A 55957-nucleotide genomic window follows, 5' to 3' on the forward strand; every position below is an offset into this window, starting at 1 on the left:
CAGCTTTGCCTGGCTGGAGAAGAACCGCAGGCTGTGGAAGAACTGCGAGCGCCTGCTCAACACCAGCCTGCAGTTCATCCACTTGGCGTTCTTGGCGTTGCTACTCAGGAGATCGTAAACAGGTTCTCAGGGCGCGCAGCTGCCGGTGGGCGGCGCTGTCCGCATCCGCGGGGCGCTGTTCCCGCGCCTGCAGGTAGCGTTCGCTGAACAGGTCGAGCCAGGCCTGCAGCAGCGCGCCCGCGCGCGCGTCGCCGGCCAGCGCCAAGCACTGGGCCGCGACCTCGGAGGTGCAGAAATGGTCGTCCCGCGTGGAGCGGCGCAGCCGGTAGCGCGAGGCCGCGTCGCCATGCAGGCTCAGCACCGGCAGGCGCTCCAGGTAGGGGCTCTTGCGGAACATCTTGCGCGCCTCGGGCCAGGTGGCGTCCAGCAGCACGAACAGCGGGCGGCGGCCTGCCGCCGGCGCGCCGCCCTCCCCCGCCGCCGCCTGCGGCGCCAGCGTGTGCACCACGCGCGCGGGATCGACGAACTCTCCCGGGAACACCACATAGGGCTGCCACCGGGGATCGGCCAGCAGCGCGAGCAGCGCGGGGGCGGCCTCGGTGCGCGCCCAGCCGAAGGCGAAGGTGTCGGCCACCACGTCGGCGATCAGCCAGCCGGTGTTGCTGGGCTTGAGCGGCTCGATGTCGTGCATCAGCAGGCACACGCCCGCGCGCGTGCCGCACAGCGGGCGCAGCGCGCAGATGCAGTGGCTGGGGACGAGCCTGCAGCCCGGGCAGTGCGCGCGGCGCGAGCCGCCGCGCGCGAGGAAGGGCTTGGCGCTGCGCGCAAGGCGCTCGGCGCGCAGCTGGGAGACGGCGTGGGGCATGGGCGGGAACCGGCGCAAAGCCTGGCATTGTCCCGCACGCGGCCGCGTCAGGGTTACCCCTCAGGGGGCGCGGTAATCGTTTCATTCATTGAAACTTCGAAAGCGGCCTTTGCTCCCGGGTGCAGGCTGCACCTAAATTCCCCCGCACACCGCCGTTTCAAAGAAAGAAACACCCCACATGCCCCCCAGCGCCCGCCCCAAGGCCGTGGTGAACCATTCGCCCGGCAGCAGCACATCCACCGTGGAGCGCGCCATGCGCGTGCTGCGCGTGATGTCCGAGGGCGGCAATGCGCGGCTGACCGACATCGCGGCCGCGGCCGACCTGGACAAGGCCACCGCGCTGCGCCTGCTGGAGGTGATGGTGCGCGACGGCTTCGTGATGCGCAACGCGCGCAGCAAGCAGTTCTCGCTGGGGCCCGAGCTCATGGTGCTGGGCGCCGCCGCGCTGCGGCGCTTCGACCCGCGCCCGCTCGCGCGCCCCAGCCTGCTGCGGCTGGTGGGGCGGTTCGAGGACAGCGTGGTGCTCTCCATACCGAGCGGCGTGGAGTCGCTGTGCATCGACGTGGAAGAGGGCACCTACCCCATCCGCGCCAACTACCTGCGCGTGGGCAGCCGCCGGCCGCTGGGCGCCGGCGCGGGCAGCCTGGCGCTGCTGGCCTGGATGCCCGAGGCCGAGCGCGAGGCGGCGCTGGACATCCTGGCCAGCCAGATGGGCCGCTACCCGCGCATCACGCCCGCGCTGCTGCGCGAGCGCATCGCCGACGCGCGCGAACGCGGCTACGTGGTGCTGCTGGACGTGGTGGTCGAGCGCATGGGCGGCATCGCCGTGCCCATCCTCGACCCCGAGGGCCGCCCCGTGGCGGCGCTGAGCATCGCGGCGCTGAACGAACGCATCCTGACGCGCGAGGCCGCACTGGCCCAGGCGCTGCAGCACGAATCCACCGTCTGCCAGGTGCGCTGGGCCGAGGCGCAGCAGCACCGCGCCGCGCCGCGCACCCCTGCCAAGGAGACTTATCCGTGACCCATTCCCCCACCGCCTGGCTGCGCGGCGCGGGCGGCACGCCCTTCGGCCGCCACGAAGGGCGCGGCCCCATCGACCTGATGGCCGACGCCGCGCGGCAGGCCTTGGCCAGCGCCGCCCTGGCGCGCGGCGACATCGACGGCGTGCTCTGCGGCTACGCCACCACGCTGCCGCACCTGATGCTGTCCACGCTGCTGTGCGAGCGCCTGGGCCTGTCGCCGCGCTACGCGCACGGCATGCAGCTGGGCGGCGCCACGGGCGCGGCCATGCTCATGGCCGCGCGCGAGCTGGTGCGCGCGGGCCGCTGCCGCAACGTGCTGGTGGTGGCGGGCGAGAACCGCCTCACCGGCCAGTCGCGCGACAGCTCCATCCAGACCCTGGCCCAGGTGGGCGACGCCGACTACGAGGTGCCCAACGGCGCCAGCGTGCCCGCGTACTACGCGCTCATGGCGTCGGAATACATGCACCGCACGGGCATCACGCGCGCCGACCTGGCGGAGTTCGCCGTGCTCATGCGCGCCAATGCCGCGCGCCACCCCGGCGCGCACCTGCGCACGCCCATCACCCATGCCGAGGTGCTGGCCTCCAGGCCCATCGCCACGCCGCTCACGCTGCTGGACTGCTGCCCCATCTCGGACGGCGCGATGGCGCTCGTCGTCTCCGCCAGGCCCGGCCCGCATGCGCCCGTGCGCATGGCGGGCGCGGGGCAGGCGCACCGCCACCAGCACCTGACCGCGATGGCCGACGTGATGCGGTGCGGCGCGGGCGAGGCCGCCGCGCAGGCGTTCGCCGAGGCGGGTCTGACCCAAGCCGATGTCGATTACCTGGGCATCTACGACTCGTTCACGATCACGCTGGCGATGCTGCTCGAAGAGACCGGCTTCGCCCCGCGCGCCGGCGCCGCGGCGCGGGCCCGCGCGGGCGACTTCGCGCCCACGGGCGCGCTGCCGCTCAACACGCACGGCGGGCTGCTCTCGTTCGGCCACTGCGGCGTGGCCGGCGGCATGGCGCACGCGGTGGAAGCCTGGCGGCAGATGGCGGCCCAAGCGGGAGAGCGCCAGATCCGCGCGCCGCGCCGCGCCTTCGTGCATGCCGACGGGGGCGTGATGTCCTCGCACGTCAGCCTGATTCTTTCCCGGGAGGACTGACCATGCTTGCCGCCCCCTTCAACGACGGCCTGCGCGCGGGCGTGGTGCGCTACCAGCGCTGCGCCGCCTGCGGCCACGCCCAGACGCTGGCGCGCCACGCCTGCCAGCGCTGCGGCCGCGAAGACCTGCGCTGGCACGACGCCGCGGGCACCGCCACCGTGCGTGCCGCCACGGTGGTGGCGCGCGCGCCGTCCGACGACTTCCGCCCGCTCGCGCCCTACACGCTGGTGATCGTGGAGCTGGACGAAGGCCCGCGCCTCATGGGCCATGCGCTGCCTGGCGTGCAGATCGGCCAGCGCGTGCGCGCCGGGTTCTTCGAGCACCAGGGCCGCGCCCTGCTGCGCTTCACCCCCATCGACTGAAACCGCCACAAGGAGACAAGACATGCACCCCATTCCCCCCCGCCGCCGCTGGATCGGCCTCTCCTGCGCTGCCCTCTGCACCACTTTGTGCGCCGCCCCGCTCGCCTGGGCCGGCGGCTACCCCGACAAGCCCGTGAAGCTGGTCGTGCCCTACCCGCCGGGCGGCCCCACCGACATCGTGGCGCGCGTGATCGCGCAGAAGCTCCAGGAGCAGACGGGCCAGCCCTTCGTGGTGGACAACCGCCCCGGCGCGGGCGCCAACATCGGCGCCGAGGCCGTGGCCCGCAGCGCGCCTGACGGCTACACGCTGGTGGTGGCCACCACGGCGCACGCCATCAACCCCTCGCTGTTCTCCAGGCTCAGCTACTCGGTCACCAAGGACTTCGCGCCCGTCTCGCAGCTCACCAGCGGCCCGCTGGTCATCGTGACCAGCCCCGCCACGCCCGCGAACAACGTGCAGGAGCTGATCGCGCTGGCCAGGTCCAAGCAGGGCGGGCTCAACTACGCCTCGTCGGGCAACGGCCAGTCCACGCACCTGTCGGCCGAGCTGTTCAGCGCCATGGCCGGCGTGAAGATGGCCCACGTGCCCTACAAGGGCAGCGCGCCCGCGCTGACCGACGTGATGGGCGGCCAGGCCGACCTGATGTTCGACACCATGCTCTCGTCCATGCCGCACGTGAAGGCCGGCAAGCTCAAGGCGCTGGCCGTCACCAGCAGCCAGCGCTCGCCCAGCGCGCCCGACATTCCCACCGTCGCCGAATCGGGGCTGCCCGGCTACGAGGCCATCGCCTGGAACGGCCTGCTGGCCCCGGCCGGCACGCCGCCCGAGGTGGTGAACCGCCTGAGCGCCGAGCTGAAAAAGGTGCTGGAGAACCCCGAAGTGAAGCAGCGCTTCGAGGCCCAGGGCTTCTCCGCCGCGTGGAACACCCCCGCCGCCTACGGCAAGTTCCTGCAGGCCGAGGTGGATAAGTGGGGCAAGGTGGTCAAGACCTCTGGCGCAAAAATTGACTAACCCCCTGAGGCGCTTCGCGCCTTCCCCCTGGAAGGGGGACGCCGCCAGTGCGGCGGGGCGGCCCTTGCACGGCGGCCCTCGCCCGGGTTGCGCCGGTTTCACGGGTTGCGCGCCATGGCTCTTCGACAACTGAGATACACGTAACTGCAATGCAAGACCTGCTCGCCTCCGCCCTCGCCCCGCGCTCGGTCGCCGTCATCGGTGCGTCCGAGAACATCCACAAGATCGGCGGCCGGCCCATCCACTACATGCAGCGCCACGGCTTCCAGGGCGCCATCTATCCGATCAACCCGGCGCGCGAGGAGATCCAGGGCCACAGGAGCTATGCATCCCTGGCCGCGCTGCCCGAGGCGCCCGACCTCGCCGTGATCGCCCTGGGCGGCGACAAGACCGTGGCCGCCGTGGAGGAATGCGCCGCGCGCGGCGTGAAGGGCGCCGTGGTCATCGCCTCGGGCTTCGGCGAGACAGGCCCCGCCGGGCGCGAGCTGCAGGACCACATGGTGGCCAAGGCGCGCGCCGCGGGCATGCGCCTGTACGGCCCCAACACGCAGGGCCTGGCCAACTTCGGCACGGGCGCCATCGCGGGCTTTTCCACCATGTTCATCGAGGTGCCGCCCATGGACGGCCCCGTGGGCATCGTGAGCCAGAGCGGCGGCATGAGCTCCGTGGCCTACGGCCTGCTGCGCGGGCGCGGCCTGGGCGTGCGCCACGTGCACGCCACGGGCAACGAGGCCGACGTGACCGTGGCCGAGATGGCCTGGGCCGTCGCCCACGACCCCGGCGTGAAGCTGCTGCTGCTCTACCTGGAGAACATCGCCCGGCCCGACATGCTGGCCGCCGCCGCCGCCTACGCGCGCGAGCGCGATCTGCCCATCGTGGCCGTGAAGGCCGGGCGCACGGTGGGCGGGCAGAAGGCCGCGTCGTCGCACACCGGCGCGCTGGCCAACGAGGACCGCGCGGTGGACGCCTTCCTCAAGCACCACGGCATCTGGCGCGTGCGCGACCCGCACGAACAGGCGCGCGCCGCGCACGCCTACCTCAAGGGCTGGCGACCCGAGGGGCGGCGGCTGGTGGTCATCAGCAACTCCGGCGCGAGCTGCGTGATGGGCGCCGACGCCGCCGACGACGCGGGCCTGACGCTGGCGCCGCTGAGCGAAGCCACGCAGACCGCCGTGGCCTCCAAGCTGCCCGGCTTCGCCACCGCCAGCAACCCGATCGACGTCACCGCCGCGCTGCTGTCCAACAGCGGCCTGTTCGGCGACGTGCTGCCCGCCGTGGCGCAGGACCCGGCCGCCGACCTGTTCTTCCTGAACATCCCCGTGGCCGGCGCGGGCTACGACGTGGACCGCTTCGCGCGCGACGCTGCCGCGTTCGAGGCCGCCGCCGGCAAACCCGTGGCCGTGGCCGCGTGGCAGGAAAGCGTGGCCGCGCCCTTCCGCGCCCACGGCATCGCCACCTTCCCCAACGAGAGCGAGGCCATCGCCGTGCTGGCCCAGGTGGCGGGCCACACGGCGCTGATGCGCGCGCCGCGCACCGCGTGGCCCGATCTGCCCGACGTGCAGATGCCCGCCGGCGCGCAGGGCTTCCTCAACGAAGTGGACAGCCTGGACCTGCTGGCGCGCCACGGCGTGCCCACCGTGCCCCTGCGCCTGTGCCGCACGGTGGACGAAACACGCGCCGCGTTCGACGCCATCGGCGCGCCCGCGGTCGTCAAGGCCTGCTCGGCCGACGTGCCGCACAAGTCCGAGCACGGCCTCGTCGCCTTGAACGTGCAGACGCGCGAGCAGGCCGCCGCGCTGTTCGAGCGCTTCTGGACGAAACTGGACGCCATGGGCGCGCGCCGCGACGGCGTGATCGTGGCCGCCACGCGCAAGGCCCGGCGCGAGTTCATGGTGGGCGCGCGCATGGACCCCGTCTTCGGCCCCGTGGTCGTGGTGGGCGACGGCGGCAAGTACGTCGAGGCGCTCAAGGACTGCGCCGTGCTGCTGCCGCCGTTCTCCGAGCAGGACGTGCAGGCCGCGCTGCGCACGCTGCGCATCGCGCCGCTGCTCGGCGGCGTGCGCGGCGAGCCGCCGCTGGACGTGCAGGCCCTCTCGCGCATCGCCGTGGCCGTGGGCCGGGTGATCGCGGGCGCGCGCGGCGCCATCGCGTCGCTGGACCTCAATCCGGTGATGGTGGGCGCCGCGGGCGAAGGCGCCGTGGTGGTGGATGCGCTGGTGGAAATCTCAAAACCATAGCTGCTTGCGCTTGATGGCAAAGGGTTTCAGATAGAAAATGATCTGAGATCCTTACACAACAAGCGTAAGCAGCTCACTTTCTTGAATCAACCCCGCGCCGGAATCTCCAGCCCCCGCTGCACCGCGGGCCGCGCCACGAACGCGGCCAGCACGCGCTGCACGTGGGGAAACGCATCGAAGCCCACCAGCTCGCCCGCGCCGTAGAAGCCCACGAGGTTGCGCACCCAGGGGAACACGGCGATGTCGGCGATGGTGTAGTCGGCGCCCATGATCCAGTCGCGCCCCGCCAGGCGCTGTTCCAGCACGCCCAGCAGGCGCCTGGACTCGGCCACGTAGCGGTCGCGCGGGCGCTTGTCCTCGTAGTCCTTGCCGGCGAACTTGTGGAAGAAGCCGAGCTGGCCGAACATCGGCCCCACGCCGCCCATCTGCCACATGAGCCACTGCAGCGTCTCGTAGCGCGCGGCCGCGTCCTGGGGCAGCAGCTGGCCGGTCTTCTCGGCCAGGTAGACGAGGATGGCGCCCGACTCGAACAGCGCCAGCGGCTGGCCGCCCGGGCCATTCGGGTCGAGGATGGCCGGGATCTTGTTGTTCGGGTTGAGCGAGAGGAACTCGGGCGAGAACTGGTCGTTGGCATCGAAGCTGACCAGATGCGCCTCATAGGGCAGCTGCGTTTCCTCCAGCGCGATCGACACCTTCACGCCGTTGGGCGTGGGCAGGGAGTAAAGCTGCAGCCGGTCGGGGTGCTGCGCAGGCCACTTGGCCGTGATGGGGTGGTTGAGTGCCATGGTCAATCCTTCACGAGGCCGCTGTCGACCACGAGGTTCTGCCCCGTGACGGCGCGCGCCCAGGGCGAGAGGAAGAACAGCACCGCGTCGGCGAACTCGGCCGGCGTGGTCACGCGGCGCAGCGGGGTCAGGCTGGCGATGAGGTCGAACACCGCCTCGGGCGTGGCGCTGCTCGCGTCGGTGGTGCGCAGCAGCCCGCCCGAGACCATGTTCACCGTGATGCCGTCCGGCCCCAGGTCGTTCGCCGCAGTGCGCGTGAGCGACAGCAGCGCCGCCTTGGCCGCCGTGTAGTCGTGGTAGGGCACCACCGGGTTCTGGAACAGGTTGGTGCCCACGTTCACGATGCGCCCGAAGCCCTGCGCGCGCATGCCGGGCAGCGCGGCCTGCATGGTGTTGAGGGCGCCCTTGACCGCTCCCTCGATCTGCTGGCTGAAGCGCTCCCAGGCGATGTCGCCCAGCTTGGGGCGCGCGTCGCCGTCGAACGAGAACTGCGCCAGCGCGTTGTTCACCACCGCGCTGATGCCGGCGCCCGTGCGCTCGCGCGCGGCGGCGAAGAGGCGCTGCACGGCGGCCGCATCCGTCACGTCGGCCTGCAGCGCGATGGCGCGCGGGCCCAGTTCCTCGGCCAGCGCCAGCGCGGCCGCTTCGCTGCGGTGGTAGTTGATGACGACCCCGGCGCCCTCGCGCGCCAGGGCGCGCGTGATGGCCTGGCCCAGCCCCCGGGCGCCGCCCGTGACCAGCACCCATTGTTCGGACAGAAGCATGCGTGTGGATCCTTGCGCGATGCGCCGTCAGGCCGGCTTGGCTTCCTTGGGCGGGCGGTGCAGCAGGCACAGCTTGTTGCCCGCCGGATCGCGCAGGTAGGCCAGATACAGCGGCCCGCCCGACGCGCCCGCACGCCAGCCCGGCGGGTCCTCGCACGTCACGCCACCGGCGGCCAGGCCCGCCGCGTGCGCCGCATCCACCTGCTCGGGCGACTGGGCCGCGAAGCCCGTGGTGCTGCCATTGCCATGGCAGGCCGGCTCGCCGTTGATGGGCGCGGAGATGGCGAAGGTGTTGCCCGCGTGGCGCCAGAAGGTGCGGTTCTTCGGGTCGGTGAAGCCGGGCTTGCAGCCCAGGGCGCCGAGGAAGGCGTCGTAGAACTGCTTGGATTTGTCGATGTTGCTGGCTCCCAGCATGACGTGGCTGAACATGGTCTTTCGGTCTCCTGTAGGGGTTGCTGCCGCCATCGGCATGGCGGGCGCCTGTATCGTAGCGGCCCATCGCGGCCACCGCTGTCACACCCGCTCAATCCCCGCCCCATGGTCATTGTCTCGGCGCACCGCGCGTACGCCAGCTGTGCATTTCATGTCTTCATCAGCCTTGGCCTGGCCACAGCCAGCAAAGCAATCGCCGTCAGCGCCAGCATCGGTAACGAACCCTGATTCAGCATGGACCAGCCCTCGCTGGTCACCAGGGCGCCGGAGGCAAAGGACGTCATCGCCATCGCGGCAAACACGCAGAAGTTGATGACGCCCTGGGCACGGTCCTTTTCCTCGGGGCGATAGTGGTCCATCGCCAGGCTGGTGCTGCCGGTGAAGAGAAAGTTCCACCCGACGCCCAACAGCGTCAGTGCCCAGGCGAAGTGCGCGACCGACTGTCCGGACAGGGCAATACCCACACACAACAGATTGATGGCGACCCCGACGCCCATGATGGTCAGGACGCCGAATCGCTTGATCAAGTGACCGGTAATGAACCCCGGCGCGAACATCCCGACGACATGCCACTGCAGCACGAAGGCGGCGTCGGCAAACTCATAGCCGCACACATCCATCGCGATCGGCGTGGCTGCCATCAGAAGGTTCATCACGCCATAGCTCGACGCCGCGCACAATGCGGCTACCGCGAACCCCGGCTGCGACAGCAACTGCAAAGCCGTACGCGATGGCTGGGTGCCCGCAGCAGAGAGCGTATCGAGTGGTACGGGAAAGTGCACCCTGCTCATGCAGAACATTCCTGCCGCAGCCACTCCCATCAACGCAAGATATGCCCCCAGGAAAGGGACGGGCAGAAAATTCTTGGTGCTGCTGGCCAGCGTGGGCCCCAGCACCGCGCCCAGCAGCCCGCCCGCCAGCACCAGCGATATGGCGCGCTCACGCTGCGATGGCGCAACCAGATCTCCCGCAGCGAAACGATAGAGCTGGCCATTCGCGCTGTAGTAGCCCGCCACCGTGGTGGACAGGCACAGCAGCGCGAATTGCTGCAGGTAGGCGGCGACCGCACAAGACGCAGCCGACAGGAGGGCCACCAGCAAACCCAGCTGGAATGATCTGCCGCGCCCCCAGCGCCTCTGGCTCGCAGCCACCAGCGGCGTGGCCAGGGCTCCCCCGACCACGTAGCCCATCCACGGCAGGGTTGCCATCCATGGTTGCGGGGCGAGGTGCAGGCCCACCAATCCATTGACGGCAATGAAGACCACGTTGTTGGTCAGAAGCAGCCCTTGGCAAAGGGCAAGCCAGGTGATGGAGCGGTTCATGGAAGCCCTGCAACGGCATTGCCGCCTAAATGGAGCGCCCCCCATCGACGGGCATCTCCACGCCCGTGAGGAAGCGGGCTTCCTGGCTGGCCAGGAACACCGCGACATGGGCCACGTCGGTGGGGTCGCACATGCGCCCCAGGGGGATCGTGGAGATGAAGCGCGCACGGTTCTCGTCCGTGTCCGCCACGCCCATGAAGTCCTGCAGCAGCCCCGTCGGCGCCATCACCGGCGATATCAGGTTGACGCGGATACCGTCCGGCGCCAGTTCGACCGCCATCGACTTGGTCATCACCTTCACCGCGCCCTTGGAGCTGTTGTACCAGGTCAGGCCAGGCCGAGGCCGGATCCCGCCCACCGAGCCGACATTCAGAATCACCCCGTCCTTGCGCGGCTTCATCAGCGGCACCACGGCACGGGTCATGTGGTAGATCGATTTCACGTTGACGTTGAACACCCGGTCGAACGTCTCTTCGTCCACGTCCAGCATCGACTGGTTGCGATGGGTGGTACCGGCGTTGTTGACGACGATGTCCGGCGCGCCAAAGCGCTCCACGCATTGCCGGACCATCGCCTGCACCTGGTCGAAGCGGCTGACGTCGCAGCCCACCGCCATGGCGTTCGCGCCCAATTCGCCAGCCACGGCCTGCGCGGCCTCCGGGCGCAAGTCCGCCAGTACCACTTTCGCCTGGGCCGCCACATAGGCGCGCGCGATGGCGGCGCCAAAGCCGCTGCCCGCACCCGTCACGATCGCCACCTTTTGATTCAGTGTGTTCATTGCATGTCTCCTGTCTATTCGTAGTGTTGAACAATGGTCTTGGTGGTGCTCATCTCTTCAAGCGCCAGCAGGCCCTTCTCGCGACCATAGCCGCTCTTCTTGACGCCGCCGAAAGGCAGCTCCACGCCGCCACCGGCGCCATAGCAGTTGATGAAGACCTGCCCGCTGGCAATGCGCCGGGCCATGCGCGACTGGCGGCTGCCGTTCTCGGTCCACACTCCGGCCACCAGGCCATACTCGGTGGCATTGGCGAGGCGTACCGCATCCTCCTCATCGGTAAACGGCATGGCCGAAAGAACCGGGCCAAAGATCTCCTGGCAGGCCAGGCCGTGCGTGCGCGGCACGGGGCCGAACAACGCCGGAGCCACGAAATACCCATTGGGGGACAAGCCTTCCGCCAGCTTGCCCTCGGCCAGCAGCGGCACCCCCTGCTCGATGGCCGACGCGATGAAGGCCCGCACACGGGCATGCTGTTTCGCATTGATCATGGGGCCGCAGTCGAGGTCCATCTCGGGCGTACCCACCCGCAAGGCCGAAAAATGGTGCGCAATGGTCTCCACGAAGCGGTCATAAACACCCTGCTGCACCAGCAGGCGGCTTCCTGCGGAGCAGGTCTGGCCGGCGTTCTGGACGATGGCCCGCACGATGATGGGGGCCGCCTTCGCCAGGTCCGCGTCGTCAAAGACGATTTGCGGCGACTTCCCGCCCAGTTCCAGCACGCAGGGCACATGGTTGCGCGCGGTCGCCTGCTGCACCTGCATGCCCACTTCGGGCGAGCCCGTGAAGGTGGCGAAATGGATGCCCGGGTGCGCAGTCAACGCCGCACCGGCCTCGGCGCCGTAGCCGGTGACGATGTTCAGCGCACCCGGGGGCAATCCGGCCTCCATGGCAAGTTCCGCCAGCTTCAGCGTGGTCAGGCAGGCGTCTTCCGAGGGCTTGACCACCGCTGCATTGCCCATGGCCAGCGCGGGCGCCAGCGTCCGCCCCATCATCTGGGCCGGATAGTTCCACGGAATGATGTGGGCGGTGACGCCATGGGGGATGCGCACCACGCTGACGTTGTAGCCGTTCAAATACGGGATCGTCTGCCCATGCACCTTGTCGGCGGCACCGCCGTAGAACTCGAAGTAGCGGGCGACCGCGGCGGCATCGGCGCGCGCCACCGCCATGGGCTTGCCGGTGTCCCGCGCCTCGAGCTGCGCCAGTTCATCGCCGTGGGCGATGATGAGCTGCGCCAAGCGCTGCAGAATCCGCCCGCGCTCGGTCGCCGTCATGCGGCCCCACGGGCCATCGAGCGCACGCTGCGCCGCTTGCACCGCCCTATCCACGTCATCGGCCCGGCCGCGGGCGATGGTGCAGAACGGCTCTGCGGTGCAGGGATCGATCACGTCGATGGTTTCGCCCGCCGCCGCATCCACCCAGCGGCCTTCAATCAACAACTGCCTATGCATACTGGCTCCTTGGAGGTCGTAGAGTGACCCGCGCCGCGCCCTCCTCTCGCCGACGGCGCGGGGTCCTGCTTCAGCCAGCCGTTGCCACGCCAGCGGGCTCGACTTCCTTCATGAAATTGGGGTCGTTGTAGTGGTACAGGTCATCCAGATAGGGGACGAAGAAATCGTAGAAGGAGCGCGAGTCGTACCTGGCCTTCTCCCCTGGGGCCATGCATTCCGGGATCGGCCCCACATTGGCGTCGTCGTCCGGGTAAAAGAAGAAAGTGAGTGCGTAGCGCTTCATCGGCGGATTGACGACGCGGTGCGGCGTTGCGATGAAATGATCGTTGGACAGGCGATTGAGCACCTGGCCGGTGTTGACGATCAGCGCATCCTTGACGTAGCGCACCTTCAGCCATTCCTTGGCGGGCGTCATCACTTCGAGCCCCGGAACCGGCGTCATGGGCAGCAGCGTCAGGAAGCTGCCATCCGAGTGCGGCGCCAGCGCATACTGGCCTTCCTCCATGTTTTCCTCCGGGTGGTAGTAGGCACAGCGCTGGTAGTACTCGGGCGCCTTGAACATGCTGTCGAAATAGTCGCCCCGCAGGTTGAGCGCACGGGCATAGATGGGCAGCAGGCGCTGCCCCAGCTTCTCCATCGACGTCTGGTACTCGTACAGGGCCTTTTTGAATTCCGGCAAGCTCTCCGGCCATTGGTTCAGCCCGCGGTGGCGCACATTGCCACGCACCTTGGGGTCGTCGGCCGTGCGGTTGCGCATGAACAGCCAAGCGGCATTGGTGTCCTTCTTGGTGTTGAGCGCAATCTTTTCCTGGATCACCTTGGACTGCAGGATGGACGACTTGGGCGGCAGATAGCCCTGGTGGTGGTATCCCACACGGTGCTTCAGCTTCTCCTCCATGGAGATATCGAACAGGCGCGCCGTCTGCTTGAACGATTCATCGATGAGCGCCTGCGGAATGCCGTGGTTGACGATGGCGAAGAAGCCCAGGTTTTCCTGGATGAGGCGAACATCCGCCCCCAGTTGCTCCAATGCCCCGGGGACGCCGGCGAGGTAGGGGCCCACGTCAAGGATGGGCAGTTCCTTGGCCTCGGCGATGGCGATGCGCACGGCCTCGGACGGCTGCGTGGTATTGGGAACGGTATTGCTGGTCGGTGCTGTCATGTCTGTTGTCTCCTGCTAAAAACGTATTCCGAAAAACTGCTGCGGGGGTAAGGATCGGTTCGTCTATGGCAACCCTCCCACCCAGTTCTTGCACTTGGATTCCGCCTTGGAGGCGAATGCCTGGTTGCCTGGAATCACCTGGATTTCCTTGTAATAGTCCCAGGGTCGTTTCGACTCCGAAACGCTTTTGATTTCCATCAGCTTCAGGTCATGCACCATCCGGCCGTCCTCCCGGATATAGCCGTTGGCGGTGTACATGTCGTTGATCTTTTGCTTCTTGAGCTGCGCCATGACCGCATCGGACTTGTCCGTGCCTGCGGCCTTCACGGCGATCAGGTATTGCAATGCCGCCGAATAGCTGGCCGCCTGCATGCTCGTCGGCATCTTTTTCATCTTTTCCTGAAACCGCTGAGCCCACTGCCTGGATTTCTCGTCCGAGTCCCAATACCACGCCTCGGTCAGGTTGATGCCATGGGTCAGCTTGAGCCCCAGCGCATGCACGTCGGTGATGAAAAGCATGAGGCCGGCGATCTTCATCGACTTGGTGATGCCGAATTCGCTGGCGGCCTTGATGGCGTTGATCGTGTCGCCGCCGCCATTGGCCAGCCCGAGCACCTGCGCTCCCGATGCCTTGGCCTGCACCAGGAACGACGAGAAGTCGGACGCCGACAGGGGATGCCGGACACCCCCCAGCACCTGGCCGCCGCCGGCCTTGACGACTTGCGAGGTCTCCCTCTCCAGCGAATCGCCAAAGGCGTAGTCCACCGTCAGGAAGTACCAGGTCTTTCCACCCTGCTTGGTCATCGCGGCGCCGGTGCCGCGCGCCAGCGCCACGGTGTCGTAGAGGTAGTGCACGGTGTAGGGCGAGCACTCCTCGTTGGTCAATTGCGCAGCCACCCCGCCCGTGACCATGACGATCTTCTTCTTTTCGGCAGCGATCTTCGCGATGGCGAGGCTGGTGCCCGAACTCGGGCCGCTGATGACCATGTCCACCCCCTGGGTGTCGAACCATTCGCGCGCCCGGGTCGCCGCGGTATCGGCCTTGGCCGAGTGGTTCGCCGAGACGAGTTCGATCTTCCGGCCCAACACTTCGCCGCCGACATCGGCAATCGCCATCTTCACCGCTTCGGTGATGCCGTTGCCTCCCATGTCGGAATAAAGGCCGGACATGTCCGCCAGCACGCCGATCTTCACCACGTCGCCATCCACCTGCGCGAGCGCACCTCCGCTGGCAGCCAAGGCCGCCGCGGCCATGGCGGCGGCTGCAATGCATTTGCGGCGTGAGATACCCCTCGCAGACGAGGGCTGCATACCAAGTGTCATTCCTGTCTCCTTCGTTGTTGAACTCAAACGGTGCCTATGGGCTCTGCAATGCTGTCTGGCATGAGGCCTCCTCCGACGCGAGGGCCGCGCGCGCGGCGTCCAGCACATGCGCCAGTTGCTGCGGCAGAGGCGCCTCCAGCAAGCCATCGCCCTGCCGCGCAACGATTTCACCGATGCGCAACTCCAGCAGTCTCCTGAGCCGGTAGCGGGCGCGCTGCACACGCTGCGCCTGCCGCTGGCGCGTTGCGGCCAGCCATTCCTGATGCTGGTCGATGGCCTCTGACAAGGTGCGGATGGATTCGGGCTGGCTGGAAGACGCCAGCAGAATCGGGGCGGCCCAGGCATGGGGTGCGCGATGCGTCACGGCGGCGATGCGGCGCAGATCCGTCACCATGCGCTGCGCGCCCGGCAGGTCCGCCTTGTTCACCACGTAGATATCCGCCATCTCCATGATGCCCGCCTTCATGGCCTGCACCACGTCGCCGCTGTCCGGCAGCAGTACCAGCACCAGCGTGTCCACCTGGCTGCGCACGGCATATTCCGCCTGGCCCACGCCCACGGTTTCGAGCATTACCTCGTCGAACCCGAACTGGTCCATCAGGTCCAGCATCTCCGGCAGGTTGTCGGCAAGGCCATCGCTGGTTTTGCGCGAACCCAGCGAACGGATATACAGCCGCTCGCTGCCCGCCAGGTCATCCATGCGGACGCGATCGCCCAGGATGGCTCCGCCGCTGCGCGGGCTGCTCGGATCGACGGCAAGCACGCCAAGGCGCCCCTTGGGCAGGCGCTCCAGCGCCAGATGCCCCACCAGCGTGCTCTTGCCCGCACCAGGCGCTCCGGTGATGCCGATGCGGCGGGCGGCATGCTGCGCAGGCTCCGGCAATGGCCGATGCGCAAGTTCCGCGGGGCTTGCATTGGCAAGCCGGGTGAGCGCCCGGCTCAAGGCCCAGCGGTCCAGCGGCGGCGCGCTCATGCCAGCTCCTTTCCCAGGACCGCGTCCGCATGTTCGTTCAGCAGCGGCGGCATGCCGTAGGCCGGGGCGAAGTCATCGAACCGGATCGGGCTGGCCACCGCCCGCAGCGGCAGCGTCCCGTCGCCCAGCGGCACGACCAGCGACCGCGCCGCCGCGATATCGCCACGCAGCGCCTGATTGAGCGTCCCTACTTCGGCGACGACCACGCCCAAGGGCCCCAGCCGGCGCACCCACTCAGCGGCGCAAGCCTGGAGCAACACCTCCGTGATGGCAGCCACGACCTCGGCGCGGTGAGACCGCCGCGCGGCCATCGAAGAAAACATCGGGTCCTGAATCCACTCGGGATGGCCGATTTCCCGGCAAAAAATCTGCCAGAACTTGTCATGGGTGATGAAGAGCGTGAGCCATCCATCCGCCGTGGGGAATATCTGTGCAGGCACCACATAGGGATGCGAAGAATCTGCCTGGCGCTCGATGGTCTCCCCGGCATTCAGCGCGGCGCCCGCCAGGTAATTGAGCTGGGACAGCATCACGTCGTACATGGCCACGTCGACCTGCCCCCCCCGCCCCTGCACGATCTTGGCCAGCAGCCCCAGCGCCGCGACAAGGCCCGCCGAGTTGTCGACGACGGAATAGCCCGTCTTCGTCGGAGGCGCACCGGGATCGCCCGTCATTGCCATCACCCCCGTGAGCGCCTGGATGACGTAGTCATACGCGGGGTTGTCGGCATACGGCCCATCCAGGCCATAGCCGGTCAACGCGACACAGACCAGCCGCTCGTTCCTGTGCCGCAGCGCCTCGTAGGTAAGGCCCAGCTTGCGGATGGCCGAAGGCCGCAGGTTGGTGACCAGTGCATGCGAAGTCTCGGCGATGCGGCCCAGGGCCTCGCGTCCATCGTCGCTGGCCAAATCGAGCACCACACTTTTCTTATTGCGGTTCAGACTGGCGAAGTAGGCGTTGTGGGGCCCAACGAAATGCGGACTCACCGCGCGGGCGATATCGCCTTCGGGAGCTTCGATCTTGATGACCTCGGCCCCCATGTCGGCCAGCATCAACCCACAGTACGGACCGGCCAGCATGTGGCCAACCTCGATGATGCGGATGCCCGCCAGCGGCGCGCTCATGACAGGCTTTCGGCGAGCGATGTCACGACACGCTCCAAGGGCATGTCGGCGGTGAAGACGGCACTGACGCCCATCTGGCGCAGATATGCATGGTCTTCTGCGGGGATCGTCCCGCCCACGAATACCTTGACGTCCAGCGCTTTCAGTTCGCGCAGCTGGGCGATGACGTCTGCAACCAGCTCCTTGTGGCTGCCCGACAGAATGCTCAGGCCCACGGCGTCGACACCTTCGTCCACTGCGACCTGCGCAATCTGCAATGGACTGCGGCGCAAGCCGGTGTAGATCACCTCGGCGCCGGCGTTGCGCAGCGTCAGCGCAATGATCTTGGCGCCTATGTCATGTCCATCCAGGCCGGGTTTGCCGATCAGGATGCGCTTGGATGCCAGCATGGCGGAATGTTGTTGCGTGCTCATAGATTCACCGGCTCCTTGAATTCGCCCCACTGCGCCTTGAGGCAGCTCACCATCTCGCCCACGGTGGCGTAGGCGTGGCAGCACTCCACCAGGTAAGGCATCACGTTTTCACGGTCCTTGGCGGCGGCGGCCGACAGGCGCTCCAGCGAGCGCTGCACCGCCGCGTTGTCGCGCGTATCCATCACCCGCTGGAATTTTTCGAGTGCGCGCTGGGCCACCGTGGGGTCGAGCGTGAAGACCTCGCCGACCTTGATCTCCTCGTTCTCTTTCTTGAAGTGGTTCTGCCCCACGACCACGTTGAGCCCGGAATCCGTGTCGAGCTTGCGCTCCAGCCCGCGCTCGGCCAGCCGCATCTGGATCCAGCCGTCCTCGATGGCCCGCACCACGCCGCCATAGGCATCGATCTCATCCATGACGCGGGTGATCTGCTCTTCCATGCGGTCGGTGTGCTGCTCGAGAAAGTAGCTGCCGCCCAGCGGGTCGACGGTGCGGCCGATGCCGCTCTCGTAGGCCAGGATCTGCTGCGTGCGCACCGCCAGTTCGGCCGAGAACTCTGTCGGAATCTGGAACGCCTCGTCGAACGCGCAGGTGAAGATGGACTGCGCGCCGCCGAACACCGCCGCCATGGTTTCCACCGCCACACGCACCGCGTTGTTGTAGGGCTGCGGCGCCACCAGCGAAGACCCGCCGCACACCACGCCGAAGCGGAAATGCTGCGCCTTGGGATCCTGCGCGCCATAGCGCTCCTTCATCATCCGCGCCCACAGGCGGCGGCCGGCGCGGAACTTCGCGATCTCGTCGAAGAAGTCCATGTGCACGTAGAAGAAGAAGGAGAGCCGCTTGGCGAACTTCTCCACATCGCCGCCGCGCGAGCGCAGCTCATCGACATAGGCCAGGCCGTTGGCCAGCGTGTAGGCCATTTCCTCGGCCGCCGTCGCGCCCGCATCGCGCACATGGGCTCCGGCAATGCTGATGGGGTTGAACCGGGGCGACACCTCGTTCGAATAGAGGATGGTGTCCGCGATCAGGCGCATGGACGGGCGCACCGGGAAGATCCAGGTGCCGCGCGCCACGTATTCCTTGAGGATGTCGTTCTGGATCGTGCCGGTGAGCAGCTTGCGCGGCACGCCCTGCTTGTCGGCCACCGCCAGGTACATCGCATAGATGATGGCGGCGGTGCCGTTGATCGTGAACGACGTGGAGATTTTCGACAGGTCCAGGTCCCGGAACAGGATCTCGGCCTCGCTGAGATTGGACAGCGACACCCCGACCTTGCCGATCTCCGGCCGTGCCATGGGGTGGGTCGGGTCCAGTCCGCACTGCGTCGGCAGGTCCAATGCCACCGACAGCCCCGTCTGGCCCTTGGCCAGCAGGAACTTGTAGCGCTCGTTCGACTCCTCTGCGGTGCCGAAGCCCGAGTACTGCCGGATGGTCCACAGCCGGCCCTGGTAGCCATCGGGGAAGATGCCGCGGGTGAATGGGTATTCACCCGGCTGACCGATGCGCGCCGCGTCCACCGCCGAAGCATCGACGCACGTGGGCACGTCAATGCCGCTCGGGCTAGTGGGCCGCAGTTGGGGCTCGATGCCCGCAGCTGCCATGTGGTCGTCTCGGTTCATTGGCTGCCTTTCGCAAGAAAACGATCGGAAGCGCGCCAGTGATCGTCATGCAGCCAAGTGTTCAGAACCTGCTGCCGCTCCGCCTGGCGCCGCTGTTCATAGGTTTGGCCGGTGCGCCATGCGATGGTCTGGGCCTTGATGCCGCGCAGCACCTGCTGCGGGCAGGCCAGCATCGGCGCCAAGAAGGCCTCCATATCCTTGCCGTCCGGACCGTCGGCGATGACGGCGTCCGCCAGCCCCCATTCCAGCGCCCGCGCCGCATCGACCATTTCGCAGCGCGCCATCATGCGCATCGCGCGTGCGCCACCCACCAATTGGCACAGATCCGGCCCACCACCCCATGCCGAGCTGATGGCCAAGCGCGCCTGGATGAAGCCGAGGCGTGCATGGCTGGCCTGCAGGCGCATATCGCATGCCACCGCCAGTTCCGCACCGCCACCGATTGCGTCGCCGTTCAGATAGGCCAGCACAGGCACCGGGCATTGCCGCACCGCATCGAGCGCTTCGCGGGCGTGGTCTGCCATCGCATGGGTGGCCCTCTCATCGCGCACCCGGGACAGTTCCACCAGATCACCGCCTGCAGCAAAAAACCGGTCGCCCGCCCCGCGCAGCACCAGCAGGCGCGTGGCTGGCCGGCCGCCCACTTCGGCCACCGCCCGTGCCAGCGATGCGAGCACGCTTCCCGCCAAGGCGTTGTGCTTGTGGGCTCGATCAATGGTGATCCATGTGGCGCCATCTGCGCGCTCATCGATGGTGATGTCTTGGCTGACTTGCACTCTGCGTGACCTCCGTCAAATGTCTTGAGGCCATCGTAGAAAGCAAGATGTTCCCAAACAAGAATGTTTGTTCCGTATTACGAACGAATGACATAATGATCCGGGGAGACAGCCAAGTTCGACCCAGTTTGTTCAGCAGGCTGAATTCCTGTTCGCCAACGCCATTGCCGCCAGGAGGAAATGCATGACCGGAGTCACCGTGACCGCCATCGATCGCGTGATCGATATCTTTGAAGCGTTCCAAAACAGCCAGCAGCCCCTGTCGCTGACCGAACTGGCAGAGGCTGTGGAGGTACCCAAAAGTACGTGCCATGCCATCGTCTCCACGCTAACGGCGCGCGGCTACCTGTACACGCTCAGCCGTCCCCGCGCCCTGTACCCGACACGGCGCATGTACGACGTGATGCATGACATCTCCAGGAACGACCCGTTCATCCGGCGCGCGACACCGGTGCTGGAGCGGTTGCGCGACGCAACGCGCGAAACCATCATCCTGGGCAAGCGCCAGGGCGACCTGGTGATCTACCTCCAGGTGGTCGAAGGCCTGAACTCCATCCGCTATTCAGCCAAGCCTGGAGAATTCAAGCCGTTGCACTCCAGCTCCATAGGCAAGGCACTCCTGGGAAGCCTGAAGGAAAAGGACCTGCGGGCCTGGCTCAAGGAACGCAAGCTCAATGCCATTACTGCCACCACCAAGGTGGAACACGAAACGCTGGTGCAGGATGTGCTCGCCAGCCGCAAGGCTGGCTACTTCGTGACGCGCGGCGAAAACGTCAGCGACGTGTGGGCCGTGGCGACCTTCATCAACGTGCATGGCGAAACACTCGCGGTCGCGGTGGCGGGACCGCAACACCGGATTGAAGCCAACGTGGAGGAAATGGCCAGGCTATTGATCGCCAGCTGCAGCTTTCTATCGCGGCAGTTGGTACAGCATCAAGGCGACGAGTCAGAAAAACGCTGACGTCAGCCCAGGTGCTGCCCCAGCACCCCCGCCAGCTCGAACATGCCGATGCTGTCCTTGCCGAACACGGCGCGCAGCCTGTCGTCGGCGAGGATGGTGCGCTTGTCCTTGGGGTCCTGCAGGTTGTGGGCCTTGATGTATTCCCACATCTTCTTGACGGCCTCGGGGCGGGCCACGGGCTCGGCGCCGATCACGGCGGCCAGCTGCGGGCTGGGGGCCTTGCCGGCGGCGGCCTTGCGCGGGGTCTTGGCGGCGGCCTTCTTTGCGGCAGGTTTAGAGGTTTTTTGGCCTCCAGCACCCACCCTGCTTGCGCTGGCAGCTCCTGTTTTCGCAGCAACAGTCTTGCGCGGCGGGTATTTGGATTCGCGCTGCTCGAACTCGAAATTGACCTTGCCCGCGGCCGCGTCCCAGGCCAGGAAGGCCTTGAAGGGGCGGCGCGTGCGGTTGGAGATGAACTTGTCCAGCAGGTCGGTCTTGCCGGTGGCGAGGAGCTTCTTCATCTGCGCGGGCTCCACGGGTTGCTGCAGGATGACCTTGCCGCTCTTGAAGCTGCACGACGGCGCGGGCTGCTGCGCGGTGGGCACGGCCCTGGCGCAGACGTAGTTGCCGCCATGCTCGTAGACGGGGGCGCCGCAGACGGGGCAGGCACCTAAGCTTTCCTGGCCCGCGAAATCGACGATCTCGCCCGATTCCTCGGCGTTTTTGTCGTCGCCGAAGTCGAATTCGAGCTTGTAGTTGCCCGCTTCCTCGTCGCGCGCGATGGTGACTTCCGCCGTGAACGGCCAGCCGGCCTTGGAGCGGAAGCCCTCCAGCGGGCCGATGCGGCGCTCGCGCAGGAGCTGCTCGGCCTCGGCGGTTTCAAAGGTGCGCCCGGCGGGCGACTTGGTGAACGAGAAGCCGCAGCCTTCGCCGCTGCCGCCCGCGCCGGTGCAGGCGTAGCGGCGGTAGTTCTCCTTGACCACGCCGCCGCAGTTGGGGCACGGGGCGGACAGCTGGGCGTAGTCGCCAGGGATGGTGTCGCGGTCGTACTCCTTGGCCTTCTTGACCAGCTTCTCGGTCATGGCCTGGATCTGCTGCATGAAGGCCTCGCGCGAGAGCTGCCCCTTTTCCATCTGCGCGAGCTTGTATTCCCACTCGCCCGTGAGCTCGGCGCGGCACAGTTCCTCCACCTGCAGGCCGCGCAGCAGCGTCATGAGCTGGAAGGCCTTGGCCGTGGGGATGAGCTCGCGGCCCTCGCGCAGCATGTATTTCTCGGTCAGCAGCCCTTCGATGATGGCCGCGCGCGTGGCCGGCGTGCCCAGGCCCTTTTCCTGCATGGCGCTGCGCAGTTCCTCGTCGTCGATCTGCTTGCCCGCGCTCTCCATGGCGCCCAGCAGCGTGGCTTCGCTGTAGCGCGCGGGGGGCTTCGTTCTCAGGCCCTTGGCCTCGGCGAACTCGGTGTGCGTCATCTCGCCGGGCTTGACGGGCACCAGCGGCTGGCCCTTGTCGCCTTCCTTGCCGCCCTCGACCTCGCTCGCGGCCTCCTTGCCGTAGATGGCCAGCCAGCCGGGCTTGACGAGCACCTTGCCCTCGGTCTTGAACGAGTGGCCCACCACCTGGCTGATGCGCGTGGTCACCATGTATTCGGCGCTGGGGAAGAACACGGCCATGAAGCGGCGCACCACCAGGTCGTAGAGCTTCTGCTCTGCTTCAGACAGGCCGCTGGGCGCCTGCGTGGTGGGGATGATGGCGAAGTGGTCGCTGACCTTGCTGTTGTCGAAGATGCGCCTGGACGGCCGCACGTAGCCGTCGTCCAGCGCCTGCCGGGCATAGGGCGCCAGGTGGCGCATGCCGCTGCCGGCCAGCATGGCGAAGGTGTTCTTCGCCACGGGCAGGTAGTCCTCGGGCAGCGCGCGCGAATCGGTACGCGGGTAGGTCAGCGCCTTGTGGCGCTCGTACAGGCTTTGCGCCAGCGCCAGCGTGGTCTTGGCCGAGAAGCCGAACTTGCCGTTGGCCTCGCGCTGCAGGCTGGTCAGGTCGAACAGCAGGGGCGAGGCCTGCGTGGTGGGCTTGCTCTCCTCGGTGACGGTCGCCGCCTTGCCGCGCACGGCGTGGGCTATTGTTTCGGCCTCCTTGAGCGACCAGACGCGGTCGGCGCGCGCCTCGGGATCCTCGCTCTTCTTCCACTTCGGGTCGAACCACTTGCCCAGGTACTGCCCGGCCTCGGCCTGGAAGCCCGCGTGGATTTCCCAGTAGTCGCGGCTCACGAACTTGCGGATCTTCTCCTCGCGCTCGACCACCAGCGACAGCGTGGGCGTCTGCACGCGGCCCACGGTGGTCAGGAAGAAGCCGCCGTCGCGCGAGTTGAAGGCCGTCATGGCACGCGTGCCGTTGATGCCCACCAGCCAGTCGGCCTCGGAGCGGCTGCGCGCGGCGTGGGCCAGGCCCTGCATCTGCGCGTCGCTGCGCAGGTGCTCGAAGCCATCGCGGATGGCCTGGGGCGTCATGCTCTGCAGCCACAGGCGCTTGACGGGCTTGCTCAAGGTCCCTTTCGCGCCGCCGGCGTACTGCTCGATCAGGCGGAAGATCAGCTCGCCCTCGCGGCCCGCGTCGCAGGCGTTCACGAGTTCCGTCACGTCCTTGCGCTTGGCCTGCCTGACCACGGCGGCCAGGCGGCTCTTGGTCTTGTCTACGGGCTTCAGGTCGAAGTACGGCGGGATCACCGGCAGGTGGGCGAAGCTCCACTTGCCGCGCTTGACGTCGAACTCCTCGGGCGCCTGGATCTCCACCAGGTGGCCCACGGCGCTGGTGACCACGTAGCGATCGTTCTCGAAATGGTCCTCGTGCTTCTCGAACTTGCCGGCCACGGGGGTGAGGGCGCGCACGATGTCCTGCGCCACCGAGGGTTTTTCTGCAATTACCAGGGTCTTGGTCATTTGTGGGTCAATTCCGCCTTACGGGCGCTTCTACAATCCGCTGCTTGCGCGCGCACGCGCACGCATGTGTGCACATATCCAAGTTAACAGAGTTTCCACGATGCCCGGCACCACATCCACCGCAGTCCCCGCGCCAGCCTACGGGCGGCGCATACAGACCCGGCGCTCGGGCGTGCACGGCAAGGGCGTGTTCGCGCTGCAGCCCATCGCTGCGGGCGAGGTCGTCATCGAGTACACGGGCGAGGTCATCAGCTGGAAGGAAGCCCTGCGCCGCCACCCGCACGACCCGGCGCAGCCCAATCACACCTTCTACTTCCACGTGGATGAAGACCGCGTGATCGACGCAAAGTTCGGCGGCAACTCGGCGCGCTGGATCAACCACAGCTGCAACCCCAACTGCTACGCCGACGAGCGCCATGGGCGCATCTTCATCACCGCGCTGCGCAACATCGAGGCGGGCGAGGAGCTCAACTACGACTACGGCCTGATCATCGACGAGCGCTACACCCCGAAGCTCAAGGCCGAATACCCCTGCTGGTGCGGCAGCAGGAACTGCCGCGGCACGCTGCTCGCGCCCAAGCGCGGCTGGGCCCCGCCCGGCCCGCCGCCGCAGCCGGCCAAGGCGCCCAAGGCCCGCCGGAGCGCGCAGCGATGAGCCCGGCCCCCGCCCCCGCGCGCTGGCCCGCCGAGGCCATCTGGCAGGCCGTCGCGCCCCTGCTGCCCGGCTTCACCGTGGAGATATTGCCCAGCATCGACTCCACCAGCACCGAGCTCATGCGCCGCGCGCGCGACGGCCGGCTGGAGCCCACGCTGCTCGTGGCCGAGGAGCAGACCGCCGGGCGCGGCCGCCTGGGCCGCCAGTGGCACACCGGCGCCTACGAGGGCACGGGCATGGTGTCCGCCCTCACCTTCTCGCTGGGCCTGCCGCTGGCGCCGCGCGAATGGGCGGGCCTGTCCCTCGCCGTGGGCGTGAGCGTGGCCGAAAGCCTGCAGCCCGCGCTGCCCGGCGCAGACGGCGGACGGCCGCGCATCCTGCTCAAGTGGCCCAACGACCTGTGGCTGCAGGACGGGCGCAAGCTCGGCGGCATCCTGGTGGAGACGGCCAGCCTTGCGGGCGCGCCCAGCGAGCCGCGCTACGTGGTCATCGGCATAGGCCTGAACGTGCTGCCCGTGCTCACACAGGGCCTGTCCACCCCGCCCGCCTGCCTGCGCGAGGTGGACTCCACCCTCACGGCCGCAAGCGCGCTGCAGCGCATCGCCCTGCCGCTGGTGCAGACGCTGCTGGGCTTTGCCGAGCATGGCTTCGCGCCCTTCCAGGCGCGCTTCGCGCAGCGCGACCTGCTGGCCGGGCGCGGCGTGACCCTGAGCGACGGCACCCAGGGCACGGCCCATGGCGTGGCCGAGGACGGCGCCCTGCTCGTGCACACCGCGCGCGGCATGCAGGCCATCACCAGCGCCGAAATCAGCGTGCGCCCCGGCGGCCCGGCGCAGCCGGCCTGAAAGACCCATGCTGCGCCTGGCCTTCATGGTTCTGCTGCTGGCCAATGCCGGCTACTACGCCTGGTCGCACGGCCTGCTGCAGGGCTGGGGGCTGGCCCCCGCCAGCGAGTCCGAGCCGCAGCGCCTGGAGCAGCAGATCGAACCGCAGAACCTGCGCCTGCTGCCCCCCGAGGGCCAGGGCCCTGCCTCCGCCGCGCGGCCGGCCCGCGCGGCCGCCGCGGCGGCGCCGGACGAGCCCCCGGCCTGCCTGCAGGCCGGCGTGTTCGACGCGCGCCAGGCCGAGGCCCTGCGCCAGGCCGCCGCCCAGCTGCCCGCCGGCAGCTGGAGCCTGGAGCCCGTCCAGGCCATGGGCCGCTGGATGGTGTACCTGGGGCGCTTCCCCGACGAGGAGGCGCTGGCCCGCAAGCGCGCCGAGCTGCGCGCGCTCAAAGTGGACTACGACCGCCCCGGCGCCGCGCTGGAGCCCGGCCTGTCGCTGGGGCGCTACTCCACCGAGGAAGGCGCCCAGCGCGCCCTGGGCCAGCTCGCCGGCCAGGGCGTGCGCAAGGCCCGCGTGGTGCAGGAGCGCACCGACACGCCCGGCTACACGCTGCGCCTGCCGGCCGTGAGCGGGGCGCAGCGCACGCACATCGACGCCACGCTGCAGCCGGCGCTGGCCGGCAAGGCGCTGCGGCCCTGCGGCTGACGCGGGCTCATACGGCTTTGCATCCGACCGGATAACCAGGCGGGCAGCCGAAGACAGTGCTGCGGCACGGCGCGGCGAACCAACGACGTTGGGCGGTCGAATGCGAAGCCGTATCAGTGCCCGTCGATGCGCAGCGCGATCTTGCCGAACTGCGCCCCCGACTCCAGGCGGTCCAGCGCCGCATGCACCTCGTCCAGCGGGAATTCGCTGTCGATCACGGGACGCAGGCCGGTGCGCGCGACGAAGCCGAGCAGGTCATGGAATTCGCCGTGCGTGCCCAGGCTGGAGCCGAAGATCTGCAACTGCCGCACGAAGATGCGGCGCAGGTCGGCCCCGGGCTGGTCGCCCGTGGTGGCGCCGCAGGTGACCAGCCGGCCGCCGCGCACGAGCGACTTCATGGCCGACGGCCACGCGGCCGCGCCCACGTTCTCGAACACCACGTCCACGCCGCGGCCGCCCGTGAGGGCCATGACTTCCTTCGCCACGTCCTGGGTCTTGCCGTTGATCCCGTGGTCGGCCCCCAGCACACGGGCGCGTTCGAGCTTGGCGTCGTCGCGCGAGGTCACGATCACGCGCGCGCCGATGGCCTTGGCCAGTTGCAGCGCCGCGAGCGAGACGCCGCCGCCGATGCCGAAGACGAGCACCGTCTCCCACGGCTGCAGGCGCGCCTTGGAGAACAGCATGCGCCAGGCCGTGAGGTGGTTGACCCCGAGGGCGGCGGCCTCCGCCCAGCCCAGGTGCGCGGGCTTGGGGAACACCTGCGCGGCCGGCACCTGGATCCACTGGGCGAAGGTGCCGTCGCGGTGTTCGCCCAGGAACTGGATGCGCGTGCACAGGGCGCTGTCGCCGCGCTGGCAGAACTCGCAGCGGCCGCAGGCGACGCCGGGGTGGATGACGACTTCCTGGCCCGGTCGCAGCAGCGGGTCGGCGGCGTCACAGGCCTCGACCGTTCCGGCGGCGTCCAGCCCCAGGATCTGCGGCAGCCGGTGCGTGATGCCCGCGCCGCTGTTGCGCATGTACAGGTCCACCTGGTTGAGCGTGGCCGCCTGCACGCGGACCAGCACCTCGCCGGGCGCACGCTGCGGGAGCTGGTATGCCTGCACCTGCACCACTTCGTTGCCGCCGTGGCCGGTGATGAATGCTGCTTTCATTTTCAATCCTCATGCATGGGTCGGGGGCATGGCACGGCGACCTCCGCCGCACCCGTGAGCCTGGGCTCGCCGGCCTGGTTGCACACCTGCAGATCCAGGACGATGCGGAGCATGCCATGCTCCCGGTATTTGCCGGCCACCCGGGCCCGGCAATGCACCGTGTCGCCGACGTGCGTGATGGCCACGAAGCGCACGCCCAGGCGCCGGATGGCCGTGGGGTCCACCCAGCGCGTGAGCACGCGCGCGAGCCAGGCGGCCGACAGCATGCCATGCGCGAACACGTCGGGCATGCCGGCCTCGCGGCGCGCGTAGTCCGGGTCGATGTGCAGCGGGTTGTAGTCGCCCGAGGCGCCGGCGTACAGGCCCAGCGCGTGCCGGGTGATGGGGCCTTCCACGATCCCGGGCAGGGCGTCGCCCACCGCGATGGCGTCGAAGTCAAGCGGCGGCATGCGCGCCCTCCTGCCGCGGCGGGCGCTCCACCATGACGCTGCGCAGGTCGGCCACCGCGCGTCCGTCGCCGTCCGTCACGCGGTTCTCCCACTCGAAGAAGCGCAGCGCGCCGCCTTTCTTCGCATAGAGCCGGCCGATGCGCGGCGCGAAGCGCAGCGCCTGGCCGGCGCAGGCCGGGCGGTGGTAGTCGAAATGCTGCTCGCCGTGCAGCACGTGCGCATAGTTCACGCCCAGGCGCTCGTAGATCTCCTGGGGGTTCGGGCCCTCCATGGACAGGCAGAAAAGGAAGGTCGGCGGCACCAGCAGGGCGGGATGCCCCGCCGCGCGGGCCGCCGCCTCGTCCAGGAACAGCGGGTGCTCCTGCCCCGTGGCCCGGGCGAAGGCGCGCAGGCGGCCGCGCTCCACCTCGGCGCTGAAGGGCGTCAGCGCGGCGCCCTGGAGGGAGAGGTCCCACATGGCCGGCGCGTCACTTCCACAGCGCGCAGCGGCTCTCGGCCTTGGTGGTGAAGACCTCCTCGCCCGGCATGGTGGCGACCACCTTCACGTAGTCCCAGGGCATGGTGGATTCCGCCGGCGCCTTGACCTGCATGAGGTACATGTCGTGCACGTAGCGGCCATCGGGGCGCACGCGGCCCTGGGCGTAGAAGTCCTTGAGCGGGGTCTTCTTGAACCAGTCCATGACCTTGTCGGCATCCGTGGTCTTGAGGGCCTGCACGGCCTTGAGCCATTGCATGGTGGCCGAGTAGTTCGCGGCCTGCACGTCGGTGGGCATGCGCTTGGCCTTCTCGAAGAAGCGGCGGCCGAACTGGCGGCTCTCGTCGTTCAGGTTCCAGTCCCAGCTCGTGGTGAACAGCAGGCCCTCGGCGTTCTTCAGGCCCATGCTGTGCACGTCGACCAGGAAGAGCATGAGGCTTGCGACCTTCATGTTCTTGCCAATGCCGAATTCGCGCGAGGCCTTGAGCGCGTTGATCATGTCGCTGCCGCCGTTGGCGATGCCCAGGATCTGCGCCTTGGAGTTCTGCGCCTGCAGCAGGAAGGACGAGAAATCCGCCGCGCCCAGCGGGTGCTTGACCCCGCCGATGACCTGGCCCCCGTGGGCCTTGATCACGTTCGTCGCGTCGCGCTGCAGGGCCTCGCCGAAGGCGTAGTCGGCCGCGAGGAAGAACCAGTTCTTGTAGCCCTGCTTGAGCAGGGCGCCCGCCGTGCCCTTGGCCAGGGCCGTGGTGTCCCAGGCGTAGTGGATGGTGTAGGGCGAGCACTGCTCGTTGGTCAGCGCCGAGGTGCCGGGGCCGTTGGCGATGAACACGCGCTTCTTCTCCTGCGCGAGCTTGGCCATGGCCAGGGCGGCGGCGGAGTTGGTGCCGCCCACGAGCATGCTGATGTTCTGGGTGTCCATCCACTCGCGCGCCTTGGAGGCGGCGATGTCGGCCTTGTTCTGGTGGTCGGCGCTGATGAGCTCGACGGGCAGGCCGTTGACCTTGCCGCCAAAGTCGTCGATGGCCATCTGGATGGCCATGGCGCCGTTCTTGCCGTCCAGGTCGGCGTAGGCGCTGGACATGTCGGTCAGGAAGCCGATGCGGATCTTCTCCTGGGCCTGGGCGCCGAAGCTCGCGAGGCCGGCAAGGCCGAGCAGCAGGGCGATGTGGCGGGTGCGCAGTGGCATGGTTGTCTCCTTGGTCGTTCGACGTGATGGAAGTAGAGGAAGCAGAGGGGCCCGGTGCGTCACGCCGGCCCCTGCGCCGCGAGCGCCGCGCGGATGGCCTGCACCGACTCGGGGTTGACCAGCGTGCTCAGGTCTCCAGGGTCGTCCCCCAGCCACGCGGCACGGATCACGCGGCGCATCGTCTTCATGTTGCGCGTGCGCGGCAGGTCATCGACGAAGACGACCCTGGCGGGGCGGAACGCCCCGCCCAGCCCCGCGGTGACCGCGGCGGACAGGGCCTCGGCCGCGCCGGCCTTCTCGGTGCCGGGGCGCGGCACGCACAGGCACACCACCGCCGTGCCCTTGACGGGATCGGGCACGCCGATCGCGGCCGCGTCCTGCAGCAGCCCGGTGTCCATCAGCAGGGCCTCGATCTCGGAGGGGCCGGTGCGCTTGCCTGCGATCTTGAGCGTGTCGTCGGACCGGCCATGCACGTACCACATGCCATCGGCGTCGCGGCTGGCGAAGTCCCCATGCACCCACATGCCCGGCAGGCGGGACCAGTAGCCTTGAAGGTAGCGCTCCCGGTCATGCCACAGCCCGCGCGTGAGCCCGATGCTGGGGCTGCGCATCACCAGCTCGCCCATCACGCCCGGCCCGGCGCTGGCCCCTTCGGCATCGACCACGTCGGCGCCCGTCCCCGGCACGGGGCCGGCGAACGCGCAGGGCTTGAGCGGGTGGATCACCGTGCCCGTCAGGATGCCGCCCACCTCGGTGCCGCCGGAGTAGTTCAGGAGCGGGACCCGGCACCGGCCCACGCGCTCGAAGGTCCAGCGCCAGGCCTCGGGCGTCCAGGGCTCGCCGGTGGAGACGATGACGCGCAGCGATGCGAGGTCGAGGGCGCCGAGGGCGTCGTCCGCGATCGACATCGAAAGACGCGCCACCGTGGGCGCGAGGCCCAGATAGCTGACACGGTGGCGCTCGATGAGGCGCCACAGGCGGTCCGGCTGCGGATAGTTGGGCGCGCCTTCCGCCAATACCACCGTCGATCCCACGAGCAAGCCGCCGAACACCAGGATCGGCCCCACCAGCCAGCCCATGTCCGACATCCACAGGAAACGGTCCTCGGGCTTGAGGTCCATGCAGATGGCAAGGTCCAGCGCCGTCTTGACCGGGAAGCCGCAGTGCGAGTGCACCACGCCCTTGGGCTTGCCGGTGGTCCCCGACGTGAACATCAGCAGGAAGGGGGCGTCGGCCGGCATGGCTTCCGTGGGCACGGCCGCGCAGTCGTCCGGCGCACCGGCGACGAGTTCGTGCCACCAGTGGTCGCGCCCCTCGCGCCAGCCATGCCCGGTGGCCAGATGGTCCAGGACCACGACGTGGCGCACGCCGGGGCACTGCTGCAGCGCCTCGTCGGCCACCGCCTTGGCGCCGACCGGCTTGCCGCGCCGCAGGGAGCCATCGACCGTGATCAGCGCCTTGGCCTGCCCGTCACCCAGGCGCTGCGCGATGGCGTCGGCGCCGAACCCCGAGAACATGGGAAGCACGATGCCGCCGATCTTGGCGACGGCCAGCATGGCGACGGCGGCCTGCGGCAGGTTGGGCAGGTACATGCCCACCACATCGCCCCGGCCCAGCCCCAGCCGGCGCAGCCCCCAGCCGAGCCGGCAGGCCTCGCGGTCCAGGTCCGCAAGGCTCCAGGCCTGCACCGCGCCGTCTTCGCCTTCCCAGACCAGCGCGGTCCGCGTGTAGCGCGCCGTGCCGCGCCACCGGTCGATGCAGTTGAGCACCACGTTGGTGGTCCCGCCCACGCACCAGCGCGCGAAGGGCAGCCCCTCGCCCAGGTCGAGCACCTTCTCGTAGGGCTGCTCGAAGCGGTAATCCAGAAAGCGGATCAGCGCATCGTGGAACCAGCCCGGGTCCGCGCCGGCGCGCTCGTTGAGCTGCTCGAAACCATCGACGCCGAGCGCCCGCATGAAACGCGTGAGGTTGGCGTTTTCCACCGTGCCGCGGTCCGGCCGCCACACGGCAGCAGGCGAAGGATTGGGGGTATCGACATGCATGGCCTGGGTTCCGATGTGCCAAGTTGCTATCGTTGGGGGTGTTGCTTTGCTTTCGCAAGATATTGGGTAAAGATATTTACATATCAACCTCTCGCACAGCAAGAGTATTCATGCTGATTTTTGGATAATTCATGGTTTTCCCCATGCAAAAAGAGAACAATTCTCGAATGGATCTGGCCAACCGGGTCTTCTTCCGCCTCTATCAATGTGCAAATATGTTGCATAAAACAGGGACGCGGGCCCTCGAATCGGACGGGCTGACGACACAGCAGTGGGCGGTGCTCGGGGCGCTCTCGCGCCCCCAGGCGGCCGAAGGCATGAGCGTGGGCGAGCTGGCCCGCTACCTGATGGTGAGCCGGCAGAACCTCTCCGGCCTGCTCAGCCGCATGGAGCGCGACGGCCATGTCGGCCTGGCGGCGGACCCGCGGGACCGCCGCTCGCGCCTGGCCTCGATGACCGAGGCGGGCCGGCGCGTGTGGCTGGTGGGCGCGCAGCCCAAGATCCTTGCCTACTACGAGGATGCGCTGGAGGGCTTCTCGGTGAACGACATTGCCCACAGCCTGCACTACCTGCTCAAGCTGCTGGAAAACATGCAGCGCATCGACAAGGCCCAGGGAGGCGGCCGCGAGGCGGAGTGACCCTGAACCGGCACATGGGCAGCCAAAATTCATGGGTTTGGCGCATAATCTTTCTACAGAAAGCATTGACGGAGAGCCACATGGAGCAACGCGCCTTGAAACCCCAGAGCGCCGAAGTGCTGGCCAAGGCCACGGCGCGCTCCGCGACCCTGCTCGGCCTCTCGGGCGCGGCGCTGGCCCGCACCATAGGGTTGAGCGAGGCCACGGTCTCGCGCATCGTCAACGGCGGCAAGCCGATCCGGCCCGATTCCAAGGAGGGCGAGCTGTCCCTGCTGCTGGTGCGCGTGTTCCGCTCGCTGGACGCGCTGGTGGGCAACGACGACCGCAAGCGCCTGGCGTGGATGAACAGCCACAACGATGCGCTGGGCGGCAAGCCGCTCGTGCTCGTGCAGAAGGCCGAGGGGCTGGTGGCGACCCTGAACTACCTCGATGGCATGCGGGCTCCATGAAAAGACTTTGAGCTGACCCTAATGGCCTGGGCCGTTTCCTGGTTCGACGACTCGGTGGCGGATAGCTCCATGCTGGCCTGGCGCGGCGTGGAGGCCCAGCATGTGGTGGCGACGATGCGGCTCGCCGATACGCCGCGCGAGCAGGAGCTGCTGGAGGATCTGCTGGAGGCGAGCAAGCCGGGCCTGCCGCCCGGGGCCAGGGGCGCGCACTACCTGCTGGCCACCCCGTTCCGGTACTTCCCGCATCACCCCAGCCGCTTCCGGCCGGCCGGGGCCAAGGGCCAGTGGTACGGCGCCGAGACCGTGCATGCCGCATGCGCCGAGGTGGCGTACTGGCGCAACCGGTTCATCCGCGACAGCGCCGGGCTGCGCGACGAGGTGCTGGTCACCCAGCACAGCTTCTTCCAGGCGGCCGTCGGGGGGCGGGCCGTAGACCTGACCCAGCCGCCATGGGCGCAGGCGCAGGCGGACTGGACCCACGGCACGGACTACCGCCAGACCCAGGCCGTCGCGGCGGCGGCCCAGGACAGGGGCGTGCAATGGCTGCGCTATGCCTCGGTGCGCGCGCCCGGCGCGGCCTGCGCCGTGGTGTTCGACCCGGCCAGCCTGCGGGAGCCCCCGGGCGGGCTGGACGCCACCCTGCAGACCTGGTTCTGCAAGGCGACGCGCGAGCGCGTGATGTTCACGCGCAGGCAGCAAAGCTACCTCTGGGATTTCTGAGGCAAGCCTCTTACCGCAGGCGCTCCAGCAGGCCGCCGGGCGTCTCGCCGCGCAGGCCCAGCGCGCCGATCAGGTCGTTCTCCGCGCGCAGGTCGCGGCCGGTGATCAGGCTGGAGGCCTCGATCATGGTCTCGGTGCACGGCATGGGCATGCCGGCGATGCGCGCGAGCACGCTGGAGAACGCCAGGCCATAGGGCACGTCCTCGCCCAGGAAGCGCGTGCCCACGTCGGTCGGGCCCGGGGGGCCGCCGCGGCTGGCGTGCAGTTCCGCCGCGATGTCGGCCAGCTGCTCGGAGCGGGTGTTGAAGGACTTGGCGAAATGCTCCTCGATGGAGCGCACGTGCAGGCCGAAGGCACGCGCCAGCGCGCGGCGCTCGGCATCCAGCCGCACGATCACGGACGCCACGTGCGGCGTCATGTAGTGGTACTGGGGCCAGTTCTCCGCGCGCTCGATGCGCGTCCAGTTGAACACGGCCAGCGGCGCATGCGCCACGGGGTTGATGTTCGTGAGCGCGCTGGCCAGCGCGTTCGCGTCTTCGTCGAACACGTCGCCGAACAGCGCCTGGCACAGCGCCTTGGCCCGCGGCAGGGCCGACTGCGGCAGTGCGGAGATGCCCAGGCGCGTGCGGCGCGTCATGACCTTGACCGCGTCGGGCGCGGCGCGGCGCGCCGTCAGCGTGGTCGTGCCCATGCTGACCACGGTGATGTCCACGCCCCGGCTCCTGGCCAGCTCGTACGCGTACAGCGCGGACAGCGAGCTCATGGAGCTCACCACCACCGTCTGGCCGGTCCTCAGGTGCGGCGCCAGGGCGTCGAAGACCGCCTTGTGGCCGTTCACGGGGACGGCGATCACCAGCACGTCGGCATGCTGCGACAGCTCGGCGGCCGATGCCGCGACCTGCACCTCGAAGCTGCCGCCGAGCACGCCCGTGGCATGCAGCTCGCAGCGCGCCGGGCCCGCGAGCCCCGTGCCGCGCGGCGACCACAGCGAGACCCCGAAACCCGCCTGCCGCAGCCAGGCCGCGTTCGCCAGGCCGATGCCGCCGACCCCGGCGACGCCGACGTGGATGTCCTGGCGCGTCATTCCTGGATTCCTCCGCGCTTGATCACCTCGCTCCAGCGCTGCGTGTCCGCCTTGATCATGCGGTCGAGCTCGGGCGCGCCGGCGCAGGTGGACAGGGCGCCCAGCTTCTCGAACTGCTCGTGGATCGCGGGCGACCGGCAGACGGCGAGCACCTCGGCCTCCAGCCGCTTGAGCATGGCCGGCGGCGTCTTCGCGGGCGCCAGCAGGCCGGCCCACACCGGGACCTCCATGCCGCCCAGGCCCGTGGCCTCCGTGACGGTGGGGGCGCCCTGCAGGCTGGGGATGCGGCGGCCGGTGAACGTGCCCAGCACGCGCATCTTCCTGCCGGTGACCATGGCCTCGGCCGACGCCACGCTGGTCACGATGAAGTCCACCTGCCCGCCCAGCGTATCGTTGATCGCCGGGCCGGCGCCGCGGTACGGCACGTGCAGCATCTTCACGCCGGCGCGCTGCGCCAGGTATTCGCCCGTCAGGTGGGTGATGGTGCCGTTGCCCGTGGACGCGAAGCTGACCTTGCCCGGGTTCTTCCTGGCGGCGTCGATCAGGTCGGCCAGGGTCTTGAACGGGCTGTCCATGCGCACCGCCACGGTCATGGGCGTGTCCACCAGCATGGCGATCGGGGCGAAGTCCCTGGCCGGGTCGTAGGTCAGCTTGCCGCCCAGCAGGCTGGGGGCGATGGAGATCGCGCCGCCGCTGGCCAGGAACAGCGTGGTCCCGTCGGGCGCCGCCTTGGCCACCGATTCGGCCGCGATCACGCCGCCCGCGCCCGGCTTGTTGTCCACGATGACCGGCAGGCCGATGCGCTCGGCGAGCTTGGTGCCGATGGCGCGGCCCACGATGTCCTGCGCGCCGCCCGGCGTGAACGGCACGACGATGTGGATCGGCTTGGCGGGCAGGTCCGGGGCCTGCGCATGCGCCGCCGGAATGGCGCCGGCCGCCATGACGGACAGGGCGGCGAGTGCTGAAGCAATGGTTTTCTTCATGGTTGTCACGGTCTGGAGAAACAAAATCGGGAACCTGGGCGCGCCCCGCCGCTCAGGCGGAAAGCGCGCGGTCCAGCGCGCTCGTGAAGTCTTCGATCAAGTCATCGGCATTTTCAAGACCCGCGTGGATGCGCACCAGCGGGCCGCAATGATGGCACGGCATGACGGTCCGCGCAGGCGGATCGCACAGCAGGGCCAGGCTTTCGTATCCGCCCCAGGAAAGCCCGATGCCGAACAGCCGCAGGTGGGAGAACAGCGCCGACAACTGCGCCCGCGCCATGGGCTTGAGGGCGATGGCGAAAAGGCCGCTGGCGCCCAGGAAGTCGCGCTTCCACAGGGCATGGCCCGCGTCGCCTTCGAGCCCGGGATGCATCACCGCGTCCACGGCGGCGTGCCGCCTGAGCCTTTCGGCCAGCCGGAGGCCATTGGCCTGGTGCACTCCGAGGCGCGCAGAGAGGCTGCGCAGGCCGCGCAGGGCCAGGTAGATGTCGTCGGGGCCGGCCGTCTGGCCGAAATCATGCGCTCCCTCGCGCAGCAGGTCCCAGGCGCGCCGGTTCGCGGTCGCCACCCCCAGCAGCGCGTCCGAATGACCGACGATGTACTTGGTGGCCGCCTGGATGGAAATGTCCACGCCATGCTCGAAGGGCTTGAAGAACAGCGGCGATGCCCAGGTGTTGTCCATGAGCACGAAGGCCTGCCTCCTGTGCGCCTGCTCGGCGATGGCCGGGATGTCCTGCACCTCGAACGTCAGCGAGCCCGGCGACTCCAGGTACACCGCCCGGGTGTTGGGCCGCATCTGCGCCGCAATCCGCGCGCCGGCGAGGGGATGGAAGAACTCCGCCTCGACCCCCATGCGCGCCAGCACCCGCACGGCGAACTGGCGCGTGGGGCCGTAGACGCTGTCGGACAGCAGCACATGGTCTCCGGGGCGCACCACGGCCATCAGCGCATGGGTGCATGCGGCGAGCCCCGACGGGAAGACGATGGAGGCGTGGCCGCCCTCCAGTTCGGCGATGGCCGACTCGAACGAGCGGGTGGTCGCCGTGCCGAAGCGGCCGTAGCTCGCCATGGGGTTGGACGGCAGCTTGCGGGATTCCCACTCCTCCAGCGTGGAGGCGACGATGGTGGAGCCGCGGCATACGGGCGTGTTCACGAGGCCCCCGAAGGCGCCGGGGTTGCGCCCGGTGTGCACGAGGGCGGTTTCCACGCTGTGCGCGGGCTCGCTTTCCGCGAGGGCCAGGATGGCCGGGTTGTCTATGACTTGGTTCATGGCCCCAGTCTAAGAATCCGCCCTTAGAAAAAAATCGCAATATCACGCCACGAAATGCCTGTACATGAGAATTTTTTTCTCATATTCTCAGAATTAAAGGAATTATCATGTCGCCACGCCATCCCATCCGTTGCGGGCTCCGCCCCCGAAGATCTGTGTGACACCATGGCCGAACTGGACAAGATCGACAAGATGATTCTGGGCCTGCTGCAAGCCGATGCCTCCATGCCCATCAACGAGCTCAGCGAGCGGGTCAACCTCTCCACGACGCCGTGCTGGCGGCGCATCCAGCGGCTGGAGAAGGAGGGCTACATACAGCGGCGGGTCGCCCTGCTCTCGCCCGACAAGCTCAATGTGGGCGTGACGGTGTTCGTCTCGATACGGACCGACCAGCACAACGACAAGTGGTCGCAGAAGTTCGCGCAGGTCATCACGTCCATTCCGCAGGTGGTCGAGTTCTACCGGATGAGCGGGGAGATCGATTACCTGCTGCGCGTCGTCGTGCCCGACATCAAGGCCTTCGACAGCGTCTACAAGCGCATGATCCGCGACATAGAGATCATGGACGTCAGTTCCAGCTTCGCCATGGAGCAGATCAAGTTCACGACCGAGCTGCCGCTGGATTACAGCTGACGGCCGCAGCGGCGGGCATGCTCATGCGCCGGGGCTGCCGGCCGCAAAGCGCACGCTGAAGCGCGCGCCCGGCATGCTGCTGCCCGGGCGCACGTCCTCCAGCTCCACGTCGGCGCCATGCTGGCGCGCGATCTCGCGCACGATGGGCAGGCCCAGGCCGGAGCCGTCGGCGTCCGTGCCCAGCGCGCGGTAGAAGGGCTGGAAGACCAGCTCGCGCTCAGACAGGGGCACGCCGGGGCCCGAGTCCTCGACCTGCAGCAGCACCACGCGGCCGAAGGTGTCGGGCAGCACGCGCGCCGTGACCATGCCGGGATGGTCGCTGCTGGAGGGCGTGTAGTTGATGGCGTTGTCCACCAGGTTGCGCACCAGTTCCGTGAGCAGCGTGGGGTTGCCGTCCATCCACACGCCGGGCGCGCCGGGGTCGGCGCCGTCGTAGCCCAGGTCGATGTGCTTGTCCATGGCGCGTGGCACGCTGCCCTCCACCACCTCGATCACGAGGCGCGCCAGGTCCACCGGCTGGCGCTGCACCACGGCGCTGCCGCCCTCGGCGCGCGCCAGCGCCAGCAGCTGGTTGACGGTGTGCGTGGCGCGGATGGACGAGCGCCCGATCTGCTTGAGCGATTTCTTCAGCTCCTCGGTGCTCGTGCCCTCGCGCTGCGCGAGGTCGGCCTGCATGCGCAGGCCGGCCAGCGGCGTCTTGAGCTGGTGCGCCGCGTCGGCCAGGAAGCGCTTTTGCGTGGCCATGGACTCGTGCAGGCGGCGCAGCAGGTCGTTGACCGAATCGACGAGCGGCGCCACCTCCATGGGCACGGCCTTGTGGTCCAGCGGCGAGAGGTCGTCGGGCTTGCGCGCGCGGATGCGCTCCTCCAGCTGGTGCAGCGGCTTGATGCCGCGCGCCAGCGCCAGCCACACCAGCAGCACGGCCAGCGGCAGGATGACGAACTGCGGCAGCATCACGCCCTTGATGATCTCGGTGGCGAGCACGCTGCGCTTGGAGCGCGTCTCGGCCACCTGCACCAGGGCGGCTGGTGCATTGGGCAGGGGCACGCGCACCCAGATGTAGGCCACGCGGATGTCGATGCCGCGCATCTCGGCGTCGCGCAGCCGCACCTCGCCGGAGATCACGCGCTCCTCGGGCGGCGGCAGCGGCAGGCTGCGCTCGCCCGAGAGGTATTCCCCCGTGGGCGAGAGCACCTGGTAGTAGACGATGTCGGACTCGTCGGCGCGCAGGATCTCGCTGGCCGGCTGGGGCAGGTTGAACAGCACGCGCCCGTCCTGCACGGTGACGAGCTGGGCCAGCGCGTGGGCGTTGTATTCAAGCGCGCGGTCGAACGGCTTGTTCGCCAGGCCCTGGGCCACGAGCCAGGTGAGCGCCAGGCTCACGGGCCACAGCAGCAGCAGCGGCGTGAGCATCCAGTCCAGGATTTCGCCGAAGAGGGAGCGCTGCTCGCGCTGGAAGATTTTCACGGTTTCAGTATTTTTGGCCGCAAACGCCTGCCTGGCAAGCGCTGACAGCTATCAAAATGCAAGCATCAACCGGGAATCTTTTCGAGGCAGTAGCCCAGGCCGCGCACGGTGGCGATGCGTATCGGGCCGCGCTCTATCTTCTTGCGCAGGCGGTGGATGTAGACCTCGATGGCGTTGTTGCTCACCTCCTCGCCCCATTCGCACAGGCGCTCGACGAGCTGCTCCTTGCTCACCAGGCGGCCGGCGCGCTGCAGCAGCACCTCCAGCAGGCCCAGCTCGCGCGCGGACAGCTCCACCATCTTGCCGTCTATGGTGGCCACGCGGCCGGCCTGGTCGTACACCAGCGGACCGTGCCTGATGGTGGCGCTGGTGCCGCCCATGCCGCGGCGCGTGAGCGCGCGCACGCGCGCCTCCAGCTCGGACAGGGCGAAGGGCTTGGCCATGTAGTCGTCGGCCCCCAGGTCCAGGCCCTTGACGCGCTCCTCGATGCCGTCGGCCGCGGTGAGGATGAGCACCGGCAGGGCCGAGCCGCGCCCGCGCAGGCGCTTGAGGACCTCCAGCCCGTGCAGCCGGGGCAGGCCCAGGTCCAGGATCAGCAGGTCGAACTCGTTGTTGGTGAGCAGCGCGGCATCGGCCTCGCTGCCGCTGGCCACATGGTCCACGACGGCGCCGGAGCCGCGCAGCGTGCGCAGCAGGCCGTCAGCCAGCACCTGGTCGTCTTCGGCGATGAGGATGCGCATATCAGTTCTCCTGGAATTCATCAGCGCCAGTGGCATGGCCCATGCGCAATGATGAATTCTAGAAGCTGCCCCCCTGCCCTCCCGCCCTTGCGGCACCAGGGTTGAACCTTATTCCGTTTCCCGATCCATCGGTCCAGCGAAGCCGGCAAAGCGATCGACCGATGTGGAAATGGCACGACTGCCGCTGCGCCGGCGCCAGGGCCGGATGGCTCATGCCGCCTTGCCGGCCGCGGGCCGGGCATGCAGGGCCGGGGCGCTGCCCAGGTAGCGGTCCACGGACAGGCCCTGCGTGGAGATCTCGGTCGTGCGGCCGGTGACGATGTCGGCCAGCAGCCGGCCCGAACCGCAGGCCATGGTCCAGCCCAGCGTGCCGTGGCCGGTGTTCAGGAACAGGTTCCTGTGCGGCGTGCGGCCCACGATGGGCGTGCTGTCGGGCGTCATGGGGCGCAGGCCGGTCCAGAACTCGGCGCGCGCCAGGTCGCCGCCGGGGAACAGCTGGTTCGTGACCATCTCCAGCGTGGCGCGGCGCTGCGCCCGCAATGTCTTGTCAAAGCCCGAAAGCTCGGCCATGCCGCCCACGCGGATGCGCTGGTCGAAGCGCGTCAGCGCGATCTTGTAGGTCTCGTCGAGCACCGTGGAGACGGGCGCCAGCGCCTCGTCCCGGACCGGTATCGTGAGCGAGTAGCCCTTGACGGGGTAGACCGGGATGTCCAGCCCCGCCGACAGCAGCAGCTCGCGCGAATAGCTGCCCATGGCCAGCACGTAGCGGTCGGCGCGGACGACTTCCTTGTCCGGCGTCGCCAACTGCACGCCGCCCACGGCGCCCTGGCCATCGAACAGCAGCCAGTCGACGCCGGTGCCGAAGCGGAACTTCACGCCCAGCGCCTGCGCCATGCGGGCCAGGGCGTTGGTGAACAGGTAGCAGTCGCCGGTCTCGTCCTGCGGCAGGCGCAGGCCGCCGGCGATCGTGGCCCGGGCCTGCGCCAGCGCAGGCTCGGCCTGGCAGACGCCCTTGGCATCGAGCAGCTCGTAGGCAATGCCGCATTCCTTGAGCACGCGGATGTCGCGCTCGGCCTGATCGACCTGTTTCTGCGCGCGGAACAGCTGCAGCGTGCCGGCCTGGCGCCCCTCGTACTGGATGCCGGTGTCGCGGCGCAGCTGCTGCAGGCACTCGCGGCTGTAGTTGGACAGGCGCAGCATGCGCTCCTTGTTCACCGCGTAGCGCTCGGCCGAGCAGTTGCGCAGCATCTGCGCCATCCAGCGCAGCTGGAACAGGGTGCCGTCGGGGCGGATGGACAGCGGCGCGTGCTTCTCGAACATCCACTTGAGCGCCTTCGTGGGAATGCCGGGCGCGCCCCAGGGCGTGGAGTAGCCGAACGAGACCTGGCCCGCGTTCGCGAAGCTGGTGTCCTGCGCCGGGCCGTCCTGGCGGTCGATGACGGTGACCTCGGCGCCCGCGCGGGCCAGGTAGTAGGCGGTGGTGATGCCGATCACGCCAGCGCCAAGTACGACAACTTTCATGTCCAGTCTCCGTTATTCGGTGAATGGACGTGACTTTATGGATTTACGTGCTAATCTTTTGCTGAAATTGCACTCCTATGCAGCAATATCTGCCGCCCGAATCGCCAAACCATGCCCTTCGCAGCAATGTCTGAATTCGATTCCATAGACCGGCGCATCCTGGATCTTTTGCAGCGCGACGGGCGCCTGACCATGACTGAGCTGGGCGAGCGCGTGGGCCTGTCCACGTCGCCGTGCTCGCAGCGCGTCAAGCGCCTCGAGGCGCAGGGCGTGATCACCGGCTACCACGCGCGCGTCAACCCGGCGGCGCTCGGGCGCAGCCTGTTGGTGTTCGTGGAAATCACGCTGGCGCAGAAGTCCGAGCAGATCTTCAAGAAGGTGCGCGACGAGCTGCAGAACATGCCCGAGGTGCTGGAATGCCACCTGATTTCGGGCAGCTTCGACTACCTGGTCAAGGCGCGCCTGGCCGGCATGTCCGAATACCGGCACCTGCTGGGCTCCATACTGCAGCAGATGCCCGTGCCGGCGCAGTCCAACAGCTACGTGGTGATGGAGGAGGTCAAGGAGAGCTTCGTCGTGCCCATGGGGCGCGGCGCCTGAAATCATTTATTGCCATAGGCTTCCAGCCCCAGGGCCACGACAGTCGCCACCTCGTCCCCGACCTCGGCGCGGAACTCCGCCTCGGCCTGGGCCACGGCGTCGCGGAAGGCCTGCAGCCAGGCCAGGCCCGTGGGCGTGAAGCGCACCCGCCGGGCACGCGCGTCGCGCCCGTCGGCCTCGCGCGTGACCAGGCCCCAGGCCTCGCATTGGTCCACCAGCCTGGCCATGGACTGCTTGGCCATGCCGGCGCGCTCGGCCAGGTCGGTGAGCCGGTCGCCCTGCAGGGACAGGTGGCGCGTGATGTGGATATGCGCGGCGCTCACCTGCTCGCGCGCCGCCAGGTTGGACAGGGCCAGCGGCACCTGCACGTCGCGCGCCATGAGCTGCAGCACGCGCGCGTCGAAGCGCCGCATGGCGTGGCCCAGCAGCCGGCCCAGGTGTGCCTGGCGCCAGCGGTCGTCGGGAAGGGGGGCATCGCTCATGCCGGTATTGTCAGCCAAACTGACTAAATATCGGTTGGACAGCACGGTAATCGCCCCTAAACTACTGTTCAAGTATCCAGCCTGTCATTCAACCCAGTTACCCCAAGGAGCCACCCCATGGACGCCACCGTCAAAGCCAGCACCGCCGCCAACAGCGAGAAGGCCAAGGCCCTGCAGGCCGCCCTGGCCCAGATCGAGAAGCAGTTCGGCAAGGGCACCATCATGCGCCTGGGCGAGGGCGAGCAGGTGGCGGACATCCAGGTCGTCTCCACCGGCTCGCTGGGCCTGGACATCGCCCTGGGCGTGGGCGGCCTGCCGCGCGGGCGCGTGGTCGAGATCTACGGCCCCGAGTCCTCGGGCAAGACCACGCTCACGCTGCAGGTGATCGCCGAGATGCAGAAGCTCGGCGGCACCTGCGCCTTCATCGACGCCGAGCACGCGCTCGACACCGCCTACGCGCAGAAGCTCGGCGTCAACATCAACGACATCCTGATCAGCCAGCCCGACACCGGCGAGCAGGCGCTGGAGATCGTGGACAGCCTGGTGCGCTCGGGCGCCGTGGACCTGATCGTGATCGACTCGGTCGCCGCCCTGGTGCCGAAGGCCGAGATCGAGGGCGAGATGGGCGACGCCCTGCCCGGCCTGCAGGCGCGCCTGATGAGCCAGGCGCTGCGCAAGCTCACCGCCACTATCAAGAAGACCAACTGCATGGTCATCTTCATCAACCAGATCCGCATGAAGATCGGCGTCATGTTCGGCAGCCCCGAGACGACGACGGGCGGCAACGCGCTGAAGTTCTACGCCTCGGTGCGCCTGGACATCCGCCGCACCGGCACCATCAAGAAGGGCGACGAGGCCATCGGCAACGAGACCAAGGTGAAGGTGGTGAAGAACAAGGTCTCGCCCCCGTTCAAGACGGCCGAGTTCGACATCCTGTTCGGCGAGGGCATCTCGCGCGAGGGCGAGATCATCGACATGGGCGTGAATGCGCGCATCCTCGAAAAGAGCGGCGCCTGGTACGCCTACAGCGGCGAGAAGATCGGCCAGGGCCGCGACAACGCGCGCGAATTCCTGCGCGAGAACCCCGGCCTGGCGGTGGAAATCGAGAACAAGGTGCGCGAGAGCCTGGGCATCGCCCTGCTGCCCACCAGCGCCGCGGCGCAGGCGCCAGAGGACAAGCCCGCGCGCGGCAAGAAGGGCGACAAGACGGCCGACGCCGAGGCCTGAAGGCACCTGGCATTTACAGCAAGGAAGCCTCTAGCACCCGCCCTTAAAGCACAAGCCGCTATTCTTTGCAGAGCAGGCATGGGATTCGCCAAACTCTCGCTCAAGGCACGCGCGCTGCGCCTGCTGGCGCAGCGCGAGCATTCGCGCGCCGAGCTGCAGGCCAAGCTGGCGCGCCATGTGCAGGAAGGCGAGGACCTCGCCGCGCTGCTCGACGAGTTGCAGGCCCGGGGCCTCATCGACGCCGCCCGCGTGGCCGAGTCCGTGGTGCACCGCCGCGCCGCGCGCTTCGGCGCCCAGCGCGTGGCGCAGGAGCTGCGCCGCAAGGGCCTGGACGAAGACCTCGTGCGCACCACCGCCGCGCAGCTGGCCGGCACCGAGTTCGAGCGCGCACGCGCCGTCTGGCGCCAGCGCTATGGCGACGCGCCCGCCGCCGCGACACCCCAGGAGCGCGCACGCCAGATGCGCTTCCTGGCCGCGCGCGGCTTTGCCGCTGACGTGGTGCGCCGCGTGCTGCAAGGCGGCGAGGATGACGAATGAAAACGGCATCCAGCGCTTTCCAGGCAAGCGCTGGAAGCTCCTCTTTCAATAGCAATTACTCGAACAGTCGCTCGGGATTGGCGTCGATCTTGGTGAGCGCATCGCGCGTGGCGCGCAGCGTGAGGCTTTCTTCCTCCTGCGCCGTCAGCAGGCCGGCCTGCAGGTAGGCCCCCAGGCGCTTGAGCTGCACCAGGTAGCTGCTGCCATCGATGGCCGCGAACAGGTGCAGCTGCTTGCGCTGGCTGTGCCACACGTACTGGACCTGGGCCGATGCGCCGTTGTGGTCCAGCGTGAACCAGACGCCCAGCGGCAACTGCTGCGCCCAGGCGACCATGTCCTCCTGCACGGGCGCGCCGTTGTCGGCGATGACGTGGATGGACGAGGCGTCTATGCCCAGCAGCAGCTCGATGTTGTCCGCGCTCAGCGGCATGTCGCCCAGGGTCTCGTCGCCGATGAAGTCTTCCAGGTTGGCCAGGCGCTTGGCCATGGCGTCGATGTGCTCCTGCGCAATGGACGCCGTCTTGGACAGGAAGGCATCGGCCAGCGTGTCGGTCAGCAGTTTGATCTGCGCGTCCTGCGGCGCCCCCGCCACGCCGATCAGCGCCAGCCCCTGGCGCAGGCATTGCAGCAGCGCGGGCAGCTGCTGGATGACCTGGGCACGTTCGGCGCGGTGCGGCTTGGCGCTGGCGGCCCACACCAGGTCGGCCGCGGCACGCTTGTAGGCGGCCGTGTCGGCGTGCTGCGGGCCGTCGCGCACGGCCGACACGGCCAGCACCTCGGCCCAGGTCTTGAACAGGAAGTCACGGATCTCGTCGCGCACCGGCATGTCCTTGAGCAGGGCGCGCAGCTCGATGGTGTACTGGATCGCCAGCGTCTCGCGCTGCTCCACCTGCTGGGCCACGCTGACGATGCGCGAAGTGGCCTGCCGCTCGGTCAGGAAGCGGGCGAGGAATTTCTCGAACTCCCCATGCACCAGCTCGAACACGCGCTTGCCGGTCTCGGGATATTGCTCGATGACCTGCACGATGCGGCGGATCTCCGCCTCCAGCGCCGTGCCGCTGATGGCGCTGGCGTCGAAGCCCAGCACGCAGCTGCCCATGCGGTCGATCAGCTGGCGCGCGGGGTGGGTGAGGTTGCTGAAGAACTCGGGCTCGGCCAGGGCCACGCGCAGCACCGGCACCTGCAGGCGGGCGAACCACACGCGCACCACGGGCGGGATGCGGTCTTCGCTCAGGATGCTCTGGAACATCAGCGCAACCACCTCGATGATGGCCTTCTCGCTGGCCGTGCCGGCCTTCTTCTTGAATTCCGCCGCTCGCTCGCGCACCACGTTGGTGACATGCATCACCGCCTGCGGGCTGTAGTCCTCCACCAGGGTGGCCATGCCGCTGTAGTAGAGGTCGGCCTCCACGCGCTCGTCCGACAGCGCGTGCACCAGCGCCGCGGACGCGGGCTGCGCCTGCACCATGTCGTACGCCACGACGGGCTGGGTCAACAGGCGGCGCAGCTGCATCAGCACGCCCTGGGCGCGCTGGCGCGCCCGCACCAGGGGGCTGCCCAGCCCGGTTGCCGCCATCGTGGGCGGGAAGGGGGTCACGTGCGGCGGCTGCAGCCCCTGCGAGGCCGAATGCACCGCCAGGCCCGCGCCACCCGAGTCCGGCCCCAGCGCGCCCGACCGGCTCGCCCCCGTGGCCGTGCTGCGGCGCACGCGCGCGCGCAGGTCGTTCGGCACGGCCACGCCCTGTTCGTCGTAGAGCTTGAGCAGCGCGTGGTACTGCGCCAGCGCCAGTTTGGCGAGCTCGCGCTGCAGGGGGTCGAGCACCAGTTGCAGGTCGTCGCGCTTGAAGCCGGCCTCCTGCCATTGCTCCACGAGCCGCAGGCACTGGGTCTCGGGGCGCAGGATGTCGCTGCCGGCGAGTTCCCGCCCCTCCAGGTGCTGGGTGCGCTGGCGCACCGCATCGAAGGGCGCGCCCACATGCTCGGCCACCGTGAGGGCCATGCGCGAGGCCAGGATCTTGTTCTCGACCTCGTCGTCGCCGACCAGCGCCAGCGCGTCGGACATGGGCATGGGCGCCGTTCCCCCGGGGGCTGGCTGCTGCGCCAGGCTCCCGCGCCAGCCACGCACCATCAGCTCCACCCAGGCCTTGTGGCGGGCCTGGTAGCTCATCCAGGCATCGCGGCGCAACTGCATGTCGTGCACCGTGCCCGTGCGGCCCATGAGCTCGGTCAGGAAATCGAGGAGCTTTTTATCCAGCGCCGGCAGGCCGGCGCACAGCCCATCCACGAAACGTTGACGGGCCAGCTGGGCCAGGCGTCGGTGGGCGGTGGAGGGCGGTGAAATGTCCATAGACCCCCGATATTAGCGGCAGCACATATATGCATCCACCCGGCCGGCCGCGCGTCAGAAGGCGTGGACGGCTCCCGCGGGCCCTGGAGGGCCGCGAAAGCGAGTATTTACAACGCTGAGCGGGCGGATTCCGGCGATCCTAGGCGGGCATGGGGGATTCATTCGTCCACACCGCCTCAGAAGGTGTGAATGAATCCGGCGTGTCCGAGCGGGCCGCACAAACGCACCCCATCAAGGCGCAAAGCGCAGCCATAGCTCGGGCTATGGCGAGCATTTGCAACGCGGATGGGGTGCGTTTGTGCGGTACGAGCGGGCATGGCGGATTCGTTTACACCTTCTCAGACCACGGCCCCCGAGTTGGGATCGTTGGGATCCTCCTCCTTGCGCGCGGAGGCCTTGACCAGGTCTTCGCGCTTCACGCCCAGCCACATGGCGATGGCCGCCGCCACGAACACCGAGGAGTAGATGCCGAACAGGATGCCGATGGTCAGCGCCAGCGCGAAATAGTGCAGGCTGGGGCCGCCGAAGAAGAACATGGACAGCACCATGGCCTCGGTCGAGGCGTGGGTGATGATGGTGCGGCTCATGGTGGAGGTGATGGCGTGGTCGATCACCTCGTGCGTATTGAGCTTGCGGAACTTGCGGAAGGCCTCGCGGATCCGGTCGAAGATCACGACCGACTCGTTGACCGAGTAGCCCAGCACCGCCAGCACGCCGGCGAGCACCGAGAGCGAGAACTCCCACTGGAAGAAGGCGAAGAAGCCCAGGATGATGACCACGTCGTGCAGGTTGGCGATGATGGCCGCGACGCCGAACTTCCATTCGAAGCGCAGCGCCAGGTAGATGACGATGCCCAGCACCACCATGCCCAGCGCCATCAGGCCGCCGTGCACCAGTTCCTCGCCGACCTGCGGGCCGACGAACTCGGTGCGCCGCAGCGTGACGCCCGGATCCTCGCTCTTGAGCGCGGCCAGCACCTGCTCGCTCTGCTGGGCCGAGGTCACGCCCTTCTGCACGGGCAGGCGGATCATCACGTCGCGCGAGGTGCCGAAGTTCTGCACCACCACGTCGGGGTAGCCCAGCGCCGCCACCTTGTCGCGCACCTTGCCGATGTCGGCCGTCTGCGCGTAGGCCACCTCCATGACGGTGCCGCCGGTGAACTCCACCGACAGGTGCAGGCCGCGCGTGACCAGGAAGAACACCGCCAGGGCAAAGGTGATGAAGGACACCGCGTTGAGCACCAACGCGTACTTCATGAACGGGATGTCTTTTTTGATGCGGAAAAATTCCATGATTTCTTATCCCTTGCGTGGAATTTTCTGAGGAAGCTCATATGCGCAAAGCGCATGTGATGCTGGAGCTAAAAACTCCATGGTCTTTCCTCCTCTCAGTTACTACGGCCGGCCACGGAGCGCAGCTCGCTCGTGTCCTCGGGCTTCCACACCTGGCCGATGGCCACGCTCTTGAGCTTCTTCTTGCGGCCATACCAGAGGTTGACCAGGCCGCGCGAGAAGAACACCGCAGAGAACATGCTGGTCAGGATGCCGATGCAGTGCACCACGGCGAAGCCGCGCACCGGCCCCGTGCCGAAGGCCAGCAGCGCCAGGCCCGCGATCAGCGTGGTGACGTTGGAGTCCAGGATGGTGGCCCAGGCGCGCTCGTAGCCCGCGGCGATCGCCGCCTGCGGCGCCACGCCCGCGCGCAGCTCCTCGCGGATGCGTTCGTTGATCAGCACGTTGGAGTCGATCGCCACGCCCAGGGCCAGCGCCATGGCGGCGATGCCGGGCAGGGTGAGCGTGGCCTGCAGCATGGACAGCACGGCGATCAGCATCAGCACGTTCACCGAGAGCGCGATGGTGGAGAACACGCCGAACAGCATGTAGTACATGCACATGAAGGCCGCGATCGCCGCCATGCCCCAGACCACGCTGTGGATGCCGCGCGCGATGTTGTCCGCGCCCAGGCTCGGGCCGATGGTGTATTCCTCGATGATCTCCATGGGCGCGGCCAGCGACCCGGCGCGCAGCAGCAGGGCCGTGTCGTTGGCCTCGGTGGTGGTCATGCGGCCCGAGATCTGCACGCGCCCGCCGCCGATCTCGCTGCGGATCACCGGGGCCGTGACGACCTCGCCCTTGCCCTTCTCGAACAGCACGATGGCCATGCGCTTGCCGATGTTGTCGCGCGTCACGTCCTTGAAGATGCGCGAGCCCTTGGCATCCAGCGTGAGGTTGACGGTGGGCTCCTGGGTCTGGCCGTCGAAGCCGGGCTGGGCGTCGGTCAGGTTCTCGCCCGTGAGGATGACCTGCTTCTTGACGATCACGGCCTGGCCGTTGCGGTCCAGGTATTTCTCGTCGCCGAAGGGCACGGGGCCGGTGCCCATCTCGGCGGCGCGGGCCTCGGTGCCCTCGTCCACCATGCGCACCTCCAGCGTGGCGGTGCGGCCCAGGATGTCCTTGGCCTTGGCCGTGTCCTGCACGCCGGGCAGCTGCACGACGATGCGGTCCAGCCCCTGCTGCTGGATCACGGGCTCGGCCACGCCGAGCTCGTTGATGCGGTTGTGCAGCGTGACCATGTTCTGCTTGAGCGCCTGTTCCTGCACCTTGCGCAGGGCCTCGGGCTTGATGGTGGCGCGCAGCCTCAGGCCCTCGCCATCGGGGCTGCTCGCGACCACGAGGTCGGGGAACTGGTCGGCGACCAGGTTGCGCGCCGCCGTGGCCGTGGCCTCGTCGCGCACGCGGATGTCCACGGCCTGGCCGTCGCGGCTGATGCCGCCGTGGCGGACGTTCTTCTCGCGCAGCAGGGTGCGCAGGTCGCCGGCGTAGGACTCGGCCTTCTTGGTGATGGCCGCCTGCATGTCCACCTGCAGCATGAAGTGCACGCCGCCGCGCAGGTCCAGCCCCAGGTACATGGGGCGGGCGTTGATCGCGGTCAGCCAGTCGGGCGAGCGCGACACGAGGTTGAGCGCGACGATGTAGGGCGGATCGGACGGGTCGGGGACCAGCGCCTTCTCGATCGCGTCCTTGGCCTTGAGCTGGTTGTCCGGCGTGTCGAAGCGCGCGCGCACCGAGTGGCCGTCGAACGCCACCGAGTCCGGGCTCACCCCGGCCGACTGGAGCACCTCCTCGACGCGCCGCTGCAGCGCGGCATCGGCCTTGATCGTGGCCTTGGCCGAGGACACCTGCACGGCAGGCGCCTCGCCGAAGAAATTGGGCAGGGTGTACAAGGCCCCTATGAGCAACGCGATCACCAGGATCGCGTACTTCCAGACCGGGTAACGGTTCATGATCGCGCTTCTTCAATACCCGGGAGGCAGCGGGCCCGCCCCCCGGAAACAGGCCCGCGGGCCTGGGAAAACCGGCCCGGGATTACTTGACGGTGCCCTTGGGCAGCACCTGGGAGACGGCGCTGCGCTGCACCTGCACCTGCACGCCGCTGGCGATCTCCAGCTGGATGTAGCCCTCGGACAGGCCCGCCACCTTGCCCAGCAGGCCGCCGGCCGTGGCCACCTCGTCGCCCTTGGCCAGGGCGTCGATCATGGCGCGGTGCTCTTTCTGGCGCTTCATCTGGGGCCGGATCATGATGAAGTACAGCACCACGAACATCAGCACCAGCGGCAGCATGCCGGTGAGCGAACCCATCAGGCCGCCCTCGGCGGCTGCGGCGGGTGCGGTTTGTGCAAAGGCGGAAGAAATAAACACGGGAGAAGCTCCACTCAAACTAGGGATGGAAGGTCTGACACGCCCCACGGGGCCTGCCGCGAGGGCAACAGGTAATTGTATGCGGCGTGCGCCGGCGCCCGCATGGCAAGGCCCGCCGGAGTCCAGGGCTTGCCGCGTTTCCAATGAAAACAGCAGCCAGCGCTTATCAGTAAAGCGCCAGCAGCTATCGAAAACAAAGCGCTTCAGGCGGTGCGCCGGGGCGCCTGGGCCGGGGCGCGCCAGCGGTCCATGAGCGCGAACCATTTCTTGCGCGCCGCCTGCAGGTGGCGTTCCTTCACGTGGCCGTAGCCGCGGATGTCCTCGGGGATGCGCGCGATCTCGGCGGCCAGGGGCAGCCGCTCGGCCGACAGGCCCGCGAGCAGTTCGTCGATGCAGGCGCGGTACTCCTGGATCAGCGCGCGCTCGGTCTTGCGCTCCTCGGTACGGCCGAACGGGTCGAGCGCGGTGCCGCGCAGCCCCTTGAACCGGGCCAGCACGCCCATGGCCTTGCGCATCCACGGGCCGTAGCTCTTCTTGACGAGCTGGCCCTTGTCGTCGTGCTTGGCGAACGTGGGCGGCGCCAGGTGGTGCACGATGCGCCAGTCGCCCTCGAACATGCCTTCGAGGCGCTGGGTGAAGGCCGGGTCGGTGTGCAGGCGCGCCACCTCGTACTCGTCCTTGTAGGCCATGAGCTTGAACAGGTAGCGCGCCACGGCCTCGGCCAGGCGCGTGCCCTGGCCCAGCGCGGCCTCGGCGGCCTGCACCTTGTCCACGAAGGCCTGGTACTCGGCGGCATAGGCGGCGTTCTGGTAGCCGGTGAGGAATTCGACGCGCCTGGCCACCATCTCGGCCAGGCCCGGCTTCTTGACGAACTGGATCACCTGCGCGGCCTGGTAGAGCGCCTGCACGGCGGCCAGGTCGTGCGCGCAGCGGCGGCCCCACTCGAACGCGGCCTGGTTGTTCTCGACCTGCACGCCGTTGAGCTCCATGGCGCGCATGAGCGCGGCGTGCGTGAGCGGCACGCGGCCCTTCTGCCAGGCGTAGCCCAGGATCAGCGGGTTGGTGTAGATGCTGTCGCCCAGCAGCTCGGTGGCGGCGCGCTCGGCGTCGAACACGCCCAGCAGGCCGGGGCCCACGGCCTCGGCGATGGCGGCCTCGCAGCCCTCGGCGGGGAAGCGCCAGTCGGGGTTGTGCACGAAGGCCGCGGCGGGCGTGCCATGCGTGTTCAGCGCCACGAAGCTGCGGCCCGGCTGCATGACGGCCAGCGTGGCCGGGTTGGCCGCGACGATGGGGTCGCAGCCGATCACCAGGTCGGCCTTGGCCGTGTCCACCTTGGTGGTGTGGATGTCCTCGGGGCGGCGCGCGATCTGCACGTGGCTCCAGGTGGAGCCGCCCTTTTGCGCCAGGCCCGCGGCGTCCTGCGTGACCACGCCCTTGCCCTCCAGGTGCGCGGCCATGCCCAGCAGGGAGCCGATGGTGATCACCCCCGTGCCGCCCACGCCGGCCACGACGATGCCCCAGGCGGCATCCAGCGCGGGCAGCGCGGGCTCGGGGATGGGCGGCAGGCCGGAGAGGTCGCCCTTCTTCTCCTTCCTGGGCTTCCTGAGCGATCCGCCCTCGATGGTCACGAAGCTCGGGCAGAAGCCCTTCACGCAGGAGTAATCCTTGTTGCAGCTGTTCTGGTTGATGCGGCGCTTGCGGCCGAAGTCGGTCTCCACGGGCTCCACCGACAGGCAGTTCGACTGCACGGAGCAGTCGCCGCAGCCCTCGCAGACCAGTTCGTTGATGACCACCGTTTTGGCGGGCGTGGCCAGCTTGCCGCGCTTCCTGCGCCGGCGCTTCTCCGTCGCGCAGGTCTGGTCGTAGATCAGTGCGGTGCAGCCGGGGGTGTCGCGCAGCTCGCGCTGGATGCGGTCGAGCTCGTCGCGGTGGAACACCTGCACGCCCGGCGGCAGGTCGTCGAGCAGCTCGGGGTGGCCGGCGCGCGCGGCGTTGGCCGGGTGCGTGCGGCCCTGGTACTTGGCCGGCTCGTCGGTCACCACCACGAGCCTGGCCACGCCCTCGGCGCGCAGGCTGTGAGCGATCTGCGCCACCGAATGGCCCTCGGGCCGCTCGCCCACCTGCTGGCCGCCGGTCATGGCCACGGCGTCGTTGTAGAGGATCTTGTAGGTGATGTTGGCGCCCGCGGCGATGCTCTGGCGGATCGCCAGCAGCCCGCTGTGGAAGTAGGTGCCGTCGCCCAGGTTGGCGAACACGTGCCTGTCCTTGGTGAACGGCGCCTGGCCCACCCAGGTCACCCCCTCGCCGCCCATCTGGGTGAAGGTGCTGGTGTTCCTGTCGGGCATCCAGTTGGCCATGTAGTGGCAGCCTATGCCGGCCACGGCGCGGCTGCCCTCGGGCACGCGGGTGCTGGTGTTGTGCGGGCAGCCGCTGCAGAACCAGGGCATGCGCTCGCCCGTGTCGGCCTTGCGCCCGGCCATGCCGCGCTCGCGCGCCTCGATGACCGAGAGCCGGGCATCCATGCGCGCCACGACGTCCTCGGGCACGCCCAGCTTCTTCAGCCGCTTGGCGATGGCCTTGGCGATGATGGCCGGCGTCAGGTCGGCCTGGGGGCGCAGCAGCCAGTTCTGGCTCGGGTTGGGCATGCCCCACTCGCCGCCGGAATGGTCGCCCTCGACCTCGTCGAACTTGCCGAGCACGTCCGGGCGCACGTCGGCGCGCCAGTTGTAGAGCTGCTCCTTGATCTGGTACTCGATGACCTGGCGCTTCTCCTCCACCACCAGGATCTCCTGCAGGCCCTGCGCGAAGTCGCGCGTGATGCCCGCCTCCAGCGGCCAGACCACGTTGACCTTGTGCACGCGGATGCCCAGCTGGCGGCAGGTGCCGTCGTCCAGGCCCAGGTCCACCAGGGCCTGGCGCATGTCGTTGAAGGCCTTGCCGCTGGCGATGAGGCCGAAGCGGTCATCCGGCCCCTGGACCACGTTGTAGTTGAGCCCGTTGGCGCGCACGTAGGCCAGGGCGGCGTACCACTTGTAGTCCATCAGGCGCGCCTCCTGCTCCAGGGGCGCGTCGGGCCAGCGAATGTGCAGGCCGCCGGGGGGCATCTGGAAGTCCTCGGGCAGCACGATCTGCACGCGGCCGGGGTCCACCGAGATGCTGGCGGAGGACTCCACCACCTCCTGCACCGTCTTCATGCCCGACCACAGGCCCGAGAAGCGGCTCATGGCGAAGGCGTGCAGCCCCATGTCCAGGATGTCCTGCACGGTGCTCGGGAAGAACACCGGCAGGCCGCAGGCCTTGAAGATGTGGTCGCTCTGGTGCGCGGCCGTGCTGCTCTTGCTGATGTGGTCGTCGCCCGCCACGGCGATCACGCCGCCGTGGCGCGCCGTGCCGGCCATGTTGGCGTGCTTGAACACGTCGCCGCTGCGGTCCACGCCCGGCCCCTTGCCGTACCAGATGCCGAACACGCCATCGTACTTCCTGCTTTGCGGGTACAGGTCGAGCTGCTGCGTGCCCCACACGGCCGTGGCGCCCAGCTCCTCGTTCACGCCGGGCTGGAAGACGATGTGGTTGTCCGCCAGGTGCTTGCGCGCGCTCCACAGGGCCTGGTCATAGCCGCCCAGCGGCGAGCCGCGGTAGCCGCTGATGAAGCCCGCCGTGTTCAGGCCCGCCGCCGCGTCGCGCTGGCGCTGCAGCATGGGCAGGCGCACCAGGGCCTGCACGCCGCTCATGAAGGCGCGGCCCTGGCCCAGGGTGTATTTATCCTCGAGGGTGACCGCCTCCAGCGCGCGGCGCACAGGTTCGGGCAGGGGGGCATTCATGGTGTTGTCTCCGTGGGTGTTTTTCGATGCATGGCCTCGTGGGCGCGGCGAAGCGGCCGGCAGCCGGCAAGCCGCGGGCCCTGGCGCGCAGTGTATGCGCCACCCATGGATATGTGTTTGCTTTGTTTGCCGTATTTACCCCACCACAAGAAAGAATCTTTCTTGAAATAATCGAAAAATGGAAACACTCGACAAATACGACCTAGCCATCCTGCGCGAGCTGCAGCAGGACGCGCGCCTGACCAATGCCGAGCTGGCCCAGCGCGTGGGCCTGTCGGCCGCACCGTGCTGGCGCCGCATGCGCGCGCTGGAGGAGTCGGGCTTCATCCGCGGCTACCGCGCCGAGATCGACCGCCACAAGATCGGCCTGGGCGTGCTGGCCTTCGTGCGCCTGGATGCCGAGCGCAGCACGGGCGACCTGACGCGCGCCATGGAGCAGGCCATCGCCAAGATCCCCGAGGTCGTCTCCTGCCACTACATCAGCGGCACCGGCACCTTCGAGCTGCAGGTGGTGGCGCGCGACCTGGACAGCTTCTCGCAGTTCGCGCGCACCGTGCTCTTGAACCTGCCCAACGTGAAGGACATGCACACCAGCTTCTCGCTGGGCGAGGTCAAGACCGGCGGGGCACTGCCGCTGACTCACCTGGGTTGAGTGTCTACTATCGATAAAATAGCTGCTGGCGCATGCCATATGGCGATTCCAGGTCATTTTGGCTTGAATTTCCGAGAACCTTGAAGGAATGCGCGCGGGCGCTTGGCGCGCCCTGCCCATCCCCGCGACAATAGGCAGCCCCATGCCGCCACAGCCCGCCCACGACGACACCCTCCCGGACTCCAGCGCTCCGGACACCCAGGCCACCCAGACCTCGGACATCGCCGACGCCGCAGAAGCCGCCGCCGCGGCCGATCTGCGGCGCAGCGCCACCGAGCGCGCGCCGCAATCGCCGCTGGCGCCGCTGTCCGTGCCGGTGTTCCGCATGCTCTGGTTCACCTGGCTCACGGCCAACACCTGCATGTGGATGAACGACGTGGCCACCGCCTGGCTGATGACCACGCTGACCACCTCGCCCGCGCTGGTGGCGCTGGTGCAGACGGCCTCCACGCTGCCCGTGTTCCTGCTGGGCCTGCCCAGCGGCGCGCTGGCCGACATCCTGGACCGGCGGCGCTACTTCATGGCCACGCAGTTCTGGGTGGCGGCCGTGGCCGTGGTGCTGTGCCTGGCCGTGCTGGCCGGCGGGCTCAACGCCTGGCTGCTGCTGGGGCTCACGTTCGCCAACGGCATAGGCATGGCCATGCGCTGGCCCGTGTTCTCGGCCATCGTGCCCGAACTCGTGGGCCGCCACCAGCTGCCCGCGGCGCTGGCGCTCAACGGCGTGGCCATGAACGCCTCGCGCATCATCGGGCCGCTGGTGGCCGGCGCCATCATCGCCAGCGCGGGCAGCGCCTGGGTGTTCGTGCTCAACGCCGCGCTGTCGCTGATCGCGGGCTTCACCATCATGCGCTGGCGGCGCCAGCCCACGGCCAACCCGCTGGGGCGCGAGCGCCTGGGCAGCGCCATGCGCGTGGGCCTGCAGTTCGTGCGCGAGTCGCCCCCCATGCGCGCCGTGATGTGGCGCATTTCCGTCTTCTTCCTGCATGCCACGTCCCTGCTGGCGCTGCTGCCGCTGGTGGCGCGCGAGCTCGAGGGCGGCGGCGCCGGCACCTTCACGCTGCTGCTGGCCTCCATGGGAGCGGGCGCGATCGGCGCCGCCATGTTCCTGCCGCGCCTGCGCCAGATGATGGCAACGGACCGGCTGGTGGGCATCGGCATGCTGCTGCATGCCCTGGCCACCGCGGTCGTGGCCATCGCGCCCAATGCCTACGTCGCCGTGCCGGCCATGGTGGTCGGGGGCGCGGCCTGGATCACCACGGCCAACGTGCTCGTGGTGGCGGCCCAGTTCACGCTGCCCAACTGGGTGCGCGCACGCGGCATGTCGATCCTGCAGATGGCCATCATGGGCGCCACGGCCATGGGCGCGGCGCTGTGGGGCCAGGTGGCGGCGCTGACCACCGTGCACGTCAGCCTGGCGCTGGCCGCCGCGACCGGCGTGGCGGTCATGGCCCTGGTGCAGCGCCTGGTGAGCAACCGCCACGGCGAGGAAGACCTGAGCCCCTCGCACGCCTTCAAGATCCCCCAGGCCGAGAACCCTCCGGCCGCGGGCCTGCGCCTGGTCACGAGCGTCGAGTACCTGATCCACCCGGCGCGCGCGGCCGAGTTCCGCGCCGTCATGCAGGAGAGCCGCCGCGCGCGCATCCGCCAGGGCGCTCTGAGCTGGGAGCTGCAGCACGACATCGCCGACCCGCGCCGCTACGTGGAGCGCATCGTGGATGAATCGTGGACCGAGCACCTGCGCCGCTTCGACCGCGTGACCGCCTCCGACGTGGCGCTGCGCGACCGCAAGAACGCCTTCCATATCGGCGACACGCCGCCCGTGGTGTCGCGCTACGTGGTGGAAGAGGAATGAGCGGCCTGAGACCACCTCATTGATAAAGGGCCGCCCGGCCCTGGCGATATCCCGCCAATTGTTAAATCTGATTAACCAGGCCCAATATCCGGAAAAGATACGTGGGTCTTTGCCAGAATGTCTTCTCGTCACTTGGTTAATCAGTAGCTAGTAATCGGCACAAAATCATCTTGCGATCCAAGATCTGCCGGAAGCGGCCTTGACTACCCGATCTGGTGACGCGGCGGTGCTAGCCGCACGGGCCACTATTGCAATGTGGCTCTGCTGTGCGGCAGCAAAGCCCAGCAATAACTTCAAACCCG

50 protein-coding genes and 1 pseudogene are annotated in these 55957 nt (G+C 68.5%); 19 read left to right on the plus strand and 32 right to left on the minus strand.

Going from position 1 to position 55957, the window contains the following annotated elements; all coding sequences use genetic code 11:
* Window positions 1–118 (plus strand): annotated as a pseudogene (locus tag ACX12L_RS04475) (IS5/IS1182 family transposase); the annotation flags it as partial.
* Here ACX12L_RS04475 and ACX12L_RS04480 read toward each other — a convergent pair.
* Window positions 101–865, minus strand: a complete 765-nt coding sequence (locus tag ACX12L_RS04480; RefSeq protein WP_459261494.1) for a tRNA-uridine aminocarboxypropyltransferase — start codon at window positions 863–865, stop codon at window positions 101–103. The pseudogene ACX12L_RS04475 and the gene ACX12L_RS04480 sit on opposite strands and share 18 nt — an antisense overlap.
* A 178-nt stretch (window positions 866–1043) precedes the next feature.
* Here ACX12L_RS04480 and ACX12L_RS04485 point away from each other — a divergent pair, with 178 nt between their 5' ends.
* The 5 genes from ACX12L_RS04485 to ACX12L_RS04505 all read left to right on the plus strand — a co-directional run bounded on the left by ACX12L_RS04485 (window position 1044) and on the right by ACX12L_RS04505 (window position 6645).
* The gene (locus ACX12L_RS04485; protein WP_459261495.1) at window positions 1044–1886 is read left to right on the plus strand and encodes an IclR family transcriptional regulator; all 843 of its coding nucleotides are present in this window, start codon (window positions 1044–1046) and stop codon (window positions 1884–1886) included.
* Window positions 1883–3034 (plus strand): thiolase family protein, encoded by a 1152-nt coding sequence (locus tag ACX12L_RS04490; RefSeq protein WP_459261496.1) that lies wholly within the window; start codon window positions 1883–1885, stop codon window positions 3032–3034. Before ACX12L_RS04485 ends, ACX12L_RS04490 begins: the two co-directional genes overlap by 4 nt.
* Window positions 3035–3036: 2 nt before the next feature.
* Window positions 3037–3396 carry a Zn-ribbon domain-containing OB-fold protein gene (locus ACX12L_RS04495; protein ID WP_459261497.1) on the plus strand — a complete coding sequence of 120 codons (360 nt, stop codon included), beginning with the start codon at window positions 3037–3039 and terminating at the stop codon, window positions 3394–3396.
* A gap of 22 nt (window positions 3397–3418) precedes the next feature.
* Window positions 3419–4408, plus strand: coding sequence for a tripartite tricarboxylate transporter substrate binding protein (locus ACX12L_RS04500; RefSeq protein WP_459261498.1), 990 nt, complete (start codon window positions 3419–3421; stop codon window positions 4406–4408).
* Window positions 4409–4557: 149 nt separating this feature from the next.
* Window positions 4558–6645, plus strand: a complete 2088-nt coding sequence (locus ACX12L_RS04505) for an acetate--CoA ligase family protein (protein WP_459261499.1) — start codon at window positions 4558–4560, stop codon at window positions 6643–6645.
* Window positions 6646–6731: 86 nt separating this feature from the next.
* On the opposite strand, the gene ACX12L_RS04510 is transcribed toward ACX12L_RS04505, so the two are convergent.
* The 13 genes from ACX12L_RS04510 to ACX12L_RS04570 all read right to left on the minus strand — a co-directional run bounded on the left by ACX12L_RS04510 (window position 6732) and on the right by ACX12L_RS04570 (window position 19567).
* Window positions 6732–7430 (minus strand): glutathione S-transferase N-terminal domain-containing protein, encoded by a 699-nt coding sequence (locus tag ACX12L_RS04510; RefSeq protein WP_459261500.1) that lies wholly within the window; start codon window positions 7428–7430, stop codon window positions 6732–6734.
* Between the two features lie 2 nt (window positions 7431–7432).
* Window positions 7433–8194 (minus strand): 3-oxoacyl-ACP reductase, encoded by a 762-nt coding sequence (locus ACX12L_RS04515; RefSeq protein ID WP_168728129.1) that lies wholly within the window; start codon window positions 8192–8194, stop codon window positions 7433–7435.
* A 27-nt stretch (window positions 8195–8221) separates the two neighbouring features.
* Window positions 8222–8623, minus strand: a complete 402-nt coding sequence (locus ACX12L_RS04520; RefSeq protein ID WP_168728130.1) for a VOC family protein — start codon at window positions 8621–8623, stop codon at window positions 8222–8224.
* 152 nt (window positions 8624–8775) lie between these two features.
* Complete coding sequence (locus ACX12L_RS04525) at window positions 8776–9948, minus strand: MFS transporter (RefSeq protein ID WP_168728131.1); 1173 nt, start codon at window positions 9946–9948, stop codon at window positions 8776–8778.
* Window positions 9949–9973: 25 nt separating this feature from the next.
* Complete coding sequence (locus ACX12L_RS04530; RefSeq protein WP_459261501.1) at window positions 9974–10726, minus strand: SDR family oxidoreductase; 753 nt, start codon at window positions 10724–10726, stop codon at window positions 9974–9976.
* A gap of 14 nt (window positions 10727–10740) precedes the next feature.
* Complete coding sequence (locus ACX12L_RS04535) at window positions 10741–12177, minus strand: aldehyde dehydrogenase family protein (RefSeq protein ID WP_459261502.1); 1437 nt, start codon at window positions 12175–12177, stop codon at window positions 10741–10743.
* A 70-nt stretch (window positions 12178–12247) separates the two neighbouring features.
* Complete coding sequence (locus tag ACX12L_RS04540; RefSeq protein ID WP_459261503.1) at window positions 12248–13339, minus strand: isopenicillin N synthase family dioxygenase; 1092 nt, start codon at window positions 13337–13339, stop codon at window positions 12248–12250.
* 63 nt (window positions 13340–13402) lie between these two features.
* A complete protein-coding gene (locus tag ACX12L_RS04545; protein WP_168728135.1) occupies window positions 13403–14593 on the minus strand; it encodes an ABC transporter substrate-binding protein in 1191 nt (396 codons plus the stop codon).
* Window positions 14594–14696: 103 nt separating this feature from the next.
* Window positions 14697–15635, minus strand: a complete 939-nt coding sequence (locus ACX12L_RS04550) for an ArgK/MeaB family GTPase (RefSeq protein ID WP_168728136.1) — start codon at window positions 15633–15635, stop codon at window positions 14697–14699.
* Window positions 15632–16759 carry a CaiB/BaiF CoA transferase family protein gene (locus ACX12L_RS04555; protein ID WP_168728137.1) on the minus strand — a complete coding sequence of 376 codons (1128 nt, stop codon included), beginning with the start codon at window positions 16757–16759 and terminating at the stop codon, window positions 15632–15634. The genes ACX12L_RS04550 and ACX12L_RS04555 overlap by 4 nt, the downstream gene beginning before the upstream one ends.
* A complete protein-coding gene (locus tag ACX12L_RS04560) occupies window positions 16756–17172 on the minus strand; it encodes a cobalamin B12-binding domain-containing protein (RefSeq protein ID WP_168728138.1) in 417 nt (138 codons plus the stop codon). The genes ACX12L_RS04555 and ACX12L_RS04560 overlap by 4 nt, the downstream gene beginning before the upstream one ends.
* Window positions 17169–18791: an acyl-CoA mutase large subunit family protein gene (locus ACX12L_RS04565; RefSeq protein ID WP_168728139.1), complete on the minus strand. Its 1623-nt coding sequence runs from the start codon at window positions 18789–18791 to the stop codon at window positions 17169–17171. The genes ACX12L_RS04560 and ACX12L_RS04565 overlap by 4 nt, the downstream gene beginning before the upstream one ends.
* Window positions 18788–19567, minus strand: coding sequence for an enoyl-CoA hydratase/isomerase family protein (locus ACX12L_RS04570; protein ID WP_168728140.1), 780 nt, complete (start codon window positions 19565–19567; stop codon window positions 18788–18790). Before ACX12L_RS04570 ends, ACX12L_RS04565 begins: the two co-directional genes overlap by 4 nt.
* Window positions 19568–19751: 184 nt before the next feature.
* Between ACX12L_RS04570 and ACX12L_RS04575 the strand changes: the two genes are divergently transcribed.
* On the plus strand, window positions 19752–20528 hold the full coding sequence (locus ACX12L_RS04575; protein WP_459261504.1) for an IclR family transcriptional regulator: 777 nt from the start codon (window positions 19752–19754) through the stop codon (window positions 20526–20528).
* A gap of 2 nt (window positions 20529–20530) precedes the next feature.
* Here the strand turns inward: ACX12L_RS04575 and ACX12L_RS04580 are convergent, their stop codons facing one another.
* Window positions 20531–23443 (minus strand): DNA topoisomerase III, encoded by a 2913-nt coding sequence (locus tag ACX12L_RS04580; protein ID WP_459261505.1) that lies wholly within the window; start codon window positions 23441–23443, stop codon window positions 20531–20533.
* Window positions 23444–23543: 100 nt separating this feature from the next.
* Between ACX12L_RS04580 and ACX12L_RS04585 the strand changes: the two genes are divergently transcribed.
* From ACX12L_RS04585 to ACX12L_RS04595, 3 genes are read left to right on the plus strand one after another with little or no spacing between them, the layout of a single operon-like run.
* On the plus strand, window positions 23544–24098 hold the full coding sequence (locus tag ACX12L_RS04585; RefSeq protein ID WP_459261506.1) for an SET domain-containing protein: 555 nt from the start codon (window positions 23544–23546) through the stop codon (window positions 24096–24098).
* Window positions 24095–24943 (plus strand): biotin--[acetyl-CoA-carboxylase] ligase, encoded by an 849-nt coding sequence (locus tag ACX12L_RS04590; RefSeq protein ID WP_459261507.1) that lies wholly within the window; start codon window positions 24095–24097, stop codon window positions 24941–24943. The genes ACX12L_RS04585 and ACX12L_RS04590 overlap by 4 nt, the downstream gene beginning before the upstream one ends.
* A 7-nt stretch (window positions 24944–24950) precedes the next feature.
* Window positions 24951–25628 carry an SPOR domain-containing protein gene (locus tag ACX12L_RS04595; protein ID WP_459261508.1) on the plus strand — a complete coding sequence of 226 codons (678 nt, stop codon included), beginning with the start codon at window positions 24951–24953 and terminating at the stop codon, window positions 25626–25628.
* A 113-nt stretch (window positions 25629–25741) separates the two neighbouring features.
* On the opposite strand, the gene ACX12L_RS04600 is transcribed toward ACX12L_RS04595, so the two are convergent.
* From ACX12L_RS04600 to ACX12L_RS04620, 5 genes are read right to left on the minus strand one after another with little or no spacing between them, the layout of a single operon-like run.
* Window positions 25742–26779 carry a zinc-binding dehydrogenase gene (locus ACX12L_RS04600; protein ID WP_459261509.1) on the minus strand — a complete coding sequence of 346 codons (1038 nt, stop codon included), beginning with the start codon at window positions 26777–26779 and terminating at the stop codon, window positions 25742–25744.
* A 2-nt stretch (window positions 26780–26781) separates the two neighbouring features.
* Window positions 26782–27228, minus strand: coding sequence for a MaoC/PaaZ C-terminal domain-containing protein (locus ACX12L_RS04605; protein WP_459261510.1), 447 nt, complete (start codon window positions 27226–27228; stop codon window positions 26782–26784).
* Complete coding sequence (locus ACX12L_RS04610) at window positions 27215–27685, minus strand: MaoC family dehydratase N-terminal domain-containing protein (RefSeq protein WP_459261511.1); 471 nt, start codon at window positions 27683–27685, stop codon at window positions 27215–27217. The genes ACX12L_RS04605 and ACX12L_RS04610 overlap by 14 nt, the downstream gene beginning before the upstream one ends.
* A 10-nt stretch (window positions 27686–27695) precedes the next feature.
* On the minus strand, window positions 27696–28892 hold the full coding sequence (locus ACX12L_RS04615; RefSeq protein WP_013520948.1) for an ABC transporter substrate-binding protein: 1197 nt from the start codon (window positions 28890–28892) through the stop codon (window positions 27696–27698).
* Window positions 28893–28951: 59 nt separating this feature from the next.
* Window positions 28952–30934, minus strand: a complete 1983-nt coding sequence (locus tag ACX12L_RS04620; protein ID WP_459261513.1) for an AMP-binding protein — start codon at window positions 30932–30934, stop codon at window positions 28952–28954.
* Window positions 30935–31065: 131 nt separating this feature from the next.
* On the opposite strand from ACX12L_RS04620, the gene ACX12L_RS04625 reads away from it, so the two are divergent.
* The 3 genes from ACX12L_RS04625 to ACX12L_RS04635 all read left to right on the plus strand — a co-directional run bounded on the left by ACX12L_RS04625 (window position 31066) and on the right by ACX12L_RS04635 (window position 32741).
* Window positions 31066–31572: a MarR family winged helix-turn-helix transcriptional regulator gene (locus ACX12L_RS04625; protein ID WP_459261514.1), complete on the plus strand. Its 507-nt coding sequence runs from the start codon at window positions 31066–31068 to the stop codon at window positions 31570–31572.
* 80 nt (window positions 31573–31652) lie between these two features.
* Entirely contained in the window at window positions 31653–32021 is a 369-nt protein-coding gene (locus ACX12L_RS04630; protein ID WP_459261515.1) for an antitoxin Xre/MbcA/ParS toxin-binding domain-containing protein, read from the plus strand.
* A 21-nt stretch (window positions 32022–32042) separates the two neighbouring features.
* Window positions 32043–32741, plus strand: a complete 699-nt coding sequence (locus ACX12L_RS04635) for an RES family NAD+ phosphorylase (RefSeq protein WP_459261516.1) — start codon at window positions 32043–32045, stop codon at window positions 32739–32741.
* A gap of 10 nt (window positions 32742–32751) precedes the next feature.
* Here ACX12L_RS04635 and ACX12L_RS04640 read toward each other — a convergent pair whose 3' ends face one another.
* From ACX12L_RS04640 to metC, 3 genes are read right to left on the minus strand one after another with little or no spacing between them, the layout of a single operon-like run.
* Window positions 32752–33825: an NAD/NADP octopine/nopaline dehydrogenase family protein gene (locus ACX12L_RS04640; protein ID WP_459261517.1), complete on the minus strand. Its 1074-nt coding sequence runs from the start codon at window positions 33823–33825 to the stop codon at window positions 32752–32754.
* Window positions 33822–34808 (minus strand): Bug family tripartite tricarboxylate transporter substrate binding protein, encoded by a 987-nt coding sequence (locus tag ACX12L_RS04645; protein WP_459261518.1) that lies wholly within the window; start codon window positions 34806–34808, stop codon window positions 33822–33824. Before ACX12L_RS04645 ends, ACX12L_RS04640 begins: the two co-directional genes overlap by 4 nt.
* Before the next feature lie 52 nt (window positions 34809–34860).
* Complete coding sequence (metC, locus tag ACX12L_RS04650; protein WP_459261520.1) at window positions 34861–36078, minus strand: cystathionine beta-lyase; 1218 nt, start codon at window positions 36076–36078, stop codon at window positions 34861–34863.
* 174 nt (window positions 36079–36252) lie between these two features.
* Between metC and ACX12L_RS04655 the strand changes: the two genes are divergently transcribed.
* Window positions 36253–36711 (plus strand): Lrp/AsnC family transcriptional regulator, encoded by a 459-nt coding sequence (locus ACX12L_RS04655; RefSeq protein WP_459261701.1) that lies wholly within the window; start codon window positions 36253–36255, stop codon window positions 36709–36711.
* 21 nt (window positions 36712–36732) lie between these two features.
* Here the strand turns inward: ACX12L_RS04655 and ACX12L_RS04660 are convergent, their stop codons facing one another.
* The 3 genes from ACX12L_RS04660 to ACX12L_RS04670 all read right to left on the minus strand — a co-directional run bounded on the left by ACX12L_RS04660 (window position 36733) and on the right by ACX12L_RS04670 (window position 40439).
* Window positions 36733–38178 carry a sensor histidine kinase N-terminal domain-containing protein gene (locus ACX12L_RS04660; protein WP_459261521.1) on the minus strand — a complete coding sequence of 482 codons (1446 nt, stop codon included), beginning with the start codon at window positions 38176–38178 and terminating at the stop codon, window positions 36733–36735.
* Between the two features lie 65 nt (window positions 38179–38243).
* Window positions 38244–38918 carry a response regulator gene (locus ACX12L_RS04665; protein ID WP_459261522.1) on the minus strand — a complete coding sequence of 225 codons (675 nt, stop codon included), beginning with the start codon at window positions 38916–38918 and terminating at the stop codon, window positions 38244–38246.
* Between the two features lie 210 nt (window positions 38919–39128).
* Window positions 39129–40439: a D-amino acid dehydrogenase gene (locus ACX12L_RS04670; protein WP_459261524.1), complete on the minus strand. Its 1311-nt coding sequence runs from the start codon at window positions 40437–40439 to the stop codon at window positions 39129–39131.
* A 126-nt stretch (window positions 40440–40565) separates the two neighbouring features.
* On the opposite strand from ACX12L_RS04670, the gene ACX12L_RS04675 reads away from it, so the two are divergent.
* Window positions 40566–41039, plus strand: a complete 474-nt coding sequence (locus ACX12L_RS04675; protein ID WP_459261702.1) for a winged helix-turn-helix transcriptional regulator — start codon at window positions 40566–40568, stop codon at window positions 41037–41039.
* Between the two features lie 2 nt (window positions 41040–41041).
* Here ACX12L_RS04675 and ACX12L_RS04680 read toward each other — a convergent pair whose 3' ends face one another.
* Complete coding sequence (locus ACX12L_RS04680) at window positions 41042–41521, minus strand: MarR family winged helix-turn-helix transcriptional regulator (RefSeq protein WP_459261525.1); 480 nt, start codon at window positions 41519–41521, stop codon at window positions 41042–41044.
* A gap of 117 nt (window positions 41522–41638) precedes the next feature.
* Between ACX12L_RS04680 and recA the strand changes: the two genes are divergently transcribed.
* The gene (recA, locus tag ACX12L_RS04685; protein WP_459261527.1) at window positions 41639–42748 is read left to right on the plus strand and encodes a recombinase RecA; all 1110 of its coding nucleotides are present in this window, start codon (window positions 41639–41641) and stop codon (window positions 42746–42748) included.
* Window positions 42749–42826: 78 nt separating this feature from the next.
* Complete coding sequence (gene recX, locus ACX12L_RS04690) at window positions 42827–43285, plus strand: recombination regulator RecX (RefSeq protein WP_459261528.1); 459 nt, start codon at window positions 42827–42829, stop codon at window positions 43283–43285.
* Window positions 43286–43340: 55 nt separating this feature from the next.
* Here recX and ACX12L_RS04695 read toward each other — a convergent pair whose 3' ends face one another.
* The 5 genes from ACX12L_RS04695 to ACX12L_RS04715 all read right to left on the minus strand — a co-directional run bounded on the left by ACX12L_RS04695 (window position 43341) and on the right by ACX12L_RS04715 (window position 53151).
* The gene (locus ACX12L_RS04695) at window positions 43341–45632 is read right to left on the minus strand and encodes a DUF1631 family protein (RefSeq protein WP_459261529.1); all 2292 of its coding nucleotides are present in this window, start codon (window positions 45630–45632) and stop codon (window positions 43341–43343) included.
* A gap of 338 nt (window positions 45633–45970) precedes the next feature.
* The gene (secF, locus tag ACX12L_RS04700) at window positions 45971–46924 is read right to left on the minus strand and encodes a protein translocase subunit SecF (protein ID WP_013520973.1); all 954 of its coding nucleotides are present in this window, start codon (window positions 46922–46924) and stop codon (window positions 45971–45973) included.
* Window positions 46925–47019: 95 nt separating this feature from the next.
* Window positions 47020–48915 carry a protein translocase subunit SecD gene (gene secD / locus ACX12L_RS04705; protein ID WP_459261530.1) on the minus strand — a complete coding sequence of 632 codons (1896 nt, stop codon included), beginning with the start codon at window positions 48913–48915 and terminating at the stop codon, window positions 47020–47022.
* 82 nt (window positions 48916–48997) lie between these two features.
* The gene (yajC, locus tag ACX12L_RS04710; protein ID WP_013520975.1) at window positions 48998–49330 is read right to left on the minus strand and encodes a preprotein translocase subunit YajC; all 333 of its coding nucleotides are present in this window, start codon (window positions 49328–49330) and stop codon (window positions 48998–49000) included.
* A 203-nt stretch (window positions 49331–49533) separates the two neighbouring features.
* Window positions 49534–53151, minus strand: coding sequence for an indolepyruvate ferredoxin oxidoreductase family protein (locus ACX12L_RS04715; RefSeq protein WP_459261531.1), 3618 nt, complete (start codon window positions 53149–53151; stop codon window positions 49534–49536).
* Window positions 53152–53329: 178 nt separating this feature from the next.
* Here ACX12L_RS04715 and ACX12L_RS04720 point away from each other — a divergent pair, with 178 nt between their 5' ends.
* Window positions 53330–53803 carry an Lrp/AsnC family transcriptional regulator gene (locus ACX12L_RS04720; RefSeq protein ID WP_459261532.1) on the plus strand — a complete coding sequence of 158 codons (474 nt, stop codon included), beginning with the start codon at window positions 53330–53332 and terminating at the stop codon, window positions 53801–53803.
* A 142-nt stretch (window positions 53804–53945) separates the two neighbouring features.
* Window positions 53946–55655: an MFS transporter gene (locus tag ACX12L_RS04725; protein ID WP_459261533.1), complete on the plus strand. Its 1710-nt coding sequence runs from the start codon at window positions 53946–53948 to the stop codon at window positions 55653–55655.
* Window positions 55656–55957: the final 302 nt, after the last annotated feature.

This window comes from Alicycliphilus sp. T452 (genome assembly GCF_054512775.1).

Excerpts from the sequence above, each read along its gene's own strand:
- ACX12L_RS04480 (WP_459261494.1), bottom strand. The coding sequence starts at position 865 with ATGCCCCACGCCGTCTCCCAGCTGCGCGCCGAGCGCCTTGCGCGCAGC.
- ACX12L_RS04485 (WP_459261495.1), top strand. The coding sequence starts at position 1,044 with ATGCCCCCCAGCGCCCGCCCCAAGGCCGTGGTGAACCATTCGCCCGGC.
- ACX12L_RS04495 (WP_459261497.1), top strand. The coding sequence starts at position 3,037 with ATGCTTGCCGCCCCCTTCAACGACGGCCTGCGCGCGGGCGTGGTGCGC.
- ACX12L_RS04500 (WP_459261498.1), top strand. The coding sequence starts at position 3,419 with ATGCACCCCATTCCCCCCCGCCGCCGCTGGATCGGCCTCTCCTGCGCT.
- ACX12L_RS04505 (WP_459261499.1), top strand. The coding sequence starts at position 4,558 with ATGCAAGACCTGCTCGCCTCCGCCCTCGCCCCGCGCTCGGTCGCCGTC.
- ACX12L_RS04510 (WP_459261500.1), bottom strand. The coding sequence starts at position 7,430 with ATGGCACTCAACCACCCCATCACGGCCAAGTGGCCTGCGCAGCACCCC.
- ACX12L_RS04515 (WP_168728129.1), bottom strand. The coding sequence starts at position 8,194 with ATGCTTCTGTCCGAACAATGGGTGCTGGTCACGGGCGGCGCCCGGGGG.
- ACX12L_RS04520 (WP_168728130.1), bottom strand. The coding sequence starts at position 8,623 with ATGTTCAGCCACGTCATGCTGGGAGCCAGCAACATCGACAAATCCAAG.
- ACX12L_RS04525 (WP_168728131.1), bottom strand. The coding sequence starts at position 9,948 with ATGAACCGCTCCATCACCTGGCTTGCCCTTTGCCAAGGGCTGCTTCTG.
- ACX12L_RS04530 (WP_459261501.1), bottom strand. The coding sequence starts at position 10,726 with ATGAACACACTGAATCAAAAGGTGGCGATCGTGACGGGTGCGGGCAGC.
- ACX12L_RS04535 (WP_459261502.1), bottom strand. The coding sequence starts at position 12,177 with ATGCATAGGCAGTTGTTGATTGAAGGCCGCTGGGTGGATGCGGCGGCG.
- ACX12L_RS04540 (WP_459261503.1), bottom strand. The coding sequence starts at position 13,339 with ATGACAGCACCGACCAGCAATACCGTTCCCAATACCACGCAGCCGTCC.
- ACX12L_RS04545 (WP_168728135.1), bottom strand. The coding sequence starts at position 14,593 with ATGGCCGCGGCGGCCTTGGCTGCCAGCGGAGGTGCGCTCGCGCAGGTG.
- ACX12L_RS04550 (WP_168728136.1), bottom strand. The coding sequence starts at position 15,635 with ATGAGCGCGCCGCCGCTGGACCGCTGGGCCTTGAGCCGGGCGCTCACC.
- ACX12L_RS04555 (WP_168728137.1), bottom strand. The coding sequence starts at position 16,759 with ATGAGCGCGCCGCTGGCGGGCATCCGCATCATCGAGGTTGGCCACATG.
- ACX12L_RS04560 (WP_168728138.1), bottom strand. The coding sequence starts at position 17,172 with ATGAGCACGCAACAACATTCCGCCATGCTGGCATCCAAGCGCATCCTG.
- ACX12L_RS04565 (WP_168728139.1), bottom strand. The coding sequence starts at position 18,791 with ATGAACCGAGACGACCACATGGCAGCTGCGGGCATCGAGCCCCAACTG.
- ACX12L_RS04575 (WP_459261504.1), top strand. The coding sequence starts at position 19,752 with ATGACCGGAGTCACCGTGACCGCCATCGATCGCGTGATCGATATCTTT.
- ACX12L_RS04580 (WP_459261505.1), bottom strand. The coding sequence starts at position 23,443 with ATGACCAAGACCCTGGTAATTGCAGAAAAACCCTCGGTGGCGCAGGAC.
- ACX12L_RS04585 (WP_459261506.1), top strand. The coding sequence starts at position 23,544 with ATGCCCGGCACCACATCCACCGCAGTCCCCGCGCCAGCCTACGGGCGG.
- ACX12L_RS04590 (WP_459261507.1), top strand. The coding sequence starts at position 24,095 with ATGAGCCCGGCCCCCGCCCCCGCGCGCTGGCCCGCCGAGGCCATCTGG.
- ACX12L_RS04595 (WP_459261508.1), top strand. The coding sequence starts at position 24,951 with ATGCTGCGCCTGGCCTTCATGGTTCTGCTGCTGGCCAATGCCGGCTAC.
- ACX12L_RS04600 (WP_459261509.1), bottom strand. The coding sequence starts at position 26,779 with ATGAAAGCAGCATTCATCACCGGCCACGGCGGCAACGAAGTGGTGCAG.
- ACX12L_RS04605 (WP_459261510.1), bottom strand. The coding sequence starts at position 27,228 with ATGCCGCCGCTTGACTTCGACGCCATCGCGGTGGGCGACGCCCTGCCC.
- ACX12L_RS04610 (WP_459261511.1), bottom strand. The coding sequence starts at position 27,685 with ATGTGGGACCTCTCCCTCCAGGGCGCCGCGCTGACGCCCTTCAGCGCC.
- ACX12L_RS04615 (WP_013520948.1), bottom strand. The coding sequence starts at position 28,892 with ATGCCACTGCGCACCCGCCACATCGCCCTGCTGCTCGGCCTTGCCGGC.
- ACX12L_RS04620 (WP_459261513.1), bottom strand. The coding sequence starts at position 30,934 with ATGCATGTCGATACCCCCAATCCTTCGCCTGCTGCCGTGTGGCGGCCG.
- ACX12L_RS04625 (WP_459261514.1), top strand. The coding sequence starts at position 31,066 with ATGGTTTTCCCCATGCAAAAAGAGAACAATTCTCGAATGGATCTGGCC.
- ACX12L_RS04630 (WP_459261515.1), top strand. The coding sequence starts at position 31,653 with ATGGAGCAACGCGCCTTGAAACCCCAGAGCGCCGAAGTGCTGGCCAAG.
- ACX12L_RS04635 (WP_459261516.1), top strand. The coding sequence starts at position 32,043 with ATGGCCTGGGCCGTTTCCTGGTTCGACGACTCGGTGGCGGATAGCTCC.
- ACX12L_RS04640 (WP_459261517.1), bottom strand. The coding sequence starts at position 33,825 with ATGACGCGCCAGGACATCCACGTCGGCGTCGCCGGGGTCGGCGGCATC.
- ACX12L_RS04645 (WP_459261518.1), bottom strand. The coding sequence starts at position 34,808 with ATGAAGAAAACCATTGCTTCAGCACTCGCCGCCCTGTCCGTCATGGCG.
- metC (WP_459261520.1), bottom strand. The coding sequence starts at position 36,078 with ATGAACCAAGTCATAGACAACCCGGCCATCCTGGCCCTCGCGGAAAGC.
- ACX12L_RS04665 (WP_459261522.1), bottom strand. The coding sequence starts at position 38,918 with ATGCGCATCCTCATCGCCGAAGACGACCAGGTGCTGGCTGACGGCCTG.
- ACX12L_RS04670 (WP_459261524.1), bottom strand. The coding sequence starts at position 40,439 with ATGAAAGTTGTCGTACTTGGCGCTGGCGTGATCGGCATCACCACCGCC.
- ACX12L_RS04675 (WP_459261702.1), top strand. The coding sequence starts at position 40,566 with ATGTCTGAATTCGATTCCATAGACCGGCGCATCCTGGATCTTTTGCAG.
- ACX12L_RS04680 (WP_459261525.1), bottom strand. The coding sequence starts at position 41,521 with ATGAGCGATGCCCCCCTTCCCGACGACCGCTGGCGCCAGGCACACCTG.
- recA (WP_459261527.1), top strand. The coding sequence starts at position 41,639 with ATGGACGCCACCGTCAAAGCCAGCACCGCCGCCAACAGCGAGAAGGCC.
- recX (WP_459261528.1), top strand. The coding sequence starts at position 42,827 with ATGGGATTCGCCAAACTCTCGCTCAAGGCACGCGCGCTGCGCCTGCTG.
- ACX12L_RS04695 (WP_459261529.1), bottom strand. The coding sequence starts at position 45,632 with ATGGACATTTCACCGCCCTCCACCGCCCACCGACGCCTGGCCCAGCTG.
- secF (WP_013520973.1), bottom strand. The coding sequence starts at position 46,924 with ATGGAATTTTTCCGCATCAAAAAAGACATCCCGTTCATGAAGTACGCG.
- secD (WP_459261530.1), bottom strand. The coding sequence starts at position 48,915 with ATGAACCGTTACCCGGTCTGGAAGTACGCGATCCTGGTGATCGCGTTG.
- ACX12L_RS04715 (WP_459261531.1), bottom strand. The coding sequence starts at position 53,151 with ATGAATGCCCCCCTGCCCGAACCTGTGCGCCGCGCGCTGGAGGCGGTC.
- ACX12L_RS04720 (WP_459261532.1), top strand. The coding sequence starts at position 53,330 with ATGGAAACACTCGACAAATACGACCTAGCCATCCTGCGCGAGCTGCAG.
- ACX12L_RS04725 (WP_459261533.1), top strand. The coding sequence starts at position 53,946 with ATGCCGCCACAGCCCGCCCACGACGACACCCTCCCGGACTCCAGCGCT.